Source organism: Pseudomonas sp. GM102 (assembly GCF_000282555.1).
Taxonomy (GTDB): domain Bacteria; phylum Pseudomonadota; class Gammaproteobacteria; order Pseudomonadales; family Pseudomonadaceae; genus Aquipseudomonas.
Map to the genome: position 1 here is coordinate 1 of NZ_AKJB01000043.1, position 55,921 is coordinate 55,921.

Below are 55,921 nucleotides of genomic sequence, written 5' to 3' on the forward strand. Positions count from 1 at the left end.
CCGCGAAGAACGATGACGCGTAATACCTGAAAAACCGCGGTGCATTCTTCGCGGGCAAGCCACGCTCCCACAGGATTCTCGTCGCTCAAAATTGCTCGCCACAGTTCTGCACTTGGCCAGGCTCTGCTTTTTTTACTTCGTTCAGGCTTGCGCACTATATTGGTGCAATAGAGTGCACAGTACTCACAACACAACCCATTTTGGTTCGAAAGTACCCGCAAAAGCTGGCAGAACGCCACGCAAATGAGCGTCAAACGCCTGTTTCAGGCTCTAAACGCTTCTTTTCGGAGCCTTGGTTTGGTTTTTGCATTTTCCTCGTATCGGCGCGTTATTCATGCGCATGCCCTGCTCCAAAAGAGGTCCTGATGACCATTAGCGACGCACTACACCGCTTGCTACTCGACAACCTGACCACCGCAACCATTCTGCTCGACGCCGAACTGCGCCTTGAGTACATGAACCCGGCGGCGGAGATGCTGCTGGCCATCAGCGGCCAGCGTAGCCATGGGCAGTTCATCAGTGAGTTGTTCACCGAATCCACCGAAGCGCTGAACTCCCTGCGCCAGGCAGTCGAGCAGGCGCACCCGTTCACCAAGCGCGAAGCGATGCTCACCGCCCTCACCGGCCAGACCCTGACCGTCGACTACGCCGTGACACCGATCCTGAGCAATGGCAATACGTTGCTGTTGCTGGAGGTTCACCCGCGTGACCGCTTGTTGCGGATCACCAAGGAAGAAGCGCAGCTGTCGAAGCAGGAGACCAGCAAGATGCTGGTACGCGGTCTCGCCCACGAAATCAAAAACCCTCTCGGCGGGATTCGCGGCGCGGCTCAGTTGCTCGCCCGTGAATTGCCGGAAGAAAGCCTGCGCGACTACACCAACGTCATCATTGAAGAAGCCGATCGCCTGCGCAATCTGGTGGATCGCATGCTCGGCTCCAACAAATTGCCGTCACTGGCCATGTGCAACGTCCATGAAGTGCTGGAGCGCGTGGGCCAGTTGGTAGAGGCCGAAAGTCAGGGTTGCATCACTTTGGTGCGCGACTACGACCCAAGCATTCCAGATGTGTTGATTGATCGCGAACAGATGATTCAGGCCGTCCTGAACATCGTGCGCAACGCGATGCAGGCCATCAGCAGCCAGAACGAGCTGCGCCTTGGCCGCATCAGCTTGCGTACTCGCGCCATGCGCCAGTTCACCATCGGCCACGTGCGCCATCGCCTGGTGACCAAGATCGAAATCATCGACAACGGCCCGGGGATCCCCGCCGAGCTGCAGGAAACCATTTTCTTCCCCATGGTCAGCGGCCGCCCGGACGGTACCGGGCTGGGCTTGGCCATTACCCAGAACATCATCAGCCAGCACCAGGGCCTGATCGAATGTGACAGCCATCCAGGCCACACCACGTTCTCGATCTTTCTGCCACTGGAACAAGGAGCCACATCGACATGAGCCGTAGTGAAACCGTGTGGATCGTCGATGACGACCGTTCTATCCGTTGGGTCCTGGAAAAAGCCTTGCAGCAGGAAGGCATGACCACGCAAAGCTTCGACAGCGCCGATGGCGTGATGAGCCGCCTGGCGCGCCAGCAGCCGGACGTGATCATCTCCGACATCCGCATGCCGGGTGCCAGCGGTCTGGACCTTCTGGCGCGGATTCGCGAACAACACCCACGGCTACCAGTGATCATCATGACCGCGCACTCCGATCTGGACAGCGCTGTCGCGTCCTATCAGGGCGGCGCATTTGAATACCTGCCGAAACCGTTCGACGTTGACGAAGCGGTGTCGCTGGTCAAACGCGCGAACCAGCACGCCCAGGAACAGCAAGGCCTGGAAGTCCCGGTCGCCTTGACCCGCACCCCGGAAATCATCGGTGAAGCGCCGGCGATGCAGGAAGTGTTTCGCGCCATCGGGCGCTTGAGCCACTCCAACATCACCGTGTTGATCAATGGCGAATCCGGTACCGGCAAAGAGTTGGTGGCCCACGCGCTGCACCGTCACAGTCCGCGTGCGGCTTCGCCGTTCATTGCGCTGAACATGGCGGCGATCCCGAAAGACCTGATGGAATCCGAGCTATTCGGCCATGAGAAAGGCGCGTTCACCGGCGCGGCCAACCTGCGTCGCGGGCGTTTTGAGCAGGCTGATGGCGGCACGCTGTTCCTCGATGAAATCGGCGATATGCCGGCAGACACTCAGACGCGCTTGCTGCGGGTGTTGGCGGACGGCGAGTTCTACCGCGTCGGCGGCCATGTGCCGGTGAAGGTCGATGTGCGAATCATCGCCGCGACTCACCAGAATCTGGAAACCCTGGTGCATGCCGGAAAATTCCGTGAGGACTTGTTCCACCGCCTCAACGTGATCCGCATCCACATTCCACGGCTGTCGGACCGTCGCGAAGACATCCCGACCCTGGCCAAGCACTTCCTCAGCCGCGCCGCGCAAGAACTGGCGGTGGAACCGAAGCTGCTGAAAAGCGAAACCGAGGAATACCTGAAGAACCTGCCGTGGCCAGGCAACGTGCGTCAGCTGGAGAATACCTGCCGCTGGATCACGGTGATGGCTTCAGGTCGCGAAGTGCACATCAGCGATCTGCCGCCGGAGCTGCTGAGCTTGCCGCAGGACTCGGCGCCAGTGACCAACTGGGAGCAAGCGTTGCGTCAGTGGGCTGATCAGGCGCTGGCTCGCGGCCAGTCGAGTCTTCTGGACAGTGCCGTGCCAGCCTTCGAGCGGATCATGATCGAAACCGCCCTCAAACACACCGCCGGCCGCCGCCGCGACGCTGCCGTTTTGCTGGGTTGGGGCCGCAATACCTTGACGCGCAAGATCAAGGAATTGGGGATGAAGGTTGATGGTGGGGATGATGATGAGGGGGATGAGGGCTAGTCAGGCTTTCGTCGTTCTCTGGATCCATTCGCGGGCAAGCCTCGCTCCTACAGATCCGGTGTGAACCCCGAATGGTGGTTAATGCCGAACCTGTAGGAGCGAGGCTTGCCCGCGAAGCTTTTGAGGCCACCGTGCACCGACTGAATGCACCATGAACCGCAATCGCGCACGACAACCGATCTGAAACCCCGCCTTCACTTGCAAGAAAAACCCGATCGCAGAAACACAAAAGCCCCGAATTACGGGGCTTTCAGCGCTGCTCGACGGCTTTCTGTTGCAACTTGTTAAAAACTGGCACGCCCCCTGCATTAGTCCAATCAGTGATTCGATTCACTACCCAGTTTCGGGGACCTTGGTACAGGCAGGCCGGGGATTCCCCTCTTTACACCGGGCTCATACCGCAATTGCGACGAGCCCATCCCGTTTTGGGGTCCTTGGTACAGGCAGGCCGGGGATTCCCTCTTTACACCGGGCTCACGCCGCAATGCGCGAGCCCTCCCGTTTTGGGGACCTTGGTACAGGCAGGCCGGGGATTCCCTCTTTTATTGCTCTCGGAGATGGATCTCCAGCCGCCAGCGATCATCGACCTCGCTACCGGCCCACTCGCCCTGCAGCGGCCGGGCCGCCACCACCGTCAGCAACAAGCCCCCATCACTCAACCGCGTTCGCCAGTTCACATCCTTGCCGTTGAGCTTGAGCTGACCTTTCTGTGCACGGCCTTGCGCCTCGAACAACAGCGCCACGCTGCCGTCGACCAGCTCGCCGTGGGTTTTGGGTTCGTTGTTGAACCACACCACCAGCCCATCGTTCGTCACCTCGACCTGCTGCAAAACGCTGGGGTCGGGCGCGGTCAGGCGACCGATCATCAGGCCCACCATCATCCCGACAATCGCCAGCGAAGCCATCACCCGAGGGAATAGTTTCGAACGAGGGTCCTTTGGCGGCGTAGAATGCCCGTCATCTTTACCTTCGGAGCCGTGCATGTTTCACGTCATCCTTTTCCAACCAGAAATTCCGCCGAATACCGGCAACGTTATCAGGCTGTGCGCCAACAGTGGCTGCCACCTGCATTTGATCGAACCGCTGGGCTTCGAGATGGACGACAAGCGTCTGCGCCGGGCCGGCCTCGATTACCATGAGTATGCCACCCTGCAACGCCACGCAGACCTCCCCAGCTGCCTGGAAAGCCTCGGTCATCCACGGCTGTTTGCCTTTACCACCAAGGGCTCGCGGCCATTTCACGACGCCAGCTTCGCCGAGGGCGATGCCTTCCTGTTCGGCCCGGAAAGCCGTGGCTTGCCGGCCGAAGTGCTCGACGCGCTGCCCAGCGAACAACGCCTGCGTTTGCCGATGCGCGAAGGTTGTCGCAGCCTGAACCTGTCCAACACCGTGGCCGTCGCCGTTTACGAAGGCTGGCGTCAGCTCGGGTTCAAGTAACCCCGCGACTGATCGTTCCCACGCTCTGCGTGGGAATGCCTCAAGGGACGCTCCGCGTTCCAGCAGCACCACAGGCGTCGAGCCTGGCACCAGTGTGACGCGGAGCGTCACGGGCTGCATTCCCACGCAGAGCGTGGGAACGATCATCTCCCGCCCAAGAAAAAAGCGCCTGTTACGGCGCTTTTTTCATTACTGCATCGAACGCTTATTGAACTGTCGGGGTTTCGCCAGCCGCCTGCATGCGTTGCAGTTCTTGTGCGTACAGCGCGTCGAAGTTCACCGGGGCCAGCATCAGGGCCGGGAACGAACCGCGGGTCACCAGGCTGTCCAGGGTTTCGCGAGCGTACGGGAACAGGATGTTCGGGCAGAACGCACCGAGGGTGTGGCTCATCGAAGCATCGTCCAGGTTCTTGATCAGGAAGATCCCGGCCTGTTGCACTTCAGCGATGAACGCCACTTCCTCACCGTTTTTCACGGTGACCGACAGAGTCAGCACGACTTCGTGGAAGTCGCCTTCCAGAGCCTTCTGACGGGTGTTCAGATCCAGACCGACACTCGGCTCCCACTGCTGGCGAAAGATCGCCGGGCTTTTCGGGGCTTCGAAGGACAAGTCGCGTACGTAGATGCGCTGCAAGGAGAATTGCGGTGCGGTTTCTTCTTCGCTAGCTGCAGTGTTCTGTTGGTCAGTCATCTCAGATCCTTTCTGATCTCGGGTCTTGTAGGGTTGGCTATTTCAAGTAAGGCAGTCAGGCCTTGAGCAGGGCGTCGAGCTTGCCGGCGCGCTCCAGGGCAAACAAATCATCACAGCCGCCAACGTGGGTGTTGCCGATCCAGATCTGTGGCACGGACGTTCGTCCGGCTTTCTGAGCCATCGCGGCACGCACCTGCGGCTTGCCATCGACCTTGATCTCTTCGAAGGCTACGCCTTTGTTCTCGAGCAGGTACTTGGCTCGCGAGCAATAAGGGCAGTAATCGCTGGAATAGACGACGACGTTGTTCATATCACTTCACCAGCGGCAGATTGTCGGCTTTCCAGCTGGAAATACCACCGGACAGCTTGGCGGCGGTGAAGCCGGCTTTCATCAGTTCGCGGGCATGAGTGCCGGCAGTCTGGCCCATGGCGTCGACCAGAATGATGGTCTTGGCCTTGTGCTTTTCCAGTTCGCCGACGCGAGCGGTCAGTTTGTCGTGAGGAATGTTCAACGCGCCAACAATGTGACCAGCGGTGAAATCCTTGGTCGAACGAATGTCGATCACAACGCCCGCGTCCTTGTTTACCAGCCCGGTCAGTTCACCGGTGCTCAGGCTGCGGCCGCCGCCTTGCATCTGATAAGCGATCAGCAACGCCAGCAGTACGACGAAGATACCGACGAGCAAATAGTGGTTAGTGGCAAATTCAATCAGGTGAGCAACCATCGAAGGAGGTTCCAGGGCGTTAAAATGTCGGCCAGTATACACAGCCCCTATGGTGGGCCAAACCCCGTCCGGCGGTGACGGCGTCGGAACTTCGCTTTAAACTCCTACTCCCTTTTCCATCGCCCTCTTTTAATTCAGCCACGAGTGGAATCCATGACTACCACGCCTAAACCTTTGGTCCTGATTATTCTCGACGGCTTCGGTCACAGTGAGAGCCCTGAATCCAACGCCATCTATGCGGCGAAGAAGCCCGTACTGGACCGCCTGTGGGCTACCGTACCGAACGGCCTGATCTCGGGCAGCGGCATGGACGTCGGCTTGCCGGACGGCCAGATGGGCAACTCCGAAGTCGGCCACATGAACCTTGGCGCCGGCCGCGTTGTGTACCAGGACTTCACGCGCGTGACCAAAGCGATCCGCGACGGCGAGTTCTTCGAGAACCCGACCATCTGCGCCGCGGTGGATAAAGCCGTTGCTGCCGGCAAAGCCGTGCACTTCATGGGTCTGCTGTCCGATGGCGGCGTTCACAGCCACCAGGATCACCTGGTCGCCATGGCTGAACTGGCCTACAAGCGCGGCGCCGAAAAAATCTACCTGCACGCGTTCCTTGATGGCCGTGATACGCCACCGAAAAGCGCCCAGTCGTCGATCGAGCTGCTGGACGCGACCTTCGAAGCCCTCGGCAAAGGCCGGATCGCCAGCATCATCGGTCGCTACTACGCCATGGACCGCGACAACCGTTGGGATCGCGTGTCCCAGGCCTACAACCTGATTGTCGATGGCGCCAGCGAATTCAACGCCGCCACCGCACAGGAAGGCCTGCAAGCCGCTTACGAGCGTGGCGAAAGCGACGAATTCGTCAAAGCCACCAGCATCGGTGAGCCGGTCAAAGTTGAAGACGGCGACGCCGTGATCTTCATGAACTTTCGCGCAGACCGTGCCCGCGAGTTGACCCGCGTGTTCGTCGAAGACGATTTCAAGGAATTCGAGCGCGCTCGCCAGCCTGCACTTGCCGGTTTCGTCATGCTGACCCAATACGCCGCCAGCATCCCCGCACCATCGGCCTTCGCCGCGAGCAGCCTGGACAACGTGCTGGGCGATTACCTGGCGAAAAACGGCAAGACGCAGCTGCGCATCGCCGAAACCGAGAAGTACGCCCACGTGACTTTCTTCTTCTCTGGCGGTCGCGAAGAGCCGTTCCCGGGCGAAGAACGCATCCTGATCCCGTCGCCGAAAGTCGCCACCTATGACTTGCAGCCCGAGATGAGCGCCCCGGAAGTCACCGACCGCATCGTCGACGCCATCGAAAACCAGCGTTACGACGTGATCGTAGTCAACTACGCCAACGGCGACATGGTCGGCCATAGCGGTGTATTCGACGCGGCAGTCAAAGCGGTCGAGTGCCTGGACCTGTGCGTCGGCCGTATCGTCGATGCGCTGGAAAAAGTCGGCGGCGAAGCCCTGATTACCGCCGACCATGGCAACGTCGAGCAAATGTCCGACGAAACCACTGGCCAGGCGCACACCGCGCATACCACCGAGCCGGTACCGTTCATCTATGTCGGCAAGCGGGACTTCAAGGTCCGCGACGGCGGCGTGCTGGCGGATGTGGCACCAACCATGCTGATGTTGATGGGGCTTGAGAAGCCGGCGGAGATGACTGGCACTTCGATTCTGGTCTGATCAGATCCATCTGACGACGCCATACCTGTGGGAGCCTGTGTGGCGAGGGGGCTTGCCCCCGTTCGGCTGCGTAGCAGTCGTAAAACCATTGCATGCGGTGTATCTGATGCACCGCGATTGCAGATTTGGGGGCCGCTTCGCGACCCAACGGGGGCAAGCCCCCTCGCCACACAAGCCCCCTCCCACATTGGTTTTCGGTGTTTTTCTGTCCAGTTATCACACAACCCCAATTGGGCATTTTTTTTGCTGCGCTTGGCGGGCATACTAGGCCGTCCCTTTCCCTGGTGTCGCCCGCCTCTATGCTTCGCGTCCTGATAGCCCTTGCCCTGACTTGCCTGCTTCAACCGGCCTTTGCCGACGAGCGCACGCAAACCCAACAACAGTTGGACGCCACGCGTCAGGACATTGCCGAGCTGAAAAAACTGCTGGGTAAACTCCAGGAAGAAAAATCCGGGGTGCAGAAAGACCTCAAGGGCACCGAAACCGAGATGGGCAAGCTCGAGAAGCAGGTCGAAGCCCTGCAAAAAGAGCTGAAGAAAAGCGAATCCGAGCTGCAGCGACTCGATGTTGAGAAAAAAAAACTCCAGAGCGCGCGCATTGAACAGCAACGACTGATCGCGATCCAGGCCCGAGCGGCCTATCAGAATGGTCGTCAGGAGTACCTGAAGCTGCTGCTGAACCAGCAGAACCCGGAAAAATTCGCCCGCACCCTCACCTATTACGACTACCTGAGCCAGGCCCGCCTGGAGCAGCTGAAGAATTTCAACGAAACCCTGCGCCAACTGGCCAATGTCGAAAAAGACATCGGCCTGCAGCAGGCGCAATTGCTGGTGCAGAAAAGCAGCCTCGACAGCCAGCGTGATGAACTCGACAAAGTCCGCCAAGAGCGTCAGCAAGTCCTGGCCAAGCTCAATGACGACGTAAAGGCTCGCGATCAGAAACTGGCGGCACGCGAGCAGGATCAGGCGGACCTGTCTAAAGTCCTTAAAACCATCGAAGAAACCCTGGCCCGTCAGGCCCGAGAGGCAGAAGAGGCGCGGCAAAAAGCGCTGATCGCCCAGCAGGAAGCCGAAAAAAAGCGTTTACGTGAGGCTCAGGCTGAAGCAGATGCCAGCGATGCCCCACGCAAAACCGTTAAATCGACACCCGGCGCATTGGTTTCAAGTTCAGGCGAAACCTTTGGCGGCCCCTTTGCCTCCTCCCGCGGCAAACTTCCATGGCCGGTTGATGGTCGACTGCTGGCGCGCTTCGGTGAAAGCCGTGGCGACGATGCCCGCACCAAATGGGACGGCGTGATGATCAGCGCTTCCGCCGGCAGCCAGGTGCATGCCGTTCACGGCGGCCGCGTGGTGTTTGCCGATTGGTTACGAGGCGCCGGGTTGCTGGTGATCCTCGACCACGGCAACGGTTTTTTGAGTCTTTACGGTCACAACCAGACGCTGCTCAAGTCTGCCGGTGACGTGGTAAAAGCCGGTGAGTCCATCTCCACTGTCGGTAGCAGTGGCGGGCAGGACACACCAGCGCTGTATTTCGCTATTCGTCAGCAGGGTCACCCGAGTGATCCAGCGCAATGGTGTCGTGCGCAAGGATAAGTACGCCATCTACTTCAGGAGTTCGTTCGACATGCTGTATTTGTCCCGCCTTACCTCGCTGGCCCTGACGATTGCCCTGGTGATCGGCGCGCCGTTGGCGTTTGCTGCCCAACCGGCCCCGGCGGTCGCGCCTGCCGGCACCGCTGCGACCACCAAGGCGCCATTGCCGCTGGACGAGTTGCGCACCTTTGCCGAAGTCATGGACCGGATCAAGGCAGCCTATGTCGAACCGGTGGACGACAAGACCCTGCTGGAAAACGCCATCAAGGGCATGCTCAGCAACCTCGACCCGCACTCCGCGTACCTGGGCCCTGAAGACTTCGCTGAATTGCAGGAAAGCACCAGCGGCGAATTCGGCGGCCTTGGCATCGAAGTCGGCGCCGAAGACGGTTTCATCAAAGTGGTTTCGCCCATCGATGACACCCCAGCCTCCAAGGCTGGCATTCAGGCCGGCGACTTCATCGTCAAGATCAACGGCCAGCCGACTCGCGGCCAGAGCATGACCGAAGCCGTGGACAAGATGCGCGGCAAGATCGGCCAGAAGATCACCCTGACCCTGGTACGCGATGGCGGCGCGCCGTTCGACGTGACCCTGGTCCGCGCCATCATTCAAGTGAAGAGCGTGAAGAGCCAGCTACTGGAGTCCGGCTACGGCTACATCCGCATCACCCAGTTCCAGGTCAAGACCGGCGAAGAGGTCTCCAAGGCCCTGGCCAAGCTGCGCAAGGACAACGGCAAGAAGCTCAGCGGTATCGTCCTCGACTTGCGTAACAACCCGGGCGGCGTACTGCAATCGGCGGTGGAAGTGGTCGACCACTTCATCACCAAGGGCCTGATCGTCTACACCAAGGGCCGCATCGCCAACTCCGAACTGCGCTTCTCCGCCACCGGCAAGGACGAAAGCGAAGCCGTGCCAATGGTCGTGCTGATCAACGGTGGCAGCGCCTCGGCCTCGGAAATTGTCGCCGGCGCCCTGCAGGATCAGAAACGCGCCGTGGTCATGGGCACCACCAGTTTCGGCAAAGGCTCGGTCCAGACCGTGTTGCCGCTGAACAATGAACGCGCACTGAAAATCACCACGGCGCTGTACTACACGCCGAACGGCCGCTCGATTCAGGCGCAGGGCATCGTCCCGGACATCGAAGTGCGCAAGGCCAAGATCACCAACGAGCAGGACGGCGAGTACTTCAAGGAAGCCGATCTGCAAGGTCACTTGGGCAATGGCAACGGCGGCGCCGACAAACCGACCGGTTCCGGCGGCAAAGCCAAGGCCATGCCGCAGGATGACGATTACCAGTTGGCCCAGGCCCTGAGCCTGCTCAAAGGGCTGAGCATCACCTCCGGACGCTGAGATGCGCCGGCGGTTGTTCCTCGGTCTGCTGTGCTGTCTGGCAGGTGTCGCTCACGCGGCGCCAGCCACAACAGCGGCCACACCCCACAAGGTTTATCTGAGCCTGATCATCGATGACCTGGGGCAGAACCTGCCCCGGGATCGTCGCGTGCTGGCCCTGCCCGGCCCCGTCACCACCGCAATCATGCCCGATACTCCCCACGCCACCGAGTTTGCCCGCGAAGCCCATCGTGCCGGCAAGACCGTCATCCTGCACATGCCCATGGACCCGGCCACTGGCCCGTTCGCCTGGCATCCCGAATTGCCCCTCGAAGAACTCGAGAAACGCCTGGACGCGGCGTTCAAGGCGGTGCCGTATGCCGCCGGCATCAACAACCACATGGGCAGCCGCATGACCGCTCGGCAACCGGCCATGGCTTGGTTGATGGCGGAGTTGCAGCGTCGGCACAAGTTCTTCGTCGACAGCCGCACCAGTGCGCAAACCGTGGCGGCCGCCGAGGCGCAGAAGATTGGTCTGGCGAGCATTTCGCGGGATGTGTTCCTGGATGACGAGCCCACTGAAGCGGCGATTTTTACTCAGCTACAGACGGCAATCAGCTTGGCGCGCAAGCAGGGTTCTGCAGTGATGATCGGGCATCCGTATCCGCAGACATTGGCGGTGCTTGAACGTGAATTGCCCAAGCTCAAGGCTCAGGGCATTGACTGGATCGACATCAAATTGATGATCAGCGTGCGGGGCAATCGCGCGACAACTGCGCATGGCAAGGATGGGGTTTACCGCTAACCTGCCGCACCACAAAACCACTGTGGGAGCCTGCTCGCGATCGCGATATATCAGACAACAATGATGTCGACTGACACTCCCTCATCGCGAGCAGGCTCGCTCCCACATTGGTATATGCATGGCGAAAGATTGGGCATTGAGCGCTACAAATACCGCGACATGATCTCGTCCACCACGCCTTCCTTGCGCAGTTGATCCAACGCGGCTTGCAGCTTGGCGACGGTTTCGTCCGGCACGTCTTTGTTCAGTGCCAGGTACAGTTCGGCACTGTTGAAGCGCAGCACGGTCTTGAGACCGGTCACGCCATCCTGTCGGGCGAGGTAACGCCCGGCCGGATCACCGGTGGCCCACAGGTCGATCAGGCCGTTGACCAGTTTTTTTGCGTTGTCCTGATCGCGCAGCACAACGATCGGCTTCAGTCCTTGCTTGGCCAGGGTCTCGGCAATCGCATCGCCCTTGTAAGCGCCAATCTTGTATTTGCGCGCCTGCTCCAGCGACTCGAGGGTGATCTTGCTATCGGCCTTGGCCAGCAGAATCCAGTCGTCCGGACCAATAGGGCCGACCCACTTGAAGAGTTTCTCGCGGTCCGGCAACCGCGCCATCACGAACACGCCATAGCCGGGTTTTTCCAGGGCGAGTTTGTAGATTCGCTCCCAAGGGAAACGCAGTGTCAGGCTGTAGGTAATGTCGGCGCGCTTGAACATCTCACGGACAATGTCCACGGCAATGCCGTTGATGTTCTCGTCCTGAGCGAAGTTTTTGCCATTCTTCGCCATGTTGTACGGCGGGAAGTTTTCCGTCAGCAACACCAGACCGGTGCCGGGATTTTCTTCGGCGTGAACTCCGTTGATGAACAACAGAGCAGCGCTGGCGAGGACAAGAAGAAGACGTTTAAGCATGTCGGACTACCGGAATCCATGGCGTGCCCAAGAGTGCCTTGAGCCCGCCATACTGTCCACTGGCCTGTACTGTTTAACGCATCACGATGCCGCGATGCGCCATGTAGGCCTTGGCTTCCTGCACGGTGTATTCGCCGAAGTGGAAAATACTCGCCGCAAGCACCGCGCTGGCGTGGCCTTCGAGGATACCGTCGGCCAGGTGCTGCAGGTTGCCGACACCGCCGGACGCGATCACCGGAATCCCCAGTGCATCGCTGATGGCGCGGGTGACGCCCAGGTCGAAGCCGTTTTTCATGCCGTCCTGGTCCATGCTGGTCAGCAGGATTTCACCAGCACCGAGGCCTTCCATCTTCTTCGCCCACTCAACGGCGTCGAGACCGGTTGGCTTGCGACCACCGTGAGTGAAGATTTCCCAGCGCGGAGTTTCGCCCGGACCGGAAACTTTCTTCGCGTCGATGGCAACGACAATGCATTGCGAGCCGAAATGCTGAGCCGCTTCGCCGACGAATTCCGGGTTGAACACCGCAGCGGTGTTGATCGAAACCTTATCCGCGCCGGCATTGAGCAAGTTGCGAATGTCCTGCACGGTACGCACACCGCCACCCACGGTCAGGGGGATGAACACCTGGCTGGCCATGCGTTCGACGGTATGCAGCGTGGTGTCGCGACCGTCGACGCTGGCGGTGATGTCGAGAAAGGTAATCTCGTCGGCACCTTGCTCGTCGTAGCGACGGGCGATTTCCACCGGGTCGCCGGCGTCGCGAATGTTCTCGAACTTGACGCCCTTGACCACCCGGCCGTTATCCACGTCCAGGCAAGGGATGATGCGTTTGGCCAGCGCCATGGTCAGTCCTCAGCCTTTATACGAATCGCAGAAAGCTTGCGCTTCAGCGACATCGAGGGTGCCTTCGTAGATCGCCCGGCCGGTGATGGCGCCGATGATGCCTGGCGCCTTGGCGTCGAGCAGCGACTTGATGTCACCCAGATTGTGGATACCGCCGGAAGCGATCACCGGAATCTTCGTCGCAGCGGCCAGGGCGGCGGTGTACGAAACGTTGCAGCCCTGCATCATGCCGTCTTTGGCGATGTCGGTATAAACGATCGCGGATACGCCGTCGGCTTCGAATTGCTTGGCCAGGTCAATCACCTGAATGGTGCTGATTTCAGCCCAACCGTCAGTGGCGACAAAACCGTCTTTGGCATCCAGGCCGACGATCACTTTGCCCGGGAACGCGCGGCAGGCTTCAGCAACGAAAGCCGGATCTTTCACGGCTTTGGTGCCGATGATCACGTAGCTCACGCCCGCTTTCACGTAGTGTTCGATGGTTTCCAGGGAGCGGATACCGCCGCCGATCTGGATCGGCAGGTTCGGGTAGCGCTTGGCGATGGCGGTGACCACCTCGCCGTTGACCGGCTGGCCTTCGAAGGCACCGTTCAGGTCGACCAGATGCAGACGACGGCAACCGCCCTCCACCCACTTGGCAGCCATGCTCACCGGGTCATCGGAGAACACCGTGGAATCTTCCATGCGGCCCTGGCGCAGACGAACACAGGCACCGTCTTTAAGATCGATAGCGGGAATAATTAGCATGCTTTTCCTTCGTCAAAGAGCGGCAAGCTGCAAGCTACAAGCTGCAAGCGAGCGGTGTACCAATTCTTGCAGCTTGAAGCTTGCGGCTTGAAGCTGCCCCTATTCTTTCTCGAGCGCCCACAGGTCGCTTTCGATGCTTTCGAACCTCTCTTTGAGGTGCGTCTGCACATCGAAAATCGCCCTGTTGTAATAGTGCGGAGCAATTTCGCGGGTAAACAGCTCAAGGATTTCAGCCGCTTCGAACGAACCCAGGTCCAGCTCGAAGCGGTCTTCCATGAAGCGTTTGATCTTGTGATTGGCCTCGTTCTCCTGTTCGGGAGTGAGGGTCAGGATCGGCGGCTTCTTCTTGGCAGCCATTTACCAGCGACCATCCCACGCCGCGAAGTTCTGCAGCAATTGCAGGCCATGGGTATGGCTCTTCTCCGGGTGGAACTGCACAGCGAAACGCGAGCCATCGGCCAGCGCCGCAGCGAAATCGACCCCGTAGTGACCGCTACCGACCACCTGCCGCGCATTGCCGGCAGCGATGTAGTAGCTGTGCACGAAGTAGAAACGCGCCAGGTCCGGAATGTTGTGCCACAGCGGATGCTCTACCGTCTGCTTCACTTCGTTCCAGCCCATGTGCGGCACTTTCAAGTGTTCGCCGTCTTCGTGCAGGTCTTTGCCGAAGAACTTCACCGCGCCCGGAAACAGACCGATGCAGTCGACGCCGTCGTTCTCTTCACTGCTGTCGAGCAAGGCTTGCATGCCCACGCAGATGCCGAGGAACGGACGGTCCTGGCTGACTTCGCGCACCAGCGAATCGAAGCCCAGGCGACGGATCTCCGCCATGCAATCGCGAATCGCACCAACGCCGGGAAAAACCACCCGGTCGGCTTCGCGAATCACATCGGCATCGCTGGTGATCAGCACCTTGCCGGCACCGACATGCTCGAGGGCCTTGGCCACCGAGTGCAGGTTGCCCATGCCGTAATCGATAACCGCGACCGTCTGCATTACAGAACGCCTTTGGTCGAAGGCATTTGCCCGGCCATGCGGTCATCCAGCTCCACAGCCATGCGCAGGGCGCGGCCGAAAGCCTTGAACACGGTTTCGATCTGGTGGTGGGTGTTGGTGCCACGCAGGTTGTCGATGTGCAGGCTGACGAGGGCGTGGTTGACGAAGCCCTGGAAGAATTCCTGGAACAGGTCAACGTCAAAGCCGCCGACGGTAGCGCGGGTATAAGGAACATGCATCTGCAGGCCAGGACGGCCGGAGAAGTCGATCACCACACGCGACAGCGCTTCATCGAGCGGCACATAGGCGTGGCCGTAGCGACGAATGCCTTTCTTGTCGCCGATGGCTTTGGCAAAGGCCTGACCCAGGGTGATACCGACGTCTTCCACGGTGTGGTGGTCGTCGATATGCAGGTCGCCCTTGCTGACAATATCCAGGTCGATCAGCCCGTGACGGGCGATCTGGTCCAGCATGTGCTCAAGAAAAGGTACACCGATATCAAATCGGGCCTTTCCGGTGCCATCCAGGTTGATCGAGGCTTTGATCTGGGTTTCCAGAGTGTCGCGCTCGACAGACGCCATACGTTCGGCCATCACCAGCTCCGCAAAAAATCATTGGGGCGAAAAAGGCAGCCATTATAGGGTCGCGGGCGCTAAACAGAAACACGAGAGGTGATATCACTGACGGAGTGAGTCCCCTGCCGTCGGGGATATACTTGTAAAGACATGTAGGAGCGAGGCTTGCCCGCGAAAGCGATATACCAGACAGACCGCATTATCGTTCTTCGCGAGCAAGCTTCGCTCCTACAGGGATTGCAGCGCGCCCGACATGTCGGGCGCGAGGTTATTAATGGAACAACACCGCAGTTTTCTGCAGGGTCACCCAAACACCCCACGCCAACGGAATACCCACCACCAGCCACGCAGCCACCGCCAATGGCTTGGTGCCCGCATCCGCTTTCCATTCCAGCACGGTGCTGGCATCAGCCCCTTTGTCGTGGCCCAGCGCCTGTTCGGCCGCCAGCTCAGCGTCAGTCATGAAGTACTTGTCGGCCACCGGGCGAACCATCAGGTTGCACAGGAAACCCAGCACCAGCAGGCCCGCGAGGATATACAGGGTGATGTCGTAAGCCGCAGCACGTTCAACGCCGATGCTCAGCTGATACTCGCGCAGGTAGTTCACCAACACCGGCCCCAACACACCCGCTGCCGCCCAGGCCGTCAGCAGACGACCGTGGATCGCACCGACCATTTGCGTACCGAACAAGTCAGCCAGGTAAGCCGGCACCGTCGCAAAACCACCGCCGTACATCGACAGGATGATGCAGAAGGCCGCCACGAACAGCGCAACGTTGCCCAGGTGACCGAGGTTGGGGATCAGCGCGTACAGCGCGAAACCGAGGGCGAAGAACACGAAATAAGTGTTTTTGCGACCCAGGTAGTCCGAGAACGAAGCCCAGAAGAACCGGCCACCGATGTTGAACAGGCTCAGCAAACCGGTGAAACCGGCCGCAATCGCTGCGATCGAGGCCAGTTGCCCAGCGTCCAGCTGACCAAACGTCTGGTCGGTGCCCAGCAATTTACCGGCGAAGACTTCCTGCAACAGCGGCGAAGCCATGCCGAGGATGCCGATACCCGCCGAAACGTTCAGGCACAGCACCAGCCACACCAGACGGAATTGCGGGGTCTTCCACGCCACATTCACGTGCACGTGACGGTGAGTGATCATCGCGTTCGAGGCTTTTTTCGCCGGAGCAGTCCAGCCTTCAGGCTTCCAGCCGGTTGGTGGAACGCGGTAGGACAGCGCGCCACCGATCATGAACACGAAGTAGATCGCGGCCATTACCAGGAAGCTCTGCCACACGCCCACGCTGGTTGGCGAAGCGAAGTGCCCCATCAGCGCTGCAGCCAGTGGAGCACCCACCATCGCGCCGCCACCGAAGCCCATGATCGCCATGCCTGTGGCCATACCGCGTTTGTCCGGGAACCACTTGATCAGGGTCGACACCGGCGAGATGTAACCCAGGCCCAGGCCGATACCGCCAATGACCCCGGAGCCGATCCACATCAGCCAGATCTGGTGGGTATAGACCCCCAGCGCCGAAATCAGCAGACCACCACACCAGCACAGTGCCGACACAACACCGGCCTTGCGAGGACCTGCGTGTTCCAGCCAGCCGCCCCAGATTGCTGCCGAGCAGCCAAGGAAGATGAAGAACAGGGTGTAGATCCAGCCGAGCATCGAGATCGGCCAGTCGCATTGAGACGAAAAGACCTGAGCGATGAAGCTCATGTCCGGTGCGCAAGTCACGGCCTTGGTGACGCCCAGGGCTTTGGACAACGGCAACCAGAACACCGAAAAGCCGTAGGCCATGCCGATGCACAGGTGGATGGCCAGCGCGGCCGGTGGTACCAGCCAACGGTTAAAACCGGGCTTGGCGATGATGCGTTCCTTGGACAGGAACGCGGGCTGGTCGGCTTTGATGCCGTCCGCCGTGATGCTCGTAGTCATGGTGTTTCCCCCAATTATTAGTATTGTTCGCCAGCCGTTCTTCACCCCCAGCCTTTATGCACGCAGGCATGACTGTTTTTAGGTGAAGCTCCATTTTGGTGCGACATCACGTCGCAGAAGGGACGGACGAACGGGCAGAGGTTACCATTTGCACGTGACAGAAAAACCAAACTGATATCACCTTTTGTATGTCATCTGATCTCGTACCACCGGACGAACATGTGTTCACCCGGTAGGAGCTGCCGAAGACTGCGATCTTTTGACTTTCTCTTCAGGTTACAAAAGATCAAAAGATCGCAGCCTTCGGCAGCTCCTACGGGTCCGGATTAACTTTCAAAGGAAGCGCCATGCCGATCATCGTCGAGCTGCTGAACGAAACCACTTATCAGGATCAGCAAGATCTGCAGAAGATCTACCGCGACGCCCCGGACTGGCTGTTCGCGCCATTCACAGGGGAGACGCAGATGATCGAAGACTGCCTGCAAGACGGTTCGCTGATCGCCGGACGCTTCAACGATCGACTGTTGGGTGCGGCACGTTTGCAACAGCACCACGACGTCTGGCATTTGTCCCATTTATGCGTACGAAAAATCACCCGTCGCCGTGGCGTTGCCGAGCGTCTGGTGAACGAAGCGCAAAAAATGGCGTCGCAATCGGGCGCGACATTGCGGCTGTTGGCGCCTGCCGGGCACCTCGAATCTCAAGCGCTGGCGGCTAAGCTGAAGGTGCCGCTGGATGAGCTCCCGATGTGATCGCTGACCGGTCAGCCACTTCGGAGCGCTATACTCCCCGGCTAAATTTCGAATTCGACTAATACAAGGACTCGCCCATGAAAGCGTTCGGCAAAATCCTGGGTCTGGTACTTCTCGGGCTGTTGCTGATCATTGTGGCGCTGGGCTTTGCCCTGACCCACCTCTTCGATCCCAACGACTATAAAGACGAGATTCGCCAGATTGCCCGCGACAAGGCCCACATCGAGCTGACGCTCAATGGCGATATCGGCTGGAGCCTGTTTCCCTGGCTGGGCCTGGAATTGCACGAAGCCAGTGTTGCGACCCTGGCCAAGCCTACCGAACCGTTCGCCGACTTGCAGATGCTCGGCCTGTCGGTCCGCGTGATTCCGCTGCTGCGCCGCGAAGTGCAGATGAGCGATGTGCGCGTCGAAGGCTTGAACCTGCGCCTGAACCGCGACAAGGACGGCCACGGCAACTGGGAAGACATCGGCAAGGTCCCGGCGCCTGCCACCCCGAGTACCTCGGCCACGCCGCCCGCCGCCACCGGCGAACCCGCGCCAACGACTACCGCTCAGGCAGAGAAACCGGCCCAGCCGATACGCCTGGACATCGACAGCCTGACCGTCAACAACGCCCGCGTTGAGTACAGCGACGAGAAAACCGGCAAGCAGTTCAGCGCCGAAAGCATCCAGCTGAGCACCGGCCCCGTGCACGACTCGACCAACATCCCGGTCAAACTCACCGCGTTCCTCGGCACCAACCAACCGGTTCTGCGGGTGCGGACCGAGCTGGCCGGCGAGTTGCGTTTCGAGCGTGCGCTGCAGCGCTACAAATTCGAAGACATGAAGCTCTCCGGTGAAGTCGCTGGCGATCCGCTGCAAGGCAAGACCATGACCTTCGCCGCTCAAGGTCAGCTGCTGCTGGACAAGGCCGCCAACGTCGCCGAATGGACCGGCATCAAGATCTCCGCCAATCAGCTGCGCGCCTTGGGTGAACTGAAAGCCAACGACCTCGACAAGACCCCGCAAATCAGCGGCGGCCTGTCGATTGCCCAGTTCGATCTGGCGAAGTTCGTCGACAGCATCGGCCAGAAACTCCCCGCGATGGCCGAAGGCAGCCTGAGCAAAGTCGAACTGGCCAGCCAGGTTGCCGGTACGCCGACCAGTTTGTCCCTCGACAACCTCAACCTGAAACTCGACGACAGCACTTTCAGCGGCCGCATTGCTGTCGAGGACTTCGCCAAGCAATCGCTGCGACTGAACCTCAAGGCTGATACCTTCAACGTCGATCGTTACTTGCCGCCAAAATCCGCCGAAGCCGACAGCGCGAAGCAGGTGCGTCAGGCCGAAGTGGCCAACACCGAGAGCGAGGCCATGGCTGGTGCGGGCAGCTCACCGCTACCGCCGTCACCGACCAAAGGCCCATGGAGCACCGAGCGCCTGTTGCCGGTGGAACGCCTGAGCAAACTCGACGTGGACGCTGACCTGACCTTCGGCCAGCTGACCCTCGACAAACTGCCGATTCAGAATGCGGCCCTCAAGGCCACCGGTCTTGGCGGCCTGCTGACGCTGGAGAACCTGCGCGGCGACCTGTACGACGGCAACTTCGAAGCCAAAGGTACCCTGGACGTGCGCCAGCAAGTGCCGGCGCTGAACATGCAGACGCGCATCAGCAAAGTGCCTGTAGAAAAAATCCTCGAAAGCCAAGGGAAAAATCCACCGGTCCAAGGCCTGGTTACGCTCGATAGCGCGCTGACCAGCAGCGGCAACAGCCAGAGCGTGCTGATCGATAACCTCAACGGCAATGCCAGTTTCGTCATCAACAATGGCGTGCTGCTCAATGCCAACCTTGAGCAGCAACTGTGCAAAGGCATCGCCACCCTGAATCGCAAAACCCTCACCGGCGAGCCACGGGGCAAGGACACACCGTTCGAAGAGCTCAAGGGCAACCTGACCTTCCACAACGGCGTGGCCAGTAACCCCGACCTGAAAGTGCGCATCCCGGGCATGACCGTCAACGGTAACGGCGACATCGACCTGCGGGTGTTGGGCATGGATTACCGCGTCGGCGTCATCGTCGAAGGCGACAAGAGCGACATGCCGGACCCTGCCTGCCAGGTCAGCGAGCGCTTCGTCGGCATCGAGTGGCCGCTGCGCTGCCGTGGCCCGCTGGAACTGGGTGCCAAGGCTTGCCGCATCGACAACGAACGCATGGGACAAGTCGCGAGCAAACTGGCCGGCGAGCGGATCAGTGAAAAAATTGATGAGAAGCTTGGCGATAAAGTCAGCCCGGAATTGAAAAACGCGCTCAAGGGGCTGTTCAAGCGATGAGAGCCGAGCAATTTTCAACGGCGGTGCTGGATTGGTACGACCGCCACGGCCGCCACGATTTGCCTTGGCAACAGGGCATCACCCCTTACCGGGTGTGGGTCTCGGAAATCATGTTGCAGCAAACTCAGGTCAGCACTGTGCTGAACTACTTCGACCGTTTCATGGCCTCGCTGCCGACGGTCGAAGCCCTGGCCGCCGCGCCGGAAGACGAAGTGTTACACCTGTGGACCGGCCTCGGTTACTACACCCGCGCGCGCAACTTGCAGAAGACCGCGAAGATTGTCGTTGCTGAATATGGCGGCGAGTTTCCCCGTGATGTGGAAAAGCTCACAGATCTGCCGGGTATCGGCCTGTCCACGGCCGGCGCGATTGCCAGCCTGAGCATGGGCCTGCGGGCGCCGATCCTCGATGGCAACGTCAAACGGGTGCTGGCACGCTTTACCGCGCAAGAGGGGTATCCGGGCGAGCCCAAGGTTGCCAAACAGCTGTGGGCCAACGCTGAGCGCTTCACGCCACATGATCGGGTCAACGCCTACACCCAGGCGATGATGGACCTGGGCGCCACGCTCTGCACCCGCAGCAAACCGAGCTGCCTGCTTTGTCCCCTGGAAAAGGGCTGCGAGGCGCACATGCTTGGCCTGGAAACCCGCTATCCGATTCCCAAGCCGCGCAAAGCCGTGCCACAGAAGCGCACGCTGATGCCGATGCTCGCCAATGGCGAAGGGGCGATTCTGCTTTACCGTCGCCCTTCCACGGGCCTGTGGGGCGGTCTCTGGAGCTTGCCGGAACTCGACGACCTCGACGACCTGCAACATCTGGCTTCGCAGCACTCGCTGGAACTGGGCCGCCAACAGGCACTGCCGAGCCTGGTGCACACCTTCAGCCACTTTCAGTTATCCATCGAACCCTGGCTGGTTCAGGTCCAGGAGGCCGGCCATCACGTGGCCGAGGCCGACTGGCTCTGGTATAACCTCGCCACCCCGCCGCGCCTGGGCCTTGCCGCCCCGGTCAAAACCTTGCTCGAACGCGCGGCCGTCGTATTGAACGCAGGAGAGTCGTCATGACCCGCACCATCATGTGCCGCAAGTACAAAGAAGAATTGCCCGCCCTGGAGCGCGCCCCGTTCCCAGGCGCAAAAGGCCAAGACATTTTTGACCACGTCTCCGCCAAGGCCTGGGCCGACTGGCAGAAACACCAGACCCTGCTGATCAACGAAAAACGCCTGAACATGATGAACGCCGAAGATCGCAAATATCTTCAGGGCGAGATGGACAAGTTCTTTTCCGGCGAGGAATACGCCAAGGCCGAAGGCTACGTTCCGCCAGCTGAATAACCCCGCTTTTTCGGGGGGTGGATCGTAAGCGACGGTAATAATTAAAATTTTTTTGAAAACTTTCTTGACGACCCCCTGAAAAACCAGTTTAATGCGCCCCGTTGCCCAGATAGCTCAGTCGGTAGAGCAGGGGATTGAAAATCCCCGTGTCGGCGGTTCGATTCCGTCTCTGGGCACCAAATACCGAAAACCCTGAATCGCAAGATTCAGGGTTTTTTTATGCCCGGGATTTGATGGCGCTCGATTTCCGGCTGTCTTCTACGACTGATTCCTACAGGCGGAGGCCTTAAAATAGCCGCACGTTTGCGCTTTAATACTCGGAATTTCTTTTCTGAAAAGGGCAGAAGCCTATGGCATCCCTGACCAAGCAACAAAAGCGAGCCAAACGCGCCAAGATAAAAGCCAAGCAACAGCGCGTAGCCCGAAGCATTCACCACCCAGCCCTGTTCGACGATTTGTCTGATGAACCAGATGCCTATCCGGCTGAGTTCTTCGAAACTCTGTTTACCCAATTTCATGAAGCGGAAAACCAAAGCCGCAAAGCGCTGTTTGTCGCGCTATTCATCGCTCTGGCCGATGTCATATCGGCAGCCCCCGACCTTCAACAGGAACTGGTCGAGACGGGCGATGCTTCCGAATCGATGGCGATGCTCAGTCAATCCTTTTTGATTGATTATCGGGAGTGGGCTTATGGCGCCACAGAGGCCGAAACCCTGGAATGGCTTACCCGGCCTGATGTACTTGATGATTTCAATCTGGCCGCGGAAGAAGCGGTTGCCGAGTTGGCAGCAAATCTATCCGAAGACGACGAATAGTCCCGCTCGCTACGGACAAACCGAACAGGTGATGCCTCGCACTCATCCTCGAAGCTCTGCACAACTGTATTGCCCACAAGGAATATCAATCGCGCACGCAAATTATTGTTACCGGACGCATCGATGTTCGAAAACGCCGGCGACTTCTTCGAGGGCCAGCCCGAAGACTATTTTCATCGGTGAGCAGACTCCGATTTGATACCGCAATCCGTGGCTGACCCAGGCCATGGTCAATCTAAGCATGATCGACACCATGGGCTTCGCCATCCGCACCAAGACCCTGTCACAGCGCAGCCGCTATTTTCCGCTTCAAGCACTATGGCTCAGCATCCCGTGACGAGTGGTCACGCTGATCCTAGACAAACTTCAGACGCTTTAGACGAAAAACAGAAGCAGAACAAATTCCGCAACCTGCTGAACGCTATGTCGACTTGCGACAATCATCGAAAAATCAGGCGATTTACACAAGGCCGATGGATTCCAAAGCCCGAACCAAGCATCTTTATCTAGACAAACTTTAGTCAAACTAAAGGCAAACTCCGCCGCCGAGCCGAGTACCGTCTCCGGGACACCAAAACCCTGAACCGTAAAGATTCAGGGTTTTTTTATGCGATTTGATCGGGCATCGTGCAAGCGTCTCTCTTCGGCTAGTTTTCAGTATTCCAGTGGAAGACAAGATTGCGAGCGGCACTACTTCCTACCTCCGCCGTATCACGCCGTTCCTCACCATTGCGTGTCGCGACGACGGTGTACTTGCCAGGTGGCAGCTGTACGTAAACCAACGGGCCAGCCTCGCTCAGCGTCAGCACGGGTTGCCCCGGATCTTTCTGAATGACCAGATTTACATCCGGAACATATTTGCCCTCTGCCCCGATGGAGAAAGTCATGTGCAGGTTGTAGCCCTGCGTTTGTTGGATAGCTTTAGCCTCATCCTCTCCGATACCGCCAGACAGGTAGGTAATCCCGTTTTGCTGTTGCTGCTGGACTTGCACGCCTGAGGGATCGATCGGTTCAAGACTGGCGGCATTAAGCACGATTGGAAACAGTAATACGCCGACAGCAGCGATGGGCAGCATGAATGAATGGACGTACTTCATGATGGCGACTCCCGGGTTGCATAGAACCCAATCGTTACTCTTTTTTAGATTTGTTGCTGAATGTTCAAGTTTTAGATCGATTAGCGCTTGGGCTAACTGCGAATCGGACTACGTGATGTGCTCCTCATGCATGGGCTGTCGTCGGCCCGGTCCTGCAAAGCAAATTCTCCTTTCCTTCCGATTTACCAGCCGCGCCCGGCATCGCGGCCCCTCACTCTCTTGCCATTCTCTTCCGCCTGTTTCCTTCAGCCGCGGAAAATGTCATGAGCCCTCTCAAACCCGGTAACACTCAAGATCCACAAATCACTTCACTGCTCGGCAATCTTGGCGAGTTGATCCGTGAAGCGCGTCAGAAGGTGCTGCGAGCGGTCGATACCGTTCAGGTGCAAACCTGTTGGCAGATCGGACGGCATATTGTCGAGTTCGAGCAGGAAGGGGCTCGGCGGGCGGTTTATGGCAAGCAACTGCTATCGACGCTGGCGAAAGTACTGACGTCGGAGTTTGGGAAAGGTTTTGACGAACGTAACCTGCGATACATGCGGGACTTTTATCAGACCTTTCCAATTTGGAACGCAGTGCGTTCCGAATTGAGCTGGACCCACTACCGCAGACTGCTACGAGTCGACAACGACAATGCTCGCCACTGGTACATGAACGAATCTGCGCTGCAGAACTGGTCAAGTCGCGCCCTCGAGCGCCAGATCAATACCCTCTATTACGAACGCTTGCTGGCGAGTCGCGACCGGGCCGCCGTCAAACAGGAAGCCGCCACCAATATTCAGCAAATGAACGCGAGCCCTCGGGAGTTCATCCGGGACCCAGTGCTACTGGAGTTTCTCGGCCTGCCCAATGCGGGCTTGATCCAGGAAAGCGAACTTGAACAAGCCTTGATCAATCAACTCCAGGGTTTCCTGCTTGAACTGGGCAAAGGCTTCGCCTTCATCGCTCGCCAGCAACGGATCAGTACCGAGAGCAAAGACTTCTACATCGACCTGGTGTTCTACAACTACCTGCTCAAGTGCTTCGTCATCTTCGACCTCAAGCGCGGCGTACTGACGCACCAGGATGTCGGCCAGATGGACATGTACGTACGCATGTACGACGACCTCAAGCGCGGACCGGAGGATAGCCCCACCGTCGGCCTCATTCTCTGCGCGCAAAAAGATGAATCGGTGGTGCGCTATTCAGTGCTGCAAGGCAACGAACAACTGTTCGCCAGTACCTACCGACTGGTGCTGCCGAGCGAGGAGGAACTTCGCACAGAACTGGATCGGGAATGGGCGGTGCTTGAGGAGCGGTTGCTCAAGCAGAGGCTCCGATAATCACCGCTGGATTGTTCATAAACGGCGTGAAGACTATGGTGGTCGGCTAACCGCAAAGGTTCAACGCCGATGAATTTGCAGGACATGCCCTCACTGGCCCCGACGCAACTTGAATTGCCGTTACCCACCGGCACACTTGGTGAACCTTTCAAGGAGCCAGCCGCCGACGGCTTCATCCTTGGCGGCTTCACCTGGCGGCATGCGAATCAAGACCCAACCCGTCCGGTGGTGATCATCAACGCCGCTACTTCAGTCCGTTGCCGACACTACTCGCGCTTTGCCGATTACCTGTTCGCCAACGGCTTCGAGGTGATCACTTACGACTATCGTGGCATCGGCGACTCGCGACCCGCGTCTTTGAAAGGGCTTCGGGCTTCATGGTCAGATTGGGGGGCGCTGGACTTTGAGACGATGCTCAAACGCGCTCAGCGTGAATTTCCCGAGCAACCCATCGATGTTGTAGGCCACAGCTTTGGAGGCTGTGCGGCGGGCCTGGGAGCTTCCGGGCATTTGATTCGACGTCTGGTGACCGTCGGTGCGCAATTCGCTTACTGGCGCGATTACGCACCCGCCCATCGCTGGCAGATGTTCGGCAAGTGGCATGTGGTGATGCCATTGATGACATTGCTTTGCGGCTACTTCCCCGGCAAATGTCTCGGCTGGCTAGAGGACACCCCCGCCGGGGTGGTTCGCGACTGGAGCATGCCCACCGCGCACTACGAGAAACGCCCCAGCGGTCGCGTCCTTCACGCAAAGTCCGGGCTACCCTTCTCATCCGTCACCGCACAAACCCTCGCCATCAGCATCAGCGACGATCCTTACGGTACGATTCCAGCCATCGAACGGTTGCTGGGTTACTTCACCAACAGCACGAACAGCCACCTGCGAATCACCCCCGCAGACATCGGCGAACAAGAAGTCGGACATTTCGCCTTTTTTCGCAGCGCATACCAAGCCACACTATGGCCCATTGCATTGTCCTGGCTGCAGACCGGCGAGTTGGCCCCCGACACACCCGGGCGGCGAGTGCCACGCAGTTGATGGATGCTCCCCCTCAATGAATTACGGAACGACGCCCATGGCCTCCGCCAACAAGCAAAACAAACGCGCCTCCCGCGCCAAAGCCAAGGCCAAGCAGAACCGCACCCAGCGGGCCGCCGCGCCGGTCGAGCTGGACCCGAACGACGATCGCATCGATTTCGAATCGGTGGACCTGACCGAACTGTTCAAAGAAATGATCGATGCGGCAAAGATCAGTCAACAGGCGATGTGCGCGGCCTTTCTTGAACATCCACTGCTCGCGCTGGTACTGGAACAGGAAGGCGAAGAAACCGCGACAGACTTCATCATCGCTGCACTGATCGAGTATCGCCAATGGTCCACCGAAGCCGACGAAGCCAGCGCCTTGGCGTGGATCGAATCCCCGGCCTTCCAGGCTGACTACGTGGCAGCGTCTGAAATCATCGCAGCCCAAAACCAACAGAAACCAGACTGAGTTCCCATGGCATCCCTGAACAAGCAACACAAACGCGCCAAACGCGCCAAGATCAAAGCCAAGCAAATCAATATCCACGGCAGAAAACCCGCCGCGCTGGACGATGATCTGGGCGACATCGGTGAGCCGATCCCGGAATACACCCTGGCGATGTTCAGCAAAATGCGTGACGCCGAAGCCATCAGCCGCAACGACATGCTGCTGACCCTGCTGTCGAACCTCTCCGGGATCATCAGCGATCATCCAGAACTGCTGGACATGGAAAACGCCGACAACGAAGCCATGGCCGCCACGCACCTGGCCGCCGACATGCTGATCGACTACCGCATGTGGGCTGATGGCATGGACCGCGATGCCGCCCAGGCCTGGCTGACCGACCCACAATTCATCACCGACTTTGGCGATGCGCTGGACAACTATCGCCAGTCGCTGGATGCCCCGGAAGAAAAGGCCGAGTAAACACCTGTTAAGCCGTAACACGATCTGTAGCAGCTGGCGAAGCCTGCGTTCGGCTGCGCAGCAGTCGTAAAAACCTGCGCGCGAGGTAATCCTGATGGACCGCATGACCTGACTTCACGACTGCTGCGCAGCCGAACGCAGGCTTCGCCAGCTGCTACAAGGTTTGCGCGACCGGCAATACACGCCTCTTCAGAACCAAAAACGGCCGCTTGTCATCACTGACAGCGGCCGTTTTGCGTTACGCAGTGCGAATCAACTCAACACCACCGCTCCACGCCGCTCCAGCTTGCGACGGCGAGCCACAAACAACCCGGCGACCACTACCAACAGGCTCAGCAAACCGGTCGCGAGAATCTCCGCGCGATGGGCTTCCTGGAACAGCATGATGGTCAGGGCCGCGACAATGAATATGATCACTGCGTAAGTCAGGCCCGGGAACAGCCACATGCTGAAGGCGATTTTTTCTCCGCGAGCCATACGCTGTTTGCGCATACGCAGTTGCGAAATCGCGATCACCAGATACACCAGCAACGCGATGGCGCCCGAGCTGGCCAGCAGGAATTCGAACACAGCGGCCGGGGCCACGTAGTTGGCGAACACTGCAAGAAACGCAGCTGCGGTCGACAGCATCACGGCCCAGTAAGGTGTGCCGCTGCTGTTGGTGCGCTGGGAAACGGCTGGCGCATCGCCGCGTTTGCCCAACGAGAACATCATGCGCGAAGCAGTGTAGAGCGCCGAGTTCAGGCAGCTGGTTACCGCAACCAGAACCACGATATCGACGATCAGCTTGGCATTCGGGATACCCATGCGTTCCAGCACGGTCTGGTAGGAACCAACGCTGGCCAGAACCGGGTCATTCCATGGCACCAAGGCCACAACGATGAAGATGGAGACGAGGTAGAACAAGCCAATCCGCCAGATCACCGAATTGGTGGCCTTGGAGATTTGCTTGCCTGGATTCTTCGACTCCGCAGCCGCGATGGTCACGATCTCAGTGCCCATGAAGGAAAACATGGTGGTCAGAATGGCACCCAGCACCGCGCCCATGCCGTTTGGCAAGAAGCCTTGCGTGTCAAACAAATGCGACACGCCGCTGACCTGGCTGGTCGGCAGGAAGCCGAAAATCGCCAGAATGCCAAGACCGATAAAGCCGATGATCGCTATGACTTTGACCAAGGCGAACCAGAACTCGAACTCACCATAGTTCTTCACACTGAACAGGTTGGTCACGGTCAGCAGCAAGGTAATTACCAAGGTGAAGGCCCAGATCGCCACGCTTGGGAACCAGGCATGCAAAATGGTCGCGGCAGCGATAGCCTCCAGGGGGATGACCAAAACCCAGAACCACCAGTAGAGCCAGCCAATGGTGAAACCGGCCCAGTGACCGATCGCGCGATCGGCGTACGTGGAGAAGGAACCTGTATCTGGCGATGCAACGGCCATCTCGCCGAGCATTCGCATGACCAGAACCACGAGGGCACCGGCGGTCGCGTAAGCCAGCAGCACGGCCGGCCCGGCAGCGGCAATGGCGTGGCCGGAGCCGACGAACAGGCCGGCGCCGATGACTCCGGCGATCGACAGCATGGTCACATGACGCGGTTTTAGCCCCTGTTCAAGGCCATTGGAGGAGCTTTGGCTACTGCTCATTAAAACTACCTTTGCAAGTAAAGCGATGACGTCGGCCCGGTCTGACATCCCTTCTCGTAAAAAGAATCCAACAGGGCGTTTCTTATTCTGCACGCAATAATTGCGCCAAAATGTTTCGCGCGCCCGTTACACGGGGCCTGCACGCAGATCGAGCAGTTATCGCAAGTCATTGAGATTAATGGCATTTCGCCAGAGCGTTACCCTGCCACCCACTTTGAAGAACGAATCAGCGCACCGGAAACACACCAAAAAATCCAGGCGCGCACAATAAAAGTGCCGATCAGGAACGTTTGGCCGGTTAGCGCTTCCAACACCCCGCCAAAGCTGGCAACATCGCGCCTTTTTTTACGCGACAGCCGCGCCGAAGCTTGTTCAAACGGCTGTTCGGTTGTTGATGGGGCGACAGTCTGCTGTGCCGATGCGACAACCTGCCACGTGCCACCCGCTTACCGTCCGTAGCGCTGTTGGCTGCCATTCGAACGCTATGCTAGCTTGGCCGCCTCGCCAGGAAGGCCGCCAATAGCAGGAGCGCAAAACACTATGAGGAACGCACATGGCTGAGGCCACGCCCGCGCTTGAAATCCGCAACTTGCACAAACGCTACGGACAGCTTGAGGTGCTCAAAGGCATCTCGCTGACCGCCCGCGACGGCGACGTGATCTCGATCCTGGGTTCCTCCGGCTCCGGCAAGTCCACGTTCTTGCGTTGCATCAACCTGCTGGAAAACCCGCACCAGGGCCAGATCCTGGTGGCCGGCGAAGAACTCAAACTCAAAGCCGCCAAGAACGGTGAACTGGTCGCGGCCGACGGCAAGCAGATCAATCGCCTGCGCAGCGAGATTGGTTTTGTATTTCAAAACTTTAATCTCTGGCCGCACATGAGCGTGCTCGACAACATCATCGAAGCCCCGCGCCGCGTGCTCGGCCAAAGCAAAGCCGAAGCCATCGAAGTCGCCGAAGCCTTGCTGGCCAAGGTCGGCATCGCTGACAAGCGTCACGCCTACCCGGCGCAACTTTCCGGCGGCCAGCAGCAACGCGCGGCCATTGCCCGCACGTTGGCGATGCAGCCCAAGGTGATCCTGTTCGACGAACCCACCTCCGCCCTTGACCCGGAAATGGTCCAGGAAGTACTTAATGTCATCCGCGCATTGGCCGAAGAAGGCCGCACCATGCTGCTCGTGACCCATGAAATGGGCTTCGCCCGTCAGGTTTCCAGCGAAGTGGTGTTCCTCCACCAAGGCTTGGTAGAAGAGCAAGGATCGCCACAGCAGGTGTTCGAAAACCCGCTTTCGGCGCGCTGCAAACAATTCATGTCCAGCAACCGCTAACGGAGCTACCCGCATGCAGAACTACAAAAAAATCTTCCTGGCCGCTGCTGTCACCCTGGCCTTCAGTGCCGGTGCCGCCGCCGAGACCTTGAAGATGGGCATCGAAGCGGCCTACCCGCCGTTCAACAACAAAGATGCCAGTGGCAATGTCGTCGGCTTCGACAGAGAAATCGGTGATGCCCTGTGCGCCAAGATGAAAGTCGAGTGCACCGTGGTTACGTCCGACTGGGACGGCATCATCCCGGCCCTGAACGCCAAGAAGTTCGACTTCCTGATCTCCTCGATGTCGATCACCGACGAGCGCAAGCAGGCGGTGGACTTCACCGAACCGTACTACTCCAACAAGTTGCAGTTCATCGCGCCGAAAAACGTCGACTTCAAAACCGACAAGGCTTCGCTGCAAGGTAAGGTGATCGGCGCCCAACGCGCGACCCTGGCCGGCACCTGGCTGGAAGACAACATGGAAGGCGTCGAAATCAAACTCTACGACACCCAGGAAAACGCCTACCTGGACCTGACTTCGGGTCGTCTGGACGGCATCCTGGCCGACAAGTACGTCAACTACGAGTGGCTGAAAAGCGACGCCGGCCGGGCTTACGAATTCAAGGGCGACCCGGTGGAAGAAAGCGACAAGATCGGTATCGCTGTTCGCAAGGACGACCCGATCCGCGAGAAGCTGAACACCGCGCTGAAAGAAATCGTCGCTGACGGCACCTACAAAAAGATCAACGACAAGTACTTCCCGTTCAGCATCTATTGATTCTGAGCTGCCTGACCGGCGCCGTCCGCTGACGGTGCCGGTCCTTCGCATTGCCTGCCGCGATTTGAAAAGAAATCCATGATTATCGACCTCTACGGATTCGGCCCGGCGCTCGCCGCTGGTGCGCTGATGACTGTGAAACTGGCACTCTCGGCCTTGTGCCTGGGGCTGGTGCTCGGTCTGCTCGGCGCCTTGGCCAAGACTTCCCCGCACAAGCCGCTGCAATGGCTTGGCGGCACTTATTCAACATTGGTTCGCGGCATCCCGGAATTGCTCTGGGTGCTGTTGATCTACTTCGGCACGGTCAACCTGATGCGTGCCCTGGGCGAGTTCTTCGGCAACCCCGACCTCGAACTCAATGCCTTCGCCGCCGGTGTGATTGCACTGGGGCTGTGCTTCGGCGCCTACGCCACGGAAGTGTTTCGTGGTGCGATTCTGGCGATCCCAAAGGGTCACCGTGAAGCCGGCGTGGCCCTGGGCCTGTCGAAATTTCGCATCTTTACCCGGCTGATCATGCCGCAGATGTGGCGCATCGCCCTTCCCGGCCTGGGCAACCTGTTCATGATCCTGATGAAAGACACTGCGCTGGTTTCCGTCATCGGCCTGGAAGAAATCATGCGTCACGCGCAAATCGGCGTGACCATCTCCAAGCAACCGTTCACCTTCTATATGGTGGCCGCCTTCATGTATCTAGGCCTGACCGTTCTGGCCATGACCGGCATGCACTTTATGGAACGACGCGCCGCTCGCGGCTTCGCGAGGAGCACCCAATGAACTGGGAAGTCATCATCAAGTGGCTGCCAAAACTGGCTCAGGGCGCAACACTGACCCTGGAACTGGTGGCCATCGCCGTGATCGCCGGGTTGCTGCTGGCGATTCCGCTGGGCATCGCTCGCTCGTCGCGACTCTGGTACGTGCGGGCATTTCCCTACGGCTATATCTTCTTTTTCCGTGGCACGCCGTTGCTGGTTCAGCTGTTCCTGGTCTACTACGGCCTGGCACAGTTCGACGCGGTGCGTAACAGCTCGATGTGGCCGTACTTGCGCGATCCGTTCTGGTGCGCCACCGCGACCATGACCCTGCACACCGCAGCCTACATCGCCGAGATCCTGCGCGGCGCGATCCAGGCGATTCCTCCGGGCGAGATCGAAGCGGCACGGGCGCTGGGCATGTCCCGGGCCAAGGCGCTGTTCTACATCATGCTGCCGCGTGCGGCGCGCATCGGCCTGCCGGCCTACAGCAACGAAGTGATCCTGATGCTCAAGGCCAGCGCCCTGGCCAGCACCGTGACCCTGCTGGAATTGACCGGCATGGCCCGCACCATCATTGCCCGCACCTACCTGCCGGTGGAGATTTTCTTCGCCGCGGGCATGTTCTATCTGCTGATGGCTTACGTGCTGGTTCGCGGGTTCAAGCTGCTGGAGCGCTGGTTGCGCGTCGATGCCTGCCAAGGGCGTTGACTCCTGCGTGCTGACGGGCGAGGCCCTGCTCGCCCGTTTCACCGCGCTGGATGCTTTTCTGATCGAGCATCAGACGCTGTGGAAGCCTCGACCGTTTACCCATCTGCAACTGCCTTGGGAAGCGTCCTACCCGGAGTTGGCTCAATGGCTACGCGGCCGGTCGCTGGAGGATGCGGAAAGCAGTCATAACCAACCTTGCTTGCTCGATGCGCCGGAGCCGTTTGCTTCATTGGCGGCGATGTCTGCTGAACTGAGCGCGGTGGGTGAATTGCCGGCTCGTGCACTTGAAGCGGCAGGCCATCGCTTGAATGTGGATGTGCCGGGACGCAAATGGCAGCAGATTGAAGCGTTCGCCGGTCGCCTGCAGTTTGCTCAGGCACCGAGGCATTGGCTGGATTGGTGTTCGGGCAAAGGCCATTTGGGGCGACGCCTGCTGCAAACCGGGCAACAACTGACTTGCCTGGAATTCGATCCGGCGCTGGTTGCCAGTGGCCAGGCACTCAGCCAGCGTCACCAATCGCATGCACTGCATGTCGAGCAGGATGTACTCGCGCCTGCCGCAGCCTCTCTATTGAACGCCGATCACACGCCGGTCGCGCTGCACGCCTGCGGTGATCTGCATGTGCGACTGATCCAGCTCGCCAGCGCCGCCGGTTGCAAACAACTGGCCATCGCACCGTGCTGCTACAACCGGATCAGCCAGAACACCTATCAGCCGCTTTCCTGCGCGGCTGAGCGCTCCGACCTACACCTTTCCCTCGATGATCTTGCGCTGCCAATGAGCGAAACCGTCACCGCCGGCGCTCGCGTCCGACGCCAGCGCGACACCTCCATGGCGCGGCGCCTGGCGTTCGACCTGCTGCAACGACAACTGCGCGGCGTCGATGAATACCTGCCAACCCCTTCCCTGCCCAGCGCCTGGCTGGACAAACCTTTCGCCGATTACTGCCGCGATCTGGCTGCACTCAAAGACTTATCCACAGTCGGTGCGCCAGATTGGACTACACTGCAAGCCGCCGGTTGGCAGCGATTGGCCGAAGTGCGCAACCTGGAGCTGCTGCGAGGCCTTTTCCGACGGCCGCTAGAGCTGTGGCTGGTACTTGATCGGGCACTTTTCCTCATTGAGCAGGGTTACGCCGTTCGCCTCGGCACCTTCTGTGAAACCCCGCTCACACCGCGCAATTTTTTGCTCCTGGCAGAACGCCCTCAAACAACCACAGCCTGTGGATAACTCTGTTGATGGAATTATCGTGGATCCAATATCCACACTGTTTTAGGCCTAAAACACTACTGGTCATTTTTTGTTCACACAAATAAAAAACCCGCAAAACAGGCATTTGCGGACAAATGAGAACCAGTCTACAAATTCGTAATGAACAGGCAATCGCCCCTAGTCCATTGTGCATAAGCATTTCATCAAAACGACATAACCGCCGAATACCGGACACCCATAGCGGAAAATTGCGCCTTGCAACAGCCCTTGCTACGAGCGCCGAATCTCACCATGCAACCTGGCCTGGCCACAAATTCAACCACCCCATCACCGACACCGAAAACCACCTCACCCGCCGTCCTGCAACGCGCCGAATCCGCAGAAGCCCAACTGCGCGCCCTGCAAAACAGCCGAACCTGGCGCGCCCTCCAGAAACTCAAGAACGTACCGGTTCGCGCCTGACCGAAAGCCTGCGCAAAAATAGTCTGAATTCAGGGGTTTACAGAACCAACCCAATCGCTATAATCGTCGCCCAACACGCCGGTATAGCTCAGTTGGTAGAGCAACTGACTTGTAATCAGTAGGTCCCGGGTTCGACTCCTGGTGCCGGCACCATACAAGGTTCCAGAGAAGGCTTTAAAAATCTCTGAAACCCCCGAAAAACCCGCCTTCTGGCGGGTTTTTTCGTTTTGGCGTTCCATCGGTTTCCGTCAGAAACTGGTGGATTCCAACCGTTTTAGGGGTAATGTTAGGGGTAAGGTAATTCGATAAAGGGGGAGTACCCTTATGTCGCGCACCACTGCTCCACTCTCCGATTCGGCTTGCCGCTCAGCCAAGCCCACCGACCGCGCTTACAAGCTTTTCGACGGCGACGGCCTCTACCTTCTAGTCCAACCCAATGGCCGTAAAGGCTGGCGTCTCAGGTATGTCAAACCTGATGGCCGCGAAGGACTGACCTCGTTCGGCAGCTACCCCGTGATCGGCCTCGCCGATGCGCGCAACAAGCGCCTAGAGGTCAAACGGATGCTGGCGAAAGGCATCGACCCCATAGAGACCAAACACCAAGCTAAGACGCAGGCCGCAATCAAAGGCCGAACCTTTGAAAGCGCTGCACTGGAATGGCACAAAGCGATGTCTGCCAAATGGGCACCGGGCCATGCTAAGACGGTCCTGAGCCGCCTCAAAACCCATGTCTTCCCGCTGATCGGCGCTCGCTCTATTGTCGATCTGGACACCCATGACCTGATGCAACCTCTGGAAGCGATCCAGAAACGCGGCACGATTGACGTCGCTTTAAGGGTACAAAACTACCTGCAAAGCATCATGCGCGAGGCGAAACGTGCTCGACAGATCGCGGCAAATCCTGCCTCCGACCTTGAAGGTTTGATCAAAGCCCCGAGGGTGATTCACCGCCCTGCTTTACCCTTATCGCGTCTGCCTGAATTGCAGGAGCGTATCGACACCTACAAAGGCCGCGCACTTACCCGGCTGACGGTCATGCTCTCGCTGCATGTGTTCGTACGCTCCAGCGAACTGCGCTTCGCCCGCTGGAGCGAGTTCGACCTCAAGCGCGGCACCTGGGAGATACCGGACACTCGCTCCGCGCTGGAAGGAGTACCCTTTTCCACAAGGGGTACGAAGATGGCAGGGGACATCCACCTTGTACCCTTATCGCCGCAAGCCGTGACTCTGCTTGAACAGATCCACGTCCTCACCGGCAAATTCGACTTGGTGTTTGCAGGCGATGCCAAGCCCTGGAAGCCCATGTCTGAAAACACGGTGAACAGCGCGCTCAGAAAAATGGGCTATGACACCAAAACCGAAATCTGCGGGCATGGGTTTCGTTCGATGGCCTGTAGTGCGCTGATTGAATCAGGACTGTGGTCCGAGACCGCCATTGAAAGGCAGATGAGCCACAAAGAACGCAACAACGTCCGCGCCGCTTACATCCACAAGGCAGAGTTCATCGAGGAGCGCAGGCTGATCATGAACTGGTGGAGCCGGTATCTGGAGGCCAACCGGCAGGAGCATGTCACCCCGCACGAATTTGCAAACCATATCGGCGCGAACATCACTCGCCTAAAAGCAAAACGTGAGTAGAAAAAACCGTAGTGACGGCTGGCAGCGTTCCGAATGCAATATCAGGCCCAGCGCCCTTCTTAAATTGCAAGAATCTGCGGCTGCCAAGGCAGATTCAAATTTTCATTATATGGATTAACAACGGTGCGATCTCTTCGCGTGCCGGGCGAAAAATTATATAAGGGGACGTAAAATGACTTGATGTCTGGTTCGTTTAGCGAAATCTCAAAATTCTGATTAAAAATACTTGATAGTGTTTTTGATTCATTTACAAGGTGAAATGGTCCAAACCGGACACAGAATAAGGTGATACAAGCTGACACTGCAGAAATTACATTTGATAATGTGGCCTCATTGAAGTGTGCCCCTCGATCATGCTTAGTTTTATTGTACGCATCATACCAGGCTAATGAATTAGTCGGGGCCGTGGCCGTCCAGTTCGCAAATGGTGAAACGGGTTGTGCAGTTCTGTAGTTTCGCAATAGAACAGTATATTCACGTAAATGAGCTGACGAAAGCAGCTTAACGTAGTCGTTTGTTGTGAATGTCCGACCGTTCAGAGGTGCAGCACCGGCCTTGGTGAGAAGACTCTTCCAATGGCTTTCAACTTCTGTGCAAGCCAGAATCAGCAATTCGCGCGTCTTATGGCTGTAAGAACTAAGACCACTCCCTTCGGGTTCGATATAAAGTAGAAGCACATCTAGCTGTTCTATTAGCACCCTTAAAGACTGCTCGCTAAATCTTTGTTCATACTGATCAATATCAAGCCCTTGGTAAATTTCATTCTGAAAATAAAGCCCAGGTCGCCATATTCCAGTGACTGTGGAGCCAACATCATTTGTCGTAGATCGGATGTCAGTAGCACCAAATGTCGAAACAACCCAATCTCTCAGCGATCCATTTTTTTCTTCAATAACCGTTAGCCCTGAAGATATGACATACAATGGGCCCGCCGTACCGTAGATATGTACAAAGTGGTCAGGAAGTTCGTAGGCAAAGCCATAAACTTGCTTTTCATGCAAAGCTTCAATCCATCCACGCAAATTTGTTGCAGTATTTTTGTAACACAGAGCCTTCATTTGGATTCCTCTGGGTAAGACTTTTGAATAGTTGCGTAAAATAGACCGGCATCAAAAAAACAATTACAGACACAGACACAGACACAGACACAGACACAGACACAGACACAGACACAGATCTTGACGGTTATTGCTAATGTAGCCAAGCGCTTATTTCTTAGATCCCGTATCGCCTCGGTGCTGGTGGATGACTGCGTCATTAAGTTTACAATGTGGAGCTTATAATCGACTCCCGTCAGTCAAATACTGAGAATTTCATATTTTCCACTAAGTCGACAACGTCTAGATTTTTATTCTTACAGTAAATATTTATCATGCTCCAGAAATTAGCTTCTGAGTTTTTGAAAATGATAAATGGGTACTCTTTATCCTCATAAAGCTCATTCCAACAAATCAACTTGCAACTTTCCATCTCGAGCAAAATAGACTTTAACCTGTAGTAGTCCAAGCCTGTCACTCGCTGTATTTCATCGTGATCGAAATATATGTTTTCAGTCTCTCTCCCCGTGAAACTTATTTCATGCTTCGACCTAGATAGCGAAATAGCAAAGATTCTTTTTGCGTCGGGAGATAGCGAGGCAAAATAAGGGAGTGCATCATTGAATGCTTTTACATCCTCATTTATCTCTGCTTGATCTCGACTATCAGACTCATATACACCCAAGTAAAGATTTTTAAGGGAGAGGACTTTGGATGTTTGAAAACCAGAGGTAACATCTAATATTGACGATTGCATGCTTCTAATAAATTTATCTATATCTGCATATGGACCCTCATGGTTTTCCTTGATTTTTTTTAAGATCTCAGAAGAGTAGATTTCAGTTTTATTAGTTTCTATATGGTGGTCGTAACACATTAGCATTAAGTTCTGGAAGCTTCGTCTTTGTTCGTTTGATGCTAATTCATTAAACCTTTCTCCGCCAGTCAAGGCAGCCTCTATGTGGCATATCTGGCCAACAAAATTCCCCTCACCGTTAAACATCGGATGAAGGCACCCAGGGAATGCACACTGATTTCCAGATAAGGTATAGAGCCGTCTTAATGTGTCAGTGGTGGGAGGGAGTCTTTTCACTGTTTCCATATGGATACCTATAGGTTATTGGCAAAGAACTGATTTCTATGCGTGTACGAAATTATCATGAGACAAATGTACAATAAACCGAGCATGGAGATATTCGGAGTTATTTACTATCTTTGCTTTTGCGGATTCTCGCCGTAAGAGGATGCTATTTTAGCCTGATATCTAGACCTCCCTGTTTATAATAACTTTTAACAAATCACTAATCCTTCAATCTTTAGTGATCTGCCAGTCGTCAAAAGACATTATTTTTTTCTAGGCTTTCCATCGTCGTCACGTTTATCGCGGACTTGGCCATCTTTATTTCTAGATCGAGGCTGCTCCCCACCACCGGGCTTGGAAACATTTACATTTGGATTTAGTGGTCTTCTGTCTGTCATTTTTTCTTCCTTAAATGCCTGAAGGGCTTTCTAGAAAAATAGCAGCCTCTGAGTCATTAAATACTCGGTTATATCAGTCTCACTGAACCTCTGGTGGTCAAGGGGTTAGCACTGAGGCTAGCAAATAGCCATCTGCAATTCTACTGTCTTCTTTGAGCCATTTTCTTCCGGCCGCTTTTCGGCGTGCATTGTTCAAGTCGGATGTAAACGAGGGTCAGCACCAATGCATTTAGCTGATTGGTGGGAATGCAAACAGGTGATCAGATGGGGCGCAATAACGCAGGCCTCGAAATCTCGGTGATCCGCTTTTCCACACAGGTCCATCCAAACAGGGCTGCAAAGCCGCCCTGCTTGGATGGACCTCACTTAAAAAATCTAAAGCCCACCAACTGTCTGTGGAAAACCACTGATTTCCACCGGTGGATAATTTCATCCACAGCCGCAGAACTCCCGAAAATTCGAGCCTTGACCCGAATTATCCACAGGCGTAGAAAAGATCGGGCAAAGCGCTGTCGTTGACAGCAACCCAGGTAGCCAGAGCCTTTGAGGCTACGCCACACCGTGGTGGTTCTCCCAAAGTGCGATTAGCGTCCGGCGGCTCGCACGGTCACAGCGATGTGATGGATGCCTACTTCTACCAGAGTGCCCACTGCGGCAACTCATACCCCTTTATAGCTGCCCTGCAGCAACCTATCCGCTTGGCCATTTCATTGCGCCAACCTGCGCCCGTCTCTTTCTTCCGGAAAGAGACGGGCGCTCCTACCGCTGCTGCAGCCCACCTCGTACAAGGCTTTGCGGCATTTCCCCTCGTGACAATCGGCGTGACAAACACCGAAGTCACCAGCAACAGCGATGCAGATGATGGTGCCGCAGTCCACGGAATGGACTTCACCTGACTGACAGTCAGGCATGCCCCGGTCATCGCTTCACTGCCTTAACCCGACTCAGGATCTCGCAGCGCTGGTCTCGTCAGCCAGCGCAGCCTCCACCCGCCCACTTCTTCGGAAGTGCTCAGGAGGCCAGATCATGAGATGCCCAAGCTCCCGGTCGTAAGGAGCCGCCAGTCCCGCGTTAGTGGACAACCCTCACAGGTCGCAGGGGCCTTGATCCCTGATAACACTCAACATTCTTGGCGGGATGACGTGGGGAAGGTTTTAAAAGTTTTGGCTTCAAGAGGTGTTCGATCATGGCACTGGTGGGCAGGCGAGATGGACGCAATTTTGGCTATGGGCGACAACTGAGTTATGCCGGGCCGCAGGCGCTGAAAGATCTATTTGGCGGCGGGCATTACGGCACGGTCAAAGCGCACAGTGATCGTTGGCGGGCGTTTGTGCGCTGGTATCGGTCCGAAGGTGGGCCGGGATTCAACGATGCGAGGAAGATCAATCGGCAGACCTTGCTGGACTACGCCGGGTACCTACGCCAGCAAGTTGAACACGGTGAGCTTGCCATCGCGACTGCGCAAAACCGATTGTCCAGCGTCAACAGAACCATGGCAGCGCTTCGCGGTGATCAGTATGTAAGGGTGGCGAGTCCGAGCAAGGCGCTTGGGATGCAGCGCACCAGCGTCCGCACCATGCCTCCGCAAGGCCAGGACCGCGATCACGTAAAACGTATCGTCGACGTCCTCTCCGAACATCTGCAGCCGCGCGCCGCGGCCATCGCTCAGTTGGCGCGAGCAACCGGCATGCGCCTGCGAGAGGCCATTTTGGCTGATCTTCCTCGACTGCAAAGGGAAGCCGAACGATACGGCAAGATCAACATTCAAGATGGTACCAAAGGTGGCCGCTCAGGTGCGTCGGCGCCTCGTTGGATCTGGGTGGATAATCATATTCGTGAAGCGCTCACGTACGCCGAGCAGGCCTCTCCCGTCGGAAGCGACAACTTGCTTGCACTGAACGAAAGCTACCTAGACTTTCAACAGCGAATCATCCGCCCTGCACGGGACATCCTTCACGCGCACAACCTCAAGGGATTCCACGAATTGCGTGCGGCCTACGCATGCGAACGGTATGAGCAGATTACAAACCAACTTGCGCCAATCAAAGGAGGTAGTTGCTACCAGCTCGACCAACACCTCGATCAGGAGGCACGCGCACAAATCAGCTATGAGCTGGGGCACGGTCGTATCGACGTAGTTTCGGCTTACATCGGTGGCCGAGCATGAGCAAGCCATTCGATATGGAGGTATTCCTCGCGGGAGTCATGAGCGGATCGCAAACGACACGTCAGCGCCACCTACACCAAGCAAAAGCCATCCAAGCAGCTATAGCTGTGCGCTGGCACCGAGACAATCCATGGACGTGGCAAAGAAAGCATGTGCTATGGTTTTTGTGCAGGAAAATACGACATCGAGCCGCGTCCACACGTTATTACTATAAGCTGACTGCCGAGTTAATTGCTATGCGATTAAGTAAAAAATGGAGATTTGACACATGAAAGAAACAACGCGAGCTAGGGTCGCCGCCATAGTCGGCGCTGCCAAAAATCAGAAAAAAATAAGTTCTATTTACGATTACTCGACTTCATGCCATAGGAATATTTCAGCTAGCATCTCAAACGGAAAAGTTGAAGGGTATGACTATACAACATCTAGCTTCTTTTCTGGAAGCAGCAACAACTCACTAGACTTCTATGACTACAACAATTCAAAACATGTAAATCTCAAAATGAACGGAAAGAAATTTGATGGCTATGACTACGACACAAAAAAATATTTTAGCGGAACCATAAATGGAAAAAATATTTCTCTGTACGATTACGATACTGGAACACACTACAACTACAGCATTTAAACGTTAAGAATTAACTAAAAGCGTCACCGATTAAATATGCGTCTGAACTTTATTAGCACTGCCTGACTTATCCAGACCCCCAGATAGTATCAGGCACTGCCTTCCAGCATCGCAAGCTAATCTAGATCTTTTACGTTTTCATGGCCGAACCAGTCCTTCGCTTTTTCAACAACTGCGTCAGATGGCGAGTGATAAAATAAAGCCAAATTTGATTTTGCACGGGTACAGCATACGTAGAGAATTTTACGCGTCCTATTCACCACACTTTCTTTATCCATACGATCAGTAAACAAATAATCAAAGTTATAGGAGTTCCACCGCCCATTGTTCAGAACAACCAGAACATCAGGAAATTCTCGACCTTTGGTTTTATGCTGAGTAGAGAATGGTGTAAATCCTTCAAGATATTTAAATAATTTCTGAAATTGAGAGAATGGGAGCGCGGCCACTTGGTTATAAATATAACGTTTCGACTCCATAAATGATTGAAGGCGATCGTCAACCCTAACAAGGCCACTTACATTTGCCTCATCGATAACTTGCTGTACTGTTTTATCATCGATTTTAGATAAATTGACAATCCTCTCCTTCAGTCTAACTTTATCACTCTTAGATGTGACCGCATGTTCAGTTACGCGAAGAAACTCATTAAAACTTCCATCCAAGTAAAGCTGGACATTTTTTTGTATTTTAAATAAATGTTTTATCAGGTCATCCCTATTACCACCGCCACGCCCCAGCTCACTTCGATCAGATTTCTGATCGTCTATAAGCTGGTCTTTGTCAACATATAAAGAAGCCAGCTCACCATATGGGAAATCCAGCGCTCGATCATATATAGCTTGGTGTTCTGCAATATATATCGCCATGCCGTCTGTGGGATCAACGTCTTTTAAGGCTTTACCAGTCTTTTTATACTTCAACTCGGCCAATACTTCTCCGAACGTTTTTCCCTCGGAGTTAAAAGCAGGCTCCTTTTTCTTAATATAACTTTTGATCCTACGGACATACTCTAAAATCTTATCGCCATCATAAATCCTCATCAACTCACTAAACCCTGCTTTGGCAGCGATAAGGTTATGAGTGAGATTGAGTTCCTTAGCGCCTGATGACTCGGAAAACTCCCAACCCAAATATTCTTTTACAATATTAACGTCATCATTGGATGAATATAGAAATTGTATATGACCATCTTTTACACCACCTTCATTGGTCATATTGGGAGCATTTAAATCTTTAGAAGGAACTTGGAAAAGCCCATCATTCCTAAGTTTGTTTGCCAAATCGATTACATTTTTTGGATTTCTTCTATTTTCTTCTTTCTTTATTTCTCTAACCTGCCCAACCCCCTCCCCTTTGTAAGCATCTAAATCACCAATGCCTTCATCATAAATTGCCTGCATTGCATCGCCAAAAAAACCAATAACATTTGGATCACCAACTCTAGTCAACTGCGCAAGAAGTATATCTACAACTTCCGCCTGAGTATCTTGATACTCATCCACCATGATATATGGATAACAATCTTTCAGTATCCGGCACAGTTTGTCGTATCTTTTAAACATCTCGTTAGCAAGTACAATAACTTCATCATGTGAAATTACCCCATCCCTAAATTTTACGTACTCCTTATACCTAACATCCCCCTCAATAGTATCTAATTTTTCTGGTTCGCCGTTGCCATCTAAAACTTTAAACCCTGATATTTCGTCATCATTAATCAGCGCTAACAAAACCTCCTTTAGTTCTACTTGAAAATGTTTGATTACTCCCCAGAGAAAGTCATGGATCGTAGAAACGTGCAGATTTGGATGGCTGGCTCTGCCCTCAATCTCCCGCACCGCGGCGTTGGTGTAGGTAATACACGCTACGCGTGCCAAAGGCTTGAGGGTAACCAGATTCGTTATAACCTCTACCAAAGAGTAAGTTTTACCACTTCCAGCACCGCCACTCAGTAAAAAACTCTTACCCTCACTGATAGTATCAAGAATCTTTTTCGCCTCGTCACTAACCTCCTCTAAGTTCTTCATTTGCGCAACCATTCCAGGCCCTCTTGGATATAGTGAGGAGTCTTCCAATTGGAAAAGTCAGATTTTTTATCAGGTATACTATTAAGCAGGATTTCAATCGCTAACGAAGGCTTTTTGCCAACTGCCTTCTCTGCAAACTCAAATGCATCGCACTCGCCATTTATATATTTGTTGAACCACTTTGGCGTTAGAGATGGAAATTTTTCAGAGTCAGTTCCAAGTAGTGCTTTGTTTAGCGAAAAGAATGCATCTTCGAAGCTTCTTCCATGATAGCCATCGTCTTTAGTCTGATATGCTAGAAAAATACAGCCATCGACATCGACCTTCCATTCGCCTCCGACTTTAGATAAAGCCTTACCTTCAATATTAAGGGAGGTAAAGTAGCCCAAATCCTCTCTGACCTTGCCGTGATAAAATATTAACGATCCATTAGCTGTATGGTCTGCCGCCGGGTCATCAGGACGACATTTTATAGTCTCTATTTTCTGAGTGCCTTTTTTGTATAGCTGGGGAGTAACTCCATCCTTTTCAAAAAGCAATTCTTTAATCCCGCTATCTATATCAGTCAAAATTAAAGCTTTAATACCAATAAAATGGATAAACTTTTCAAAGATTTGAGCATGTGCTCCTACCTCCACAATTGAAATATTCTGTGAAAGTAGAGGTATAGCGCCAGCATCAGGAATTTCTTGGTCAAACTTTCTCATCATTGCTGGTAGAAGAATCTTCTCAGTATCACCCTCAATAAGGATTGCTTTATCAGCAAAAAATAGCTCGGCTCGGTTCAACGTAAGATATTGCTTAAGGAATTTGTAGTGTAGTTCAGCCTGGGCATTGTCATTCACATCATCGGACGAATACTCCGACTTGAGCGCCTTAAGATTTTTTGCGTCCACACTGTTAGCAAGAGGTGACTTCCTCAAATACTTGATATCGTCGAAATCACACTCTGCCACTATATGAGATGAGTGAGTGCTGATAATCGTTTGAAGATGAATCTCCACTCCATCTTCTCTCACCCTGCTTTCTTTCAACAGGGACTTTATATTCTTTATAAAAGTATATTGCATCTGAGGATGTGTATGCGCTTCCGGCTCCTCAATAAAAAGTAAATTAATCGCAGCAGGATTTTCTTTACTAGATCTCCGAAAAGAAGTCATCAGCATTTCTATTTCAAAAATCATGCTGATTAGATTCATATAGCCAAGCCCATTAAAGTGCTCTGGAAGATCATGGGTATCGTGGGTATACATCACAGTTGTATTTCCATCCAACAGTTCTCGATGCTGCAGGGTGGATGCAATCTTAATATGCGTCTCGGACAATCTAGATCCGCCAAACTTTGCAACTTTCCCCAATAATCCAGAAAACATATCCTGATATATTTCGCTCAGTTCCTTATCCGTCGAACGCAGTTGCTTCTTAAAACCCTCGACAGCCTCTTGCTGCTCTTGGTTCTCAGATGTCTTTTTGTATATGATTGCAGTCTGAGAAGAGAGTGTTTTATCATTATCTTTATTCGTAACACTCCGCTTCGCACCGATAGATCTAAATGAAATAACATCAGCCAAACTAATATTTTCTTTAGTCAAGTCTGTGAACACATCCGGATCACTATAGGAAAAACTTTTCTTCCTGACTTGATCAAAGTAAATATGCTGATTTTCCTTAAGAAACAAACTCGAATCGTTGTCATATTTTTCTTTTACATCATTGTAATCATTCCGCATCGCCGTTAACTGCGGATAGCTAACCAAATACTCAAACCCAAGCACTATATGATTATCATCAGGATCCAAGCTCATTATTAACTGGCTTACTGGCGACAAATTATCGATACCATCGTACTCAATATATAACTTCAACGTTATACCCAAGGGGATATAGGCATTCTCTGGACCTATCGGGTCAGCCCCGCTCACCAATTTAATTAAGGCTGCTTTTAAATCGACGTTGAAATCGTCAAAAACTATTTTATGCTTTTCAGAAGAATTTATAAACTTCTCTAATGCAGAGAGCAGCGAAGTCTTTCCGCTATTATTTTTACCCAACACCAGAGAAAGATTGCTCTCAAGGTCAAGAGAGAACCTCTTCAGCAAGCGAAAATTATTAACTTCGATCCTTACTACTTTCATAAACCTATCCTTGTATTAAAATAAATTGCCCCGCAATTAGATATCAGACACATATAGTCCCTGACATAAAATAGTCAGTTAGCAATCAACAAAATTAGAACTATCGATGTGTAAGAGGCTGATATTAATGAGCTTAATCGCTTAAGCGGATTATTTGCATCCATGCTAATCAAGCCTCACCGCTGCCAAGGGTTACATGACCCAAGGAGCTGGCCACTTGCCAGACAGTAGCTAAAGCTTGGTCTACCTTGCAAGCAGCTAGCAAAGGCGCAGCTGGCATCGCACTCTTCGAATGAGAGAGATGTTCTAGATCTCAGGATAAATTTAGAGGTAGAAATTTCAGAAGCTTTATAAATATCAAATAAAAACAATAAGTTATGTTTATATTCGACTCCTGGTGCCGCACCATACAAAACAAAGCCCTCGCAGCAATGCGAGGGCTTTGTTGTTTCTGGCCCCCTCGGATCTGCCGAAGGCCGCAATCTTTAGATCTTCAGATTTCGACCCCGACGCGGATCCAGCTACCTCCCCGGAAGGCCCGCAGGCTGCTCAAAATCATCAGGCAGCCCCAGGAACATTTATTCCCATGCCCGACGGCAGGAACGGTCGAATTTCGTCGATTTCCCCGGCGCTAAGGCGCAACCCCGAGGCTGCAATCAGCCCATCTACTTGTGCTGGACGGCGGGCTCCGACGATGGCGCCTGTCACTACCGGTTGGCGAAGTACCCAGGCGATGGCGATTGCCGCTGCGCTCACCCCGTGCCTTTCTCCAATGCGTGCCATGACGTCAACCAATGTCAGGTTCGCACTCAAACGGGGTTCCTGGAAATCCGCACTTCGGGCCTTGCGCCAATCGTCATCGGGCAGTTGCGAGATGCGTTCACGGGTCATGCTGCCGGACAGCAGCCCCGACTGAAGCGTTGAATAGGCGAGGACACCCATCCCCACTTGCTCACAGAATGGCAGGACGTCCTGCTCGATGTCCCGCATCAAGGCGGAGTACGGCGGCTGGAGCGAAACGATTTCTGTCACTGCCTGCGCCCGCTTGAGTTGAGCGACATCGAAATTCGAGACGCCGATAGCGCGAATTTTTCCTTGATCGCGTGCGGCGGCCAAAGCCGAAAGTGCCATTTCAATACCTTCACTGCTGGCGTCGGCAGGAAAAGCAGGCCAGTGGATCTGGTAAAGATCGATGGTATCGACTTGAAGCCGGCGCAAGCTTGCGTCGATTTCGGCGAGTAAGGATTGGGGGGCCAGGGAGTGCGAAATCTGCTTCGTGACCGGGTCCCAGACCAAGCTGCCTTTGGTGAACACTAAAGGACGTCGCGAGGCCGGCACCCGACGCAGCAATTGCCCCACTAATTGCTCCGCATGGCCCAAGCCATAAACCGCAGCGGTATCAATCCAGTTCACGCCGCGTTCGACGGCATATTCAAGTGCGCTCAGGCTGTCGTTGTCATCCTGCGCTCCCCAACTGTATTCCCAACCGGTGCCGGCGATTGCCCATGTCCCCAGGCCAATTGGCGAAATCAGAAAATCCGATGATCCAAGACGATTCTTTTGCATGGCAACCTCTCCACAAATGATGTGAGAAGTATCTGGGAGAGCTCTCATGACGATAAGATAGGTAATCGTATTTTAACTACTGAACGACATTCATGAGTAATCACCCCGATCTCTCCGAACTCGATGCCTTTGCGGCCGTCGCTCGCCATCGCAGTTTTCGCAAGGCCGCGGACGAGCGTGGCGTTTCGGCTTCCGCGTTGAGTCACGCGATGCGAGCGTTGGAGGCACGCCTGGGTATCAGGCTGCTAAACCGAACCACTCGTAGCGTGACCCCGACCGAGGCCGGCCAGCAGCTATTGGCGACGCTGGTCCCGACCCTGAACCAGGTTAACGAAGCATTGGCGCAGTTGACCTCGATGCAGGAAGTGCCCGCTGGCAAACTTCGCCTCAACGTGGCGCGTCCGGCGGCTCGCGTCGTGTTTGCGAAAGTGCTCGCACCCTTCGTGGCCAGGTATCCACGTATTCAATTGGACCTGATCACCGATGATGGATTGACCGATATCGTGAGTGGCGGGTTTGACGCGGGAGTCCGCTTTGGTGAAAGCCTGGCCGGCGATATGATCGCAGTCCCTGTCGGCGCACCTCAATCGTTCGTGACCGTTGCTTCGGATGCCTATCTGGCCGCTAACGGAATCGCGCACGCCCCTCGCGACTTGCTCGAGCATGCGTGCATTGCCAGGCGTTTTCCCAGTGGCAAACTTTACGCTTGGGAGTATCAAGCAGACGGTCAACCGATACGGTTATCCGTCACAGGCCCACTCATTCTGGAAGACGATGCGCTGATGATTCAGGCGGCGAAAGATGGCGCCGGTATTGCCTATGTCTACGAGGAACTGGTGCGCGACGACATCCGGAACGGGCATCTCAGAGAAATACTCCAGGAATGGAAAGCACCGCCAAGCCGATTCTTTCTTTATTACTCCAGCCGGCGCCATGTGCCACCGGCCTTGAGCGCCCTCATTGAATTCATCAGAGCGGGCGAGGTGCGGACCTGATTTATCTGAGTCCCGTCTGCCGCAAGCGCTAAGCACTTAGCTGCTTGATCCAGTCAAGGCCCGCAACGGTAGAACCGCAAGGACGGTATTCACACCCGATCCATCCTGTGTAGCCACGCTGCTCCAGCGCCGCGAACAAAGCGGCGAAGTCAATATTCCCTGTTCCCGGTTCGTGACGACCCGGGCAGTCGGCAATTTGCACATGGACTGTTCTGTCATAAAACCGAGCCAGAATATCTGCCGCGTTTCCAGTCAGAAGCTGGGCATGGTAAAGATCGAGAATCAGCCCGACACTCGGGAAAGTCTCCAGCACCTGTTGCGCCTTGCTGAAGTCAGACATGTAATAGCCCGGCATCTCTTGCGTACAAATGACTTCGATAAGCGGCCGCAAACCCTGATCCTCGAAGTACTTGACGGCATACTCCAGGTTGCCTTCGAAGATAGGTCCTGCGTCATCCTGCGTTGTAACGCCAGACATGATGTGGACATCCGAACATGCCAGCGCCTTTGCATAGCGGGCGGCCTGGAGCAAACCGTGGCGAAACTCTTCTTCCTTGCCCTGCAAGGCAGCGATGCCTTTGGTAACGCCCGCCGGTGCGGCGAACTGAATCAACGGCAGACTGTATTGCGCCAGGTGATCGGCCAGGAGGCTCGCGTCGAATTCATAGGGCGACGGGAATTCCACCGCCCGAAAACCCGCTGCGGCGGCTGCTTCGATGCGTTGCAGAAAAGGCAATTCATTGAATTGGAAACCGAGATGAGCATTGAACTTGAGCATTGGGTAAATATTCCATCCTTGGGAAGAAACGAAATCATCAGCCTGGAGCATCCTTCGCAGCTCCAGCACTGCATCAAAACAAAGCCCTCGCAGCAATGCGAGGGCTTTGTTGCTTCTGGGGGGGCGTGGGGCTAACAGCATTGGCCCGAACAGTCAGCACAAGAAGTCTCTCAGCCACTAATGAGCAGATCTCCCTCTGCTACGCTTCACAAGCCACTGCTTTCCTCAGTTGTGATTTCCGGTAAGTACGTGGCACCACACGACCGAAAGAAACACCAACGAGTAAGGAACACTCCCATGACTCTTCACAAGATAACCCTGGCGGGTGCGCTGTTGTTCGCTCTGGCCGGCTGCAACTCCATCGCCAGCAGTACCAACACGCTAACCGATGAGCAGATCAAATCTCAGAGCGCTGGCGCGTTAGGCTATTCACCTTCTGACTTGAGTATTGTCAGCCGTCGTACTGAAGGCACGAATACTTATGTCGCGCTGAAAACCAATGATAACCAGCAGTTCAACTGCATCATTAACGGAGGAAACCTGCTGACGCTGGGTATGACCAATCCACCGTCATGCGCGAAAAAGGGTGAACCGATCAAGGTAGCGCCGTTCGGAGGTTAATGACTCAAGGATGAGAGCGCTGGTCGTCGTCCTTGCTGTGAACAGCGCCCTACTCCTGAACCGCTCTCAGTGCCCCGCACTCTGCCCACCATCAACATGCAAGATCTCGCCGGTGACAAAGTTGGCGCTGTCCAGATACACCACAGCCTGAGCAATATCGCTGATCTCTCCCATGTGCCCAACCGGGTGCAAACTTCCCAGTGCTTCGTGAGTTTCCTCACCATGCATCGGCGTCTTGATGATGCCCGGGGAAACCGCATTCACCCGAATGCCACGCTTGGCATACTCAATGGCCAGGGATTTGGTCGCCGCGTTCAATCCACCTTTGGTCAACGAGGCCAATACCGACGGCACGCCGTCAATGGCGTGGTCCACCAGGCTGGTGGTGATGTTGACGATGTGGCCGCTGCCCTGTTTTTCCATCTCGGTGATCGCGAGTTGGGTGATGTAGAAGAAACCATTCAGGTTCACCGACAGCACCGCGGCATAGTCCTCGGGGGTGTAGGCAGTGAATGGCTTGGCGATGAAGATCCCGGCGTTGTTGACCAAGGTGTCGATACGGCCGAAACGTTCGATCGTTTCACGGATGACTCGCTGGGCGATCGCCGGGTCGCCGATGTCGCCGGCAACGGTAAGGATGTCCGGGTCGGTGGATGGCTGGATCGAACGCGAAGTAGCGACGATCCGGTAATCGAGATCACGGAAGGCCTTGACCATGCCTGCGCCGAGACCTTGAGAGGCGCCAGTAATAACGATGACTTTTTTCGAATTGCTCATGATGAACCCTCTACTACTGAATGATGGCTTTGACGGACGCGGTCATGACTGCCCTTGCGCCTCAGCCAGTTGCTTGCGGTATTGGGTAGTGGTGATCCCGGCATAGCCCCAGTTATCGGTGTCGACTTCTTCGATCACGATGTGGGTCAGGTCCGGGCGTTTGTTGAGGACGCGTTCCAGGGTTTCAGTGATTTCGGCGATCACCTGAGCTTTCTGCTCGGAGGTAACGCCATCGCGGGTAATGCGTACGCTTACGAAAGGCATGATGAATCTCCAGTGACCCTCTCATCGGAATGATGGGGAGGCGTTGGAGAGGACTGTATGAGGTGGGGTCAGGGGGATAAAGGTGGGGACGGGAACATCATTAGTGATGTGGTGTAATGAGTTTATGCCCCGAACCTTTTCCTTCGCTGCGAAAGTCTTCACCGTCATTACGAGGCCGACCAAGAAAAAACCGGCCCGGAAAGACGCCGACACACGGTCAAATACACCCGTTGACACCCGCGTCACACGGGAAGAAAATTTAATTGAGAGCGCGAAACCGACTGCCTTCAGGTGGCGATAGTCGATGTAGGAGCCCCGTTGATGACCTGAAAATCAGCGCTCGGGTAAACCTCTCCTCCCCTGCTTGAGGGAGCACAATATCAAGCACCTATTCATCAAAGCAGCCTGATCAGGCTGCTTTTTTTTTGCCCTGGAAAAAGGTTTAGCTGCTTCCAAAAAACGCCCACACCTCTCCATCCGGGCCTTTTCTTTGACCCTGATCACCTACCCGCCACCAAAACCCCGATCCTGTGTAAGCCTCCAACCATCGGACGCGGAATCATTTCGCTACTAAACTCGGGACAAGCATGCTCAGGTGCAGGATCATAGCCAGCACGCGACCGACGCCCACCGGGGCGATCAGGTACACAACAATAGCCAGCCCACTTTAGAGGGCATTACCCAAATGGATAGCAGAACCTTACGTAACCTCATGCGCATTGTGCAGACCGGCTCATTGTCGGCGGCGGCAGAGCATTCCTGTTTGACCGTGCAGGCATTGGCCGCGCAGTTGAACAAGGTCGAAGAGCAGTTCGGTTTTCGGTTGTTTCGTCGCTCCAACAAGGGGCTGACGCTGACAACGCAGGGCACGGAGCTCACGCCCTACATGGACAAAGTGTTGGTCGCCACGCGGCAACTGGAAGAAAAGGTCGCCGCGCTCAAGGTGCCTGGACAGCGCACGCTCAAGGTTGCACTTAACACCACGCTCTCGGTTGACTTCAACCGGCGAATGATCGGACGCCTCATTGAGGTGTTTCCTGATTATCAGCTGGAATTCAGCTACGCCGAGTCGATGGAAAACCTCAGCAAGCTGAAGAATGAAGACTTCGACCTGGCCGTGCTGATCGGGCCGCAACAACCGGGGTTACCCAGCATTGCACTGCCCGATGTGCAGGTGCAGGTGGTGGGTGCTCATTGCGGTCAGGAAAACGATCCGCTGATGCTGCTCGGCAATAAGTTTCAGGTACGTCCTGCCGACGATTGTCCGTATTCCCACAGCTTCTTGCGTTTTCTCGACGCCGGCCTTGGTAATTACGAGTCAGGCAAGCGGATGATCTATTCCTGCAGCGAGACCCTGACCCTGTCATTGATCACGCAAATGGACGGCCTCGGCATGGTTTCCCGTGAGGCGGCCCTGCGTAACGGCTTGACCATTTTCCCGGATTTCGAGGACTCCCTCGAAGTACGGCTGGCGGTCAATAACCCCGAGCTGTCGGGCCAGGCTCTGAACGACGTGGTCGCTCTGTCGCTACATGAACGATCCGAGCGCGATGTACGCAGCCGTTCCCACCGCTACGCTGAGAAAGAGGTTTTTGCTGAAATACGCACATAACAACGTCGGAATGGCCGCATAAAACTCCGGGCGATCGAGCTGCACATGCTGATCCTTGATCAACAGCGGCGTGAGGCTGATGGCAGCGACGATCGCCACCGGCAGGTATTCCAGCGCCCGGGCGACCAGGGGTGGCCAATGATCGGTGCTCACCTGCAGCGGCAACGCGCGCGGCAGGAACGTCACGGCCATCATCAACGCGACGACCAGGATCAGGAACGTTTGGTCAGGCATACACCCACCCCGCAGCCCACGAATGTGGCGATGAATACGTTGAAGGGTGAATTGCCGATCAGGCTCAGGACACCCATGCAGGCGACCGCGGCCAGTGCGGCGATCAGTTTATTGCGGGTGTTGCACAGCGATACCAGCACGTAGAGCATCATCGCGGTCAGCGCATAGTCGAGCTGATATTTGATCAGATGCGCCGCGTACTGTGCGCAGATTGCTCCCAGCAAACCGCCCAGCACCCACGATGTGTGGCAATACAGATTAAAGCCAATCAGATAACGCACATTGACCGGCGAGCCCTTGCCCAGTTTGACGCTGTGGAAGGCGAACGATTCATCGGTCAGCCCGCCGGCATAACACCAGCGCTCGAGACGACTGAGCCCCATCGCCTGCAAGGCCTTGGCCATGTAGACCGACATCAGCATGTGCCGTGCATTGATCAGAAACGTGGTGAGGATGATGGTGGTCAGCGATGCGCCGCTGGAGATCAGCGCCAGGGCGGCGAACTGCGAGGCACCGGCATAGACGAACAGGCACATCGCGACCGGCAGCCATACAGGCAATCCGGCATTGACGGCCATCAAGCCGAACACAAACGACACCGTGAAGTAGCCCGCAATAACCGGGCTCGCTTCAGCAAACGTGCGCGAGGGCTGGGGCTCGACCATCAGCGGCTGGCTGCTGGACGTCTCATTCATAGGTCCCTCTCAAAGGTAGTTTCGCCACGCGGCTCGCAAAAGCCCTGGGCACTCCAAAAACGTTTGCCGGCAAGGTTAGCATCGTCAACGAACAGGAACATCCGCAGCACACCGACCCGTTTCATGTCTGCCGACGCCGCTTCCACCAGACGCTGACCGACGCCTTGGCTGCGATACACCGGGCTCACCGCCAGGTGATTGATGGTGCCACGGCTGCCGAGCATGCCGCCCAACACCGCGCCGACCACTTCACCACGGATATCGAGCGCGAGGAACGCGGTGGTGGTTTTCTGCACCAACACACCGCGCAGGCATTTGGCGTCCTGCCATTCACAGAACGACACTTCTTCGAATTGTCGAAAGAAGCGCTCCAGGCGCTGGGCATCCTTGGCCGTCGCGCGTTGCAACATTACCGGTGCAGGGCACTCGGCAATGTGCATCATGGGGTCGAGCTGTTCAGCGAACAATGTCGAAAGCGGTCCCGGGCCGCGAGAACGAAATGGCCAGAATCTGCCGATAGGCCATTTCGTGAGCGTGGGTGTTGCGTGCCGGTGTCACGTAGTGACGCATGTCGCGATCGAGGAAGTAGGTCGTGTCGAGGATTTCCAGATAGGTCGTCGCCGCCAATTGTTCCTGTTGGGCCGAATACAAACGGCTCTCCGCACCATCCACGTTGTTGCGGCCCCAGAAATGCACACCGCTGAACGGATAACCGTCGCAGTGAATACCTTCAGGGGTAATTTCCAGTTGCTTGCCTGGCTTGATTTCGATGCGGATCTGATGGATCTGGCATTGCCAGATTTCGTCGTGCAACTCAGGCGGCAATACGTTTTTGTACACCTCGAAATCCGCATCGATGAGGCTGCGCATCACCGGCGAATTGATGACTTCATTGGAGAAGTCCTGAAAGTGCCGCTCAAGTCCGCCGACATAGCTGTTATTGGCCTTTGATTGCACGTAGGCGCGGTGTTCCAGCTGCGTCAAGTCACGGGTGACCGGGTTGTATTCGAAATCGCTGTAACGACGGAAACGCATGCCTGCATCGGCTTGGCCGTAATAACTGTCCGGCTCCATGCTTTCCCAACTTTTGGTCAATCTGACGAAGTCGGAAAAATGACCGAAGAGATTGAAGTCGGCTCCCTGGACGTTGACATATTTGTCGCGCCGTAGCGATTCGCCAACTTCTCTGTTCAAAACGATCATTACTAGGTCTCCACTGCATTTAGCGGCTTAATCTAGTAGGTGCGGGATTTGCGGCCCATGAGAAAGAATTTCAGGCATATCAAGCGCTGATTGAAACGCGCTATGAAGTTGCTTTAATTCGACTTTTTACGATCGAAAACAGCCATTTTTCGTATTTTCCTACGGTCATGAGGCGAAAAAAAACCCCGAACCAGTCGCAATACCTTTCATTTAAGAGAGTCTTGAGTCCGTGAAAACCTGTGGCGAGGGAGGCATGCTCGCGCTTGAGTGAGTAGCACTCACAAAAATCGGCAATGGTTGTCAGATTTTTGGGGCCGCTACGCAGCCCAACACGAGCAAGCTCGCTCGCCACAAAAGTAGGACATGACTGAGGAGCCGCACTTAAGTGAACAGCATTGCGAACGACTCAGCCGATCATCAAAAGATGTTGATCGGGTAATCCACGAACACCCGCAGTTCGTTGCCGCTGACGTTGTACTCGCTGGATTTGTGCGACACGCGCAGGATCGAGCTGCGTACCTTCACGCTCAGGTCTTTGGCCGGGCCACTTTGCACGACGTACTTGAACTGGTTGAAGATCTCGCGCTCGGTGCCGCCTTCGCTAGTGGAGGTGGTGATGTTGTCACCGCGCACATAGGCAAAGTTGTAGCTCAGGCCAGGAATACCGAATGCGCTGAAGTCCAGACCGTAGCCCAACTGCCAGCTGCGTTCGTCTTCGGCGTTGAAGTCAGACCAGTAGGAGTTCGCCAGATAGATGGTGTTGCCACCGTCGCCGACGCGACCTTGATCCTTCTGGTAGCCACCGTAGGCGTAGCCCAGGTTGCTGTCGCCGGTGCTGCGTTGATGAGCGAGTGTGAACGAGTGCGGGCCGGTGGCGAAGGTCGCTGCCAGGCTCCAGATTTTGTTGTCGTCGCCGGTAGCACCGCTTTCGCGGACATAGGAATCGTCCAGCTTGGTGCGGTAGCCGTTGAAGTCCAGGGTCAGGGACTGATCCTTGTCGATCGGAAACACGTAGTTGGCGTTCACGTATTGCTTCTTCAGCACGTCTTCGACGTCGGACGCGTACAGCGCAGCCTTGAACTGCTCGGTGAACTGGTAACTACCGCCCAACACGTTGATCGACTTCAAGCCACCGCTGTCACGGCCTTCAGCACTTTTGCGCGATTCGGCGGTGAAGCGACCTGCGTTCAGCTCCAGGCCTTTGATCTCCTTGGAGGTGATCAACGTGCCGGTGTAGCTTTCCGGCAGCAGGCGCGAGTTGTCGTAGTTCAGCACCGGCAGGGCCGGCATCTGGTCGCCATAGGTCAGCGTGGTGCTGGAGAGACGGAACTTGACTGCCGCGCCACCCTTCGACAGGTCGTCAGCCGCGTTGCCGCTATCACCCTGTTTGAAGAAATCGATACCACCGGCGCCGCTGCGGCCCTTGCCGCCATCCAGACGCAGCGCGTACAGACCGAAGGCATCCACACCGACACCGACGGTGCCCTGGGTGAAGCCGGACGAGAAAGTACCGATGGCCGCTTGGCCCCACTCGGCTTTGTCCTGTCGGCCGTCCTTGTAGTCACGATTGATATAGGCGTTGCGCAGCAGCACTTTGAGGCTGCTGTCTTCAACAAAACCCTTGGATTCGGCCTGGTCGTTAGCCATGGCCTGAGTGGCGCTCAACATCCCCAATGCGATCAGGCTGATTCGCTTGTTCAACATGTTATTTTCCTTATTACGGGTTGATACGCGCTGTGTCGAACCACTGAAATGGCGATATCGCGCTCTTTTTTCACCCAAAAACAAAAAGGCCCGCCCACGAAAATTCGCGGCGGGCCTTTTATTGTTTTGTGAGTCATGGCGGTTAGCCACAGGCGTGGGGCGCATCCTATCCGCGCCCTTAATAAGGTGTCAATTTCTTGAATCGTCTGTGAATAGGCGAAAATCGTCTAAGAAATCACTTGTCAGCGATAGCCAATTGCACGGTGTGGCTATCGACGAATTGTTCGAAATGCGTGACTTTGCCATCAGCCAGGGTCCACAAGTGAGCGACCCGGGCATTCATCGGGCGGCCGGTGGCTTTGTAGACTCCACTGTAATTGCCATAGGCAAATACCTTGTCGCCCTGTGCGACGTAGTGCTCGACCTTGAACTGAAAATCGTCCCATTCGGTGGCCAACCGCGTGAAGACGTTTTCGACGATGGCATCGAAACCGACGTAGGTGCCGGCGTATGGAAAACCCGCCGCTTCGGTCCAACGAGCGTCATCGGCCAGCGCCGCGGCGGTGTTGCGCGCATTCTCCTGCGAGTTGGCGCCTTCGTAGGTGCTTTTAATCAGGCTCAGGTTATCCATGGTGACTCCAGGTGAGTTCAATGGGCGCAGCCGTCGAGGCCACAGGCTTGAAACGCGGATGAAGACTCTTTTACCGCAAGCGACTGGCTCAACCATTGAGCGAACGCTTGCGGCTTTCCGAGCCAGGGG

Annotated in this window: 54 protein-coding genes, 2 tRNA genes and 2 pseudogenes; 30 read left to right on the forward strand and 28 right to left on the reverse strand. The window is 55.8% G+C overall.

What is annotated here, in order from left to right; translation table 11 throughout:
- The first annotated feature begins 365 nt into the window (after window positions 1–365).
- On the forward strand, window positions 366–1,451 hold the full coding sequence (glnL, locus tag PMI18_RS22215) for a nitrogen regulation protein NR(II) (protein ID WP_007897402.1): 1,086 nt from the start codon (window positions 366–368) through the stop codon (window positions 1,449–1,451).
- Window positions 1,448–2,884 carry a nitrogen regulation protein NR(I) gene (ntrC, locus tag PMI18_RS22210; RefSeq protein ID WP_007897405.1) on the forward strand — a complete coding sequence of 479 codons (1,437 nt, stop codon included), beginning with the start codon at window positions 1,448–1,450 and terminating at the stop codon, window positions 2,882–2,884. Before glnL ends, ntrC begins: the two co-directional genes overlap by 4 nt.
- Before the next feature lie 542 nt (window positions 2,885–3,426).
- Here ntrC and PMI18_RS22205 read toward each other — a convergent pair.
- The gene (locus PMI18_RS22205; RefSeq protein WP_081499827.1) at window positions 3,427–3,867 is read right to left on the reverse strand and encodes a hypothetical protein; all 441 of its coding nucleotides are present in this window, start codon (window positions 3,865–3,867) and stop codon (window positions 3,427–3,429) included.
- On the opposite strand from PMI18_RS22205, the gene PMI18_RS22200 reads away from it, so the two are divergent.
- Window positions 3,866–4,321 (forward strand): tRNA (cytidine(34)-2'-O)-methyltransferase, encoded by a 456-nt coding sequence (locus PMI18_RS22200; RefSeq protein WP_007897408.1) that lies wholly within the window; start codon window positions 3,866–3,868, stop codon window positions 4,319–4,321. The genes PMI18_RS22205 and PMI18_RS22200 overlap by 2 nt on opposite strands.
- A 205-nt stretch (window positions 4,322–4,526) precedes the next feature.
- Here PMI18_RS22200 and secB read toward each other — a convergent pair whose 3' ends face one another.
- From secB to PMI18_RS22185, 3 genes are read right to left on the reverse strand one after another with little or no spacing between them, the layout of a single operon-like run.
- Window positions 4,527–5,012, reverse strand: coding sequence for a protein-export chaperone SecB (gene secB / locus PMI18_RS22195; RefSeq protein WP_007897410.1), 486 nt, complete (start codon window positions 5,010–5,012; stop codon window positions 4,527–4,529).
- 55 nt (window positions 5,013–5,067) lie between these two features.
- On the reverse strand, window positions 5,068–5,322 hold the full coding sequence (gene grxC, locus PMI18_RS22190; protein ID WP_007897411.1) for a glutaredoxin 3: 255 nt from the start codon (window positions 5,320–5,322) through the stop codon (window positions 5,068–5,070).
- A 1-nt stretch (window position 5,323) separates the two neighbouring features.
- Window positions 5,324–5,737, reverse strand: coding sequence for a rhodanese-like domain-containing protein (locus tag PMI18_RS22185; protein WP_007897412.1), 414 nt, complete (start codon window positions 5,735–5,737; stop codon window positions 5,324–5,326).
- Between the two features lie 153 nt (window positions 5,738–5,890).
- Here PMI18_RS22185 and gpmI point away from each other — a divergent pair, with 153 nt between their 5' ends.
- From gpmI to PMI18_RS22165, 4 genes are all read left to right on the forward strand, one after another.
- Window positions 5,891–7,420, forward strand: a complete 1,530-nt coding sequence (gpmI, locus tag PMI18_RS22180; RefSeq protein WP_007897413.1) for a 2,3-bisphosphoglycerate-independent phosphoglycerate mutase — start codon at window positions 5,891–5,893, stop codon at window positions 7,418–7,420.
- A gap of 299 nt (window positions 7,421–7,719) precedes the next feature.
- A complete protein-coding gene (locus tag PMI18_RS22175) occupies window positions 7,720–9,012 on the forward strand; it encodes a murein hydrolase activator EnvC family protein (RefSeq protein ID WP_007897414.1) in 1,293 nt (430 codons plus the stop codon).
- A 31-nt stretch (window positions 9,013–9,043) separates the two neighbouring features.
- Window positions 9,044–10,363, forward strand: coding sequence for a S41 family peptidase (locus PMI18_RS22170; protein ID WP_007897415.1), 1,320 nt, complete (start codon window positions 9,044–9,046; stop codon window positions 10,361–10,363).
- Between the two features lies 1 nt (window position 10,364).
- Window positions 10,365–11,147 (forward strand): divergent polysaccharide deacetylase family protein, encoded by a 783-nt coding sequence (locus PMI18_RS22165; RefSeq protein ID WP_007897417.1) that lies wholly within the window; start codon window positions 10,365–10,367, stop codon window positions 11,145–11,147.
- A 143-nt stretch (window positions 11,148–11,290) separates the two neighbouring features.
- Here the strand turns inward: PMI18_RS22165 and PMI18_RS22160 are convergent, their stop codons facing one another.
- From PMI18_RS22160 to PMI18_RS22130, 7 genes are all read right to left on the reverse strand, one after another.
- Complete coding sequence (locus PMI18_RS22160; protein WP_007897418.1) at window positions 11,291–12,046, reverse strand: substrate-binding periplasmic protein; 756 nt, start codon at window positions 12,044–12,046, stop codon at window positions 11,291–11,293.
- A 73-nt stretch (window positions 12,047–12,119) separates the two neighbouring features.
- Window positions 12,120–12,890 carry an imidazole glycerol phosphate synthase subunit HisF gene (gene hisF, locus PMI18_RS22155; RefSeq protein WP_007897430.1) on the reverse strand — a complete coding sequence of 257 codons (771 nt, stop codon included), beginning with the start codon at window positions 12,888–12,890 and terminating at the stop codon, window positions 12,120–12,122.
- 9 nt (window positions 12,891–12,899) lie between these two features.
- Complete coding sequence (gene hisA / locus PMI18_RS22150; RefSeq protein ID WP_007897434.1) at window positions 12,900–13,637, reverse strand: 1-(5-phosphoribosyl)-5-[(5-phosphoribosylamino)methylideneamino]imidazole-4-carboxamide isomerase; 738 nt, start codon at window positions 13,635–13,637, stop codon at window positions 12,900–12,902.
- 99 nt (window positions 13,638–13,736) lie between these two features.
- A complete protein-coding gene (locus PMI18_RS22145) occupies window positions 13,737–13,994 on the reverse strand; it encodes a DUF2164 domain-containing protein (protein ID WP_007897435.1) in 258 nt (85 codons plus the stop codon).
- Window positions 13,995–14,633, reverse strand: coding sequence for an imidazole glycerol phosphate synthase subunit HisH (hisH, locus tag PMI18_RS22140; protein WP_007897436.1), 639 nt, complete (start codon window positions 14,631–14,633; stop codon window positions 13,995–13,997).
- Window positions 14,633–15,226, reverse strand: coding sequence for an imidazoleglycerol-phosphate dehydratase HisB (gene hisB / locus PMI18_RS22135; RefSeq protein ID WP_007897437.1), 594 nt, complete (start codon window positions 15,224–15,226; stop codon window positions 14,633–14,635). The genes hisH and hisB overlap by 1 nt, the downstream gene beginning before the upstream one ends.
- A 253-nt stretch (window positions 15,227–15,479) precedes the next feature.
- A complete protein-coding gene (locus PMI18_RS22130; protein WP_007897438.1) occupies window positions 15,480–17,144 on the reverse strand; it encodes an OFA family MFS transporter in 1,665 nt (554 codons plus the stop codon).
- 347 nt (window positions 17,145–17,491) lie between these two features.
- Here PMI18_RS22130 and PMI18_RS22125 point away from each other — a divergent pair, with 347 nt between their 5' ends.
- The 6 genes from PMI18_RS22125 (at window position 17,492) to PMI18_RS0129375 (ending at window position 22,356) form a co-directional block, all read left to right on the forward strand.
- Window positions 17,492–17,896 (forward strand): acetyl-CoA sensor PanZ family protein, encoded by a 405-nt coding sequence (locus PMI18_RS22125; RefSeq protein ID WP_007897439.1) that lies wholly within the window; start codon window positions 17,492–17,494, stop codon window positions 17,894–17,896.
- A gap of 77 nt (window positions 17,897–17,973) precedes the next feature.
- The gene (locus tag PMI18_RS22120; RefSeq protein WP_007897444.1) at window positions 17,974–20,208 is read left to right on the forward strand and encodes an AsmA family protein; all 2,235 of its coding nucleotides are present in this window, start codon (window positions 17,974–17,976) and stop codon (window positions 20,206–20,208) included.
- Window positions 20,205–21,272: an A/G-specific adenine glycosylase gene (gene mutY, locus PMI18_RS22115; RefSeq protein ID WP_007897446.1), complete on the forward strand. Its 1,068-nt coding sequence runs from the start codon at window positions 20,205–20,207 to the stop codon at window positions 21,270–21,272. The genes PMI18_RS22120 and mutY overlap by 4 nt, the downstream gene beginning before the upstream one ends.
- Complete coding sequence (locus PMI18_RS22110) at window positions 21,269–21,541, forward strand: oxidative damage protection protein (RefSeq protein ID WP_007897448.1); 273 nt, start codon at window positions 21,269–21,271, stop codon at window positions 21,539–21,541. Before mutY ends, PMI18_RS22110 begins: the two co-directional genes overlap by 4 nt.
- A 103-nt stretch (window positions 21,542–21,644) precedes the next feature.
- Window positions 21,645–21,720 (forward strand) — tRNA-Phe (locus PMI18_RS22105).
- Window positions 21,721–21,891: 171 nt separating this feature from the next.
- Window positions 21,892–22,356, forward strand: coding sequence for a hypothetical protein (locus PMI18_RS0129375; protein WP_007897449.1), 465 nt, complete (start codon window positions 21,892–21,894; stop codon window positions 22,354–22,356).
- Window positions 22,357–23,003: 647 nt separating this feature from the next.
- On the opposite strand, the gene PMI18_RS22100 is transcribed toward PMI18_RS0129375, so the two are convergent.
- Window positions 23,004–23,453, reverse strand: coding sequence for a hypothetical protein (locus tag PMI18_RS22100; protein ID WP_007897450.1), 450 nt, complete (start codon window positions 23,451–23,453; stop codon window positions 23,004–23,006).
- 263 nt (window positions 23,454–23,716) lie between these two features.
- Between PMI18_RS22100 and PMI18_RS22095 the strand changes: the two genes are divergently transcribed.
- From PMI18_RS22095 to PMI18_RS22080, 4 genes are all read left to right on the forward strand, one after another.
- On the forward strand, window positions 23,717–24,775 hold the full coding sequence (locus PMI18_RS22095) for a PDDEXK nuclease domain-containing protein (RefSeq protein ID WP_007897451.1): 1,059 nt from the start codon (window positions 23,717–23,719) through the stop codon (window positions 24,773–24,775).
- 69 nt (window positions 24,776–24,844) lie between these two features.
- Window positions 24,845–25,816, forward strand: coding sequence for an alpha/beta hydrolase family protein (locus PMI18_RS22090; RefSeq protein ID WP_007897452.1), 972 nt, complete (start codon window positions 24,845–24,847; stop codon window positions 25,814–25,816).
- 37 nt (window positions 25,817–25,853) lie between these two features.
- Window positions 25,854–26,270, forward strand: a complete 417-nt coding sequence (locus PMI18_RS22085) for a hypothetical protein (protein WP_007897453.1) — start codon at window positions 25,854–25,856, stop codon at window positions 26,268–26,270.
- A 6-nt stretch (window positions 26,271–26,276) separates the two neighbouring features.
- On the forward strand, window positions 26,277–26,729 hold the full coding sequence (locus PMI18_RS22080; RefSeq protein ID WP_007897454.1) for a hypothetical protein: 453 nt from the start codon (window positions 26,277–26,279) through the stop codon (window positions 26,727–26,729).
- A 252-nt stretch (window positions 26,730–26,981) separates the two neighbouring features.
- Here PMI18_RS22080 and gabP read toward each other — a convergent pair whose 3' ends face one another.
- Complete coding sequence (gene gabP / locus PMI18_RS22075) at window positions 26,982–28,376, reverse strand: GABA permease (protein ID WP_007897456.1); 1,395 nt, start codon at window positions 28,374–28,376, stop codon at window positions 26,982–26,984.
- 553 nt (window positions 28,377–28,929) lie between these two features.
- On the opposite strand from gabP, the gene PMI18_RS22070 reads away from it, so the two are divergent.
- The 8 genes and pseudogenes from PMI18_RS22070 (at window position 28,930) to PMI18_RS22040 (ending at window position 35,236) form a co-directional block, all read left to right on the forward strand.
- Window positions 28,930–29,703 carry an ABC transporter ATP-binding protein gene (locus tag PMI18_RS22070; protein WP_007897462.1) on the forward strand — a complete coding sequence of 258 codons (774 nt, stop codon included), beginning with the start codon at window positions 28,930–28,932 and terminating at the stop codon, window positions 29,701–29,703.
- A 13-nt stretch (window positions 29,704–29,716) separates the two neighbouring features.
- Entirely contained in the window at window positions 29,717–30,463 is a 747-nt protein-coding gene (locus tag PMI18_RS22065) for an ABC transporter substrate-binding protein (RefSeq protein WP_007897465.1), read from the forward strand.
- A 78-nt stretch (window positions 30,464–30,541) separates the two neighbouring features.
- Window positions 30,542–31,237, forward strand: coding sequence for an ABC transporter permease (locus PMI18_RS22060; protein ID WP_007897468.1), 696 nt, complete (start codon window positions 30,542–30,544; stop codon window positions 31,235–31,237).
- Window positions 31,234–31,923, forward strand: coding sequence for an ABC transporter permease (locus PMI18_RS22055; RefSeq protein ID WP_007897471.1), 690 nt, complete (start codon window positions 31,234–31,236; stop codon window positions 31,921–31,923). The genes PMI18_RS22060 and PMI18_RS22055 overlap by 4 nt, the downstream gene beginning before the upstream one ends.
- Complete coding sequence (locus tag PMI18_RS22050; protein WP_007897473.1) at window positions 31,904–33,154, forward strand: methyltransferase; 1,251 nt, start codon at window positions 31,904–31,906, stop codon at window positions 33,152–33,154. Before PMI18_RS22055 ends, PMI18_RS22050 begins: the two co-directional genes overlap by 20 nt.
- Before the next feature lie 287 nt (window positions 33,155–33,441).
- Window positions 33,442–33,598: pseudogene (locus tag PMI18_RS31475) on the forward strand (FkbM family methyltransferase); the annotation flags it as partial.
- 77 nt (window positions 33,599–33,675) lie between these two features.
- Window positions 33,676–33,751, forward strand: a tRNA-Thr gene (locus PMI18_RS22045).
- A 171-nt stretch (window positions 33,752–33,922) separates the two neighbouring features.
- The gene (locus tag PMI18_RS22040; RefSeq protein WP_007897477.1) at window positions 33,923–35,236 is read left to right on the forward strand and encodes a tyrosine-type recombinase/integrase; all 1,314 of its coding nucleotides are present in this window, start codon (window positions 33,923–33,925) and stop codon (window positions 35,234–35,236) included.
- A 59-nt stretch (window positions 35,237–35,295) separates the two neighbouring features.
- On the opposite strand, the gene PMI18_RS31030 is transcribed toward PMI18_RS22040, so the two are convergent.
- On the reverse strand, window positions 35,296–36,294 hold the full coding sequence (locus tag PMI18_RS31030) for a hypothetical protein (protein WP_007897479.1): 999 nt from the start codon (window positions 36,292–36,294) through the stop codon (window positions 35,296–35,298).
- A 235-nt stretch (window positions 36,295–36,529) separates the two neighbouring features.
- A complete protein-coding gene (locus tag PMI18_RS29905) occupies window positions 36,530–37,375 on the reverse strand; it encodes a hypothetical protein (RefSeq protein WP_007897482.1) in 846 nt (281 codons plus the stop codon).
- A 1,563-nt stretch (window positions 37,376–38,938) separates the two neighbouring features.
- Between PMI18_RS29905 and PMI18_RS22035 the strand changes: the two genes are divergently transcribed.
- Both PMI18_RS22035 and PMI18_RS22030 read left to right on the forward strand, forming a co-directional pair.
- Window positions 38,939–39,919, forward strand: a complete 981-nt coding sequence (locus tag PMI18_RS22035; RefSeq protein WP_007897485.1) for an integrase domain-containing protein — start codon at window positions 38,939–38,941, stop codon at window positions 39,917–39,919.
- Between the two features lie 268 nt (window positions 39,920–40,187).
- Complete coding sequence (locus tag PMI18_RS22030) at window positions 40,188–40,547, forward strand: hypothetical protein (RefSeq protein WP_007897491.1); 360 nt, start codon at window positions 40,188–40,190, stop codon at window positions 40,545–40,547.
- A 116-nt stretch (window positions 40,548–40,663) separates the two neighbouring features.
- On the opposite strand, the gene PMI18_RS22025 is transcribed toward PMI18_RS22030, so the two are convergent.
- From PMI18_RS22025 to PMI18_RS22015, 3 genes are all read right to left on the reverse strand, one after another.
- On the reverse strand, window positions 40,664–42,589 hold the full coding sequence (locus PMI18_RS22025; protein ID WP_007897498.1) for an ATP-dependent helicase: 1,926 nt from the start codon (window positions 42,587–42,589) through the stop codon (window positions 40,664–40,666).
- Window positions 42,574–44,712, reverse strand: a complete 2,139-nt coding sequence (locus PMI18_RS22020; RefSeq protein WP_007897501.1) for an ATP-dependent nuclease — start codon at window positions 44,710–44,712, stop codon at window positions 42,574–42,576. The genes PMI18_RS22025 and PMI18_RS22020 overlap by 16 nt, the downstream gene beginning before the upstream one ends.
- A gap of 558 nt (window positions 44,713–45,270) precedes the next feature.
- The gene (locus PMI18_RS22015; protein ID WP_007897503.1) at window positions 45,271–46,278 is read right to left on the reverse strand and encodes an aldo/keto reductase; all 1,008 of its coding nucleotides are present in this window, start codon (window positions 46,276–46,278) and stop codon (window positions 45,271–45,273) included.
- Between the two features lie 92 nt (window positions 46,279–46,370).
- Between PMI18_RS22015 and PMI18_RS22010 the strand changes: the two genes are divergently transcribed.
- The gene (locus PMI18_RS22010; RefSeq protein ID WP_007897506.1) at window positions 46,371–47,273 is read left to right on the forward strand and encodes a LysR family transcriptional regulator; all 903 of its coding nucleotides are present in this window, start codon (window positions 46,371–46,373) and stop codon (window positions 47,271–47,273) included.
- A 28-nt stretch (window positions 47,274–47,301) separates the two neighbouring features.
- Here the strand turns inward: PMI18_RS22010 and PMI18_RS22005 are convergent, their stop codons facing one another.
- Window positions 47,302–48,051, reverse strand: coding sequence for a hydroxypyruvate isomerase family protein (locus PMI18_RS22005; RefSeq protein WP_033036058.1), 750 nt, complete (start codon window positions 48,049–48,051; stop codon window positions 47,302–47,304).
- A gap of 297 nt (window positions 48,052–48,348) precedes the next feature.
- On the opposite strand from PMI18_RS22005, the gene PMI18_RS22000 reads away from it, so the two are divergent.
- Entirely contained in the window at window positions 48,349–48,672 is a 324-nt protein-coding gene (locus PMI18_RS22000; protein WP_007897510.1) for a hypothetical protein, read from the forward strand.
- A gap of 66 nt (window positions 48,673–48,738) precedes the next feature.
- Here PMI18_RS22000 and PMI18_RS21995 read toward each other — a convergent pair whose 3' ends face one another.
- Both PMI18_RS21995 and PMI18_RS21990 read right to left on the reverse strand, forming a co-directional pair.
- Entirely contained in the window at window positions 48,739–49,449 is a 711-nt protein-coding gene (locus tag PMI18_RS21995; protein WP_007897512.1) for an SDR family NAD(P)-dependent oxidoreductase, read from the reverse strand.
- A gap of 42 nt (window positions 49,450–49,491) precedes the next feature.
- Window positions 49,492–49,713, reverse strand: coding sequence for a tautomerase family protein (locus PMI18_RS21990; protein WP_007897514.1), 222 nt, complete (start codon window positions 49,711–49,713; stop codon window positions 49,492–49,494).
- Between the two features lie 685 nt (window positions 49,714–50,398).
- Between PMI18_RS21990 and PMI18_RS21985 the strand changes: the two genes are divergently transcribed.
- Window positions 50,399–51,325, forward strand: coding sequence for a LysR family transcriptional regulator (locus tag PMI18_RS21985; RefSeq protein ID WP_007897517.1), 927 nt, complete (start codon window positions 50,399–50,401; stop codon window positions 51,323–51,325).
- Here the strand turns inward: PMI18_RS21985 and PMI18_RS30120 are convergent.
- The 7 genes and pseudogenes from PMI18_RS30120 to PMI18_RS31485 all read right to left on the reverse strand — a co-directional run.
- Window positions 51,242–51,559, reverse strand: coding sequence for an AzlD domain-containing protein (locus PMI18_RS30120; RefSeq protein WP_007897518.1), 318 nt, complete (start codon window positions 51,557–51,559; stop codon window positions 51,242–51,244). The genes PMI18_RS21985 and PMI18_RS30120 overlap by 84 nt on opposite strands.
- Window positions 51,538–52,254, reverse strand: coding sequence for an AzlC family ABC transporter permease (locus PMI18_RS21980; protein ID WP_007897519.1), 717 nt, complete (start codon window positions 52,252–52,254; stop codon window positions 51,538–51,540). The genes PMI18_RS30120 and PMI18_RS21980 overlap by 22 nt, the downstream gene beginning before the upstream one ends.
- Window positions 52,251–52,664 carry a GNAT family N-acetyltransferase gene (locus tag PMI18_RS21975; protein WP_177319015.1) on the reverse strand — a complete coding sequence of 138 codons (414 nt, stop codon included), beginning with the start codon at window positions 52,662–52,664 and terminating at the stop codon, window positions 52,251–52,253. Before PMI18_RS21975 ends, PMI18_RS21980 begins: the two co-directional genes overlap by 4 nt.
- Before the next feature lie 46 nt (window positions 52,665–52,710).
- Window positions 52,711–53,457 carry a 2OG-Fe dioxygenase family protein gene (locus PMI18_RS21970; protein ID WP_007897521.1) on the reverse strand — a complete coding sequence of 249 codons (747 nt, stop codon included), beginning with the start codon at window positions 53,455–53,457 and terminating at the stop codon, window positions 52,711–52,713.
- Between the two features lie 417 nt (window positions 53,458–53,874).
- Window positions 53,875–55,161 (reverse strand): OprD family porin, encoded by a 1,287-nt coding sequence (locus PMI18_RS21965; RefSeq protein ID WP_007897522.1) that lies wholly within the window; start codon window positions 55,159–55,161, stop codon window positions 53,875–53,877.
- 235 nt (window positions 55,162–55,396) lie between these two features.
- On the reverse strand, window positions 55,397–55,792 hold the full coding sequence (locus PMI18_RS21960; protein ID WP_007897523.1) for a nuclear transport factor 2 family protein: 396 nt from the start codon (window positions 55,790–55,792) through the stop codon (window positions 55,397–55,399).
- A 17-nt stretch (window positions 55,793–55,809) separates the two neighbouring features.
- A pseudogene (locus PMI18_RS31485) lies at window positions 55,810–55,921 on the reverse strand (DsbA family protein); the annotation flags it as partial.

Bases quoted from the DNA above. Each gene is read 5' to 3' on its own strand.
- glnL (WP_007897402.1), top strand. From the start codon at position 366: ATGACCATTAGCGACGCACTACACCGCTTGCTACTCGACAACCTGACC.
- ntrC (WP_007897405.1), top strand. From the start codon at position 1,448: ATGAGCCGTAGTGAAACCGTGTGGATCGTCGATGACGACCGTTCTATC.
- PMI18_RS22200 (WP_007897408.1), top strand. From the start codon at position 3,866: ATGTTTCACGTCATCCTTTTCCAACCAGAAATTCCGCCGAATACCGGC.
- PMI18_RS22205 (WP_081499827.1), bottom strand. From the start codon at position 3,867: ATGCACGGCTCCGAAGGTAAAGATGACGGGCATTCTACGCCGCCAAAG.
- secB (WP_007897410.1), bottom strand. From the start codon at position 5,012: ATGACTGACCAACAGAACACTGCAGCTAGCGAAGAAGAAACCGCACCG.
- grxC (WP_007897411.1), bottom strand. From the start codon at position 5,322: ATGAACAACGTCGTCGTCTATTCCAGCGATTACTGCCCTTATTGCTCG.
- PMI18_RS22185 (WP_007897412.1), bottom strand. From the start codon at position 5,737: ATGGTTGCTCACCTGATTGAATTTGCCACTAACCACTATTTGCTCGTC.
- gpmI (WP_007897413.1), top strand. From the start codon at position 5,891: ATGACTACCACGCCTAAACCTTTGGTCCTGATTATTCTCGACGGCTTC.
- PMI18_RS22175 (WP_007897414.1), top strand. From the start codon at position 7,720: ATGCTTCGCGTCCTGATAGCCCTTGCCCTGACTTGCCTGCTTCAACCG.
- PMI18_RS22170 (WP_007897415.1), top strand. From the start codon at position 9,044: ATGCTGTATTTGTCCCGCCTTACCTCGCTGGCCCTGACGATTGCCCTG.
- PMI18_RS22165 (WP_007897417.1), top strand. From the start codon at position 10,365: ATGCGCCGGCGGTTGTTCCTCGGTCTGCTGTGCTGTCTGGCAGGTGTC.
- PMI18_RS22160 (WP_007897418.1), bottom strand. From the start codon at position 12,046: ATGCTTAAACGTCTTCTTCTTGTCCTCGCCAGCGCTGCTCTGTTGTTC.
- hisF (WP_007897430.1), bottom strand. From the start codon at position 12,890: ATGGCGCTGGCCAAACGCATCATCCCTTGCCTGGACGTGGATAACGGC.
- hisA (WP_007897434.1), bottom strand. From the start codon at position 13,637: ATGCTAATTATTCCCGCTATCGATCTTAAAGACGGTGCCTGTGTTCGT.
- PMI18_RS22145 (WP_007897435.1), bottom strand. From the start codon at position 13,994: ATGGCTGCCAAGAAGAAGCCGCCGATCCTGACCCTCACTCCCGAACAG.
- hisH (WP_007897436.1), bottom strand. From the start codon at position 14,633: ATGCAGACGGTCGCGGTTATCGATTACGGCATGGGCAACCTGCACTCG.
- hisB (WP_007897437.1), bottom strand. From the start codon at position 15,226: ATGGCCGAACGTATGGCGTCTGTCGAGCGCGACACTCTGGAAACCCAG.
- PMI18_RS22130 (WP_007897438.1), bottom strand. From the start codon at position 17,144: ATGACTACGAGCATCACGGCGGACGGCATCAAAGCCGACCAGCCCGCG.
- PMI18_RS22125 (WP_007897439.1), top strand. From the start codon at position 17,492: ATGCCGATCATCGTCGAGCTGCTGAACGAAACCACTTATCAGGATCAG.
- PMI18_RS22120 (WP_007897444.1), top strand. From the start codon at position 17,974: ATGAAAGCGTTCGGCAAAATCCTGGGTCTGGTACTTCTCGGGCTGTTG.
- mutY (WP_007897446.1), top strand. From the start codon at position 20,205: ATGAGAGCCGAGCAATTTTCAACGGCGGTGCTGGATTGGTACGACCGC.
- PMI18_RS22110 (WP_007897448.1), top strand. From the start codon at position 21,269: ATGACCCGCACCATCATGTGCCGCAAGTACAAAGAAGAATTGCCCGCC.
- PMI18_RS0129375 (WP_007897449.1), top strand. From the start codon at position 21,892: ATGGCATCCCTGACCAAGCAACAAAAGCGAGCCAAACGCGCCAAGATA.
- PMI18_RS22100 (WP_007897450.1), bottom strand. From the start codon at position 23,453: ATGAAGTACGTCCATTCATTCATGCTGCCCATCGCTGCTGTCGGCGTA.
- PMI18_RS22095 (WP_007897451.1), top strand. From the start codon at position 23,717: ATGAGCCCTCTCAAACCCGGTAACACTCAAGATCCACAAATCACTTCA.
- PMI18_RS22090 (WP_007897452.1), top strand. From the start codon at position 24,845: ATGAATTTGCAGGACATGCCCTCACTGGCCCCGACGCAACTTGAATTG.
- PMI18_RS22085 (WP_007897453.1), top strand. From the start codon at position 25,854: ATGGCCTCCGCCAACAAGCAAAACAAACGCGCCTCCCGCGCCAAAGCC.
- PMI18_RS22080 (WP_007897454.1), top strand. From the start codon at position 26,277: ATGGCATCCCTGAACAAGCAACACAAACGCGCCAAACGCGCCAAGATC.
- gabP (WP_007897456.1), bottom strand. From the start codon at position 28,376: ATGAGCAGTAGCCAAAGCTCCTCCAATGGCCTTGAACAGGGGCTAAAA.
- PMI18_RS22070 (WP_007897462.1), top strand. From the start codon at position 28,930: ATGGCTGAGGCCACGCCCGCGCTTGAAATCCGCAACTTGCACAAACGC.
- PMI18_RS22065 (WP_007897465.1), top strand. From the start codon at position 29,717: ATGCAGAACTACAAAAAAATCTTCCTGGCCGCTGCTGTCACCCTGGCC.
- PMI18_RS22060 (WP_007897468.1), top strand. From the start codon at position 30,542: ATGATTATCGACCTCTACGGATTCGGCCCGGCGCTCGCCGCTGGTGCG.
- PMI18_RS22055 (WP_007897471.1), top strand. From the start codon at position 31,234: ATGAACTGGGAAGTCATCATCAAGTGGCTGCCAAAACTGGCTCAGGGC.
- PMI18_RS22050 (WP_007897473.1), top strand. From the start codon at position 31,904: ATGCCTGCCAAGGGCGTTGACTCCTGCGTGCTGACGGGCGAGGCCCTG.
- PMI18_RS22040 (WP_007897477.1), top strand. From the start codon at position 33,923: ATGTCGCGCACCACTGCTCCACTCTCCGATTCGGCTTGCCGCTCAGCC.
- PMI18_RS31030 (WP_007897479.1), bottom strand. From the start codon at position 36,294: ATGAAGGCTCTGTGTTACAAAAATACTGCAACAAATTTGCGTGGATGG.
- PMI18_RS29905 (WP_007897482.1), bottom strand. From the start codon at position 37,375: ATGGAAACAGTGAAAAGACTCCCTCCCACCACTGACACATTAAGACGG.
- PMI18_RS22035 (WP_007897485.1), top strand. From the start codon at position 38,939: ATGGCACTGGTGGGCAGGCGAGATGGACGCAATTTTGGCTATGGGCGA.
- PMI18_RS22030 (WP_007897491.1), top strand. From the start codon at position 40,188: ATGAAAGAAACAACGCGAGCTAGGGTCGCCGCCATAGTCGGCGCTGCC.
- PMI18_RS22025 (WP_007897498.1), bottom strand. From the start codon at position 42,589: ATGGTTGCGCAAATGAAGAACTTAGAGGAGGTTAGTGACGAGGCGAAA.
- PMI18_RS22020 (WP_007897501.1), bottom strand. From the start codon at position 44,712: ATGAAAGTAGTAAGGATCGAAGTTAATAATTTTCGCTTGCTGAAGAGG.
- PMI18_RS22015 (WP_007897503.1), bottom strand. From the start codon at position 46,278: ATGCAAAAGAATCGTCTTGGATCATCGGATTTTCTGATTTCGCCAATT.
- PMI18_RS22010 (WP_007897506.1), top strand. From the start codon at position 46,371: ATGAGTAATCACCCCGATCTCTCCGAACTCGATGCCTTTGCGGCCGTC.
- PMI18_RS22005 (WP_033036058.1), bottom strand. From the start codon at position 48,051: ATGCTCAAGTTCAATGCTCATCTCGGTTTCCAATTCAATGAATTGCCT.
- PMI18_RS22000 (WP_007897510.1), top strand. From the start codon at position 48,349: ATGACTCTTCACAAGATAACCCTGGCGGGTGCGCTGTTGTTCGCTCTG.
- PMI18_RS21995 (WP_007897512.1), bottom strand. From the start codon at position 49,449: ATGAGCAATTCGAAAAAAGTCATCGTTATTACTGGCGCCTCTCAAGGT.
- PMI18_RS21990 (WP_007897514.1), bottom strand. From the start codon at position 49,713: ATGCCTTTCGTAAGCGTACGCATTACCCGCGATGGCGTTACCTCCGAG.
- PMI18_RS21985 (WP_007897517.1), top strand. From the start codon at position 50,399: ATGGATAGCAGAACCTTACGTAACCTCATGCGCATTGTGCAGACCGGC.
- PMI18_RS30120 (WP_007897518.1), bottom strand. From the start codon at position 51,559: ATGCCTGACCAAACGTTCCTGATCCTGGTCGTCGCGTTGATGATGGCC.
- PMI18_RS21980 (WP_007897519.1), bottom strand. From the start codon at position 52,254: ATGAATGAGACGTCCAGCAGCCAGCCGCTGATGGTCGAGCCCCAGCCC.
- PMI18_RS21975 (WP_177319015.1), bottom strand. From the start codon at position 52,664: ATGTTGCAACGCGCGACGGCCAAGGATGCCCAGCGCCTGGAGCGCTTC.
- PMI18_RS21970 (WP_007897521.1), bottom strand. From the start codon at position 53,457: ATGATCGTTTTGAACAGAGAAGTTGGCGAATCGCTACGGCGCGACAAA.
- PMI18_RS21965 (WP_007897522.1), bottom strand. From the start codon at position 55,161: ATGTTGAACAAGCGAATCAGCCTGATCGCATTGGGGATGTTGAGCGCC.
- PMI18_RS21960 (WP_007897523.1), bottom strand. From the start codon at position 55,792: ATGGATAACCTGAGCCTGATTAAAAGCACCTACGAAGGCGCCAACTCG.